General features: G+C 38.1%; 43 protein-coding genes, 1 tRNA gene and 3 pseudogenes (1 of these 47 running past the window's edge). 9 read left to right on the top strand and 38 right to left on the bottom strand.

All coding sequences use genetic code 11. The features are described from left to right. The first annotated feature begins 141 nt into the window (after positions 1-141). From CDG56_RS07740 to CDG56_RS07720, 5 genes and pseudogenes are all read left to right on the top strand, one after another. Entirely contained in the window at positions 142-426 is a 285-nt protein-coding gene (locus CDG56_RS07740) for a putative quinol monooxygenase (protein WP_000156169.1), read from the top strand. A gap of 117 nt (positions 427-543) precedes the next feature. Further along, positions 544-681, top strand: a pseudogene (locus CDG56_RS07735) (DUF4372 domain-containing protein); the annotation flags it as partial. A 129-nt stretch (positions 682-810) separates the two neighbouring features. Then, on the top strand, positions 811-2385 hold the full coding sequence (locus CDG56_RS07730; RefSeq protein WP_087547495.1) for a type I restriction-modification system subunit M: 1575 nt from the start codon (positions 811-813) through the stop codon (positions 2383-2385). Beyond that, on the top strand, positions 2385-3638 hold the full coding sequence (locus CDG56_RS07725; protein ID WP_087547494.1) for a restriction endonuclease subunit S: 1254 nt from the start codon (positions 2385-2387) through the stop codon (positions 3636-3638). Before CDG56_RS07730 ends, CDG56_RS07725 begins: the two co-directional genes overlap by 1 nt. A gap of 116 nt (positions 3639-3754) precedes the next feature. Further along, on the top strand, positions 3755-6637 hold the full coding sequence (locus CDG56_RS07720) for a type I restriction endonuclease subunit R (protein ID WP_087547493.1): 2883 nt from the start codon (positions 3755-3757) through the stop codon (positions 6635-6637). Positions 6638-6983: 346 nt separating this feature from the next. On the opposite strand, the gene CDG56_RS07715 is transcribed toward CDG56_RS07720, so the two are convergent. Continuing rightward, positions 6984-7060: transfer RNA gene (locus CDG56_RS07715), tRNA-Ile, on the bottom strand. A 157-nt stretch (positions 7061-7217) separates the two neighbouring features. Here CDG56_RS07715 and CDG56_RS07710 point away from each other — a divergent pair. From CDG56_RS07710 to CDG56_RS07695, 4 genes are all read left to right on the top strand, one after another. Continuing rightward, positions 7218-8612, top strand: coding sequence for an integrase family protein (locus CDG56_RS07710; RefSeq protein WP_087547492.1), 1395 nt, complete (start codon positions 7218-7220; stop codon positions 8610-8612). 4 nt (positions 8613-8616) lie between these two features. Beyond that, the gene (locus CDG56_RS07705; RefSeq protein WP_087547491.1) at positions 8617-8856 is read left to right on the top strand and encodes a hypothetical protein; all 240 of its coding nucleotides are present in this window, start codon (positions 8617-8619) and stop codon (positions 8854-8856) included. Positions 8857-8989: 133 nt separating this feature from the next. Beyond that, positions 8990-9193: a hypothetical protein gene (locus CDG56_RS07700; protein ID WP_087547490.1), complete on the top strand. Its 204-nt coding sequence runs from the start codon at positions 8990-8992 to the stop codon at positions 9191-9193. 3 nt (positions 9194-9196) lie between these two features. Beyond that, entirely contained in the window at positions 9197-9421 is a 225-nt protein-coding gene (locus CDG56_RS07695; protein WP_004661774.1) for a hypothetical protein, read from the top strand. 138 nt (positions 9422-9559) lie between these two features. On the opposite strand, the gene CDG56_RS07690 is transcribed toward CDG56_RS07695, so the two are convergent. From CDG56_RS07690 to CDG56_RS07515, 37 genes and pseudogenes are all read right to left on the bottom strand, one after another. Then, positions 9560-10084: a glycoside hydrolase family 108 protein gene (locus CDG56_RS07690; RefSeq protein WP_087547489.1), complete on the bottom strand. Its 525-nt coding sequence runs from the start codon at positions 10082-10084 to the stop codon at positions 9560-9562. Continuing rightward, a complete protein-coding gene (locus tag CDG56_RS07685) occupies positions 10081-10476 on the bottom strand; it encodes a hypothetical protein (RefSeq protein ID WP_046737836.1) in 396 nt (131 codons plus the stop codon). Before CDG56_RS07685 ends, CDG56_RS07690 begins: the two co-directional genes overlap by 4 nt. Positions 10477-10622: 146 nt before the next feature. Beyond that, on the bottom strand, positions 10623-10958 hold the full coding sequence (locus CDG56_RS07680; RefSeq protein WP_087547488.1) for a hypothetical protein: 336 nt from the start codon (positions 10956-10958) through the stop codon (positions 10623-10625). Positions 10959-11363: 405 nt separating this feature from the next. Further along, a pseudogene (locus CDG56_RS17520) lies at positions 11364-11624 on the bottom strand (hypothetical protein); the annotation flags it as partial. Then, positions 11621-11797, bottom strand: coding sequence for a hypothetical protein (locus tag CDG56_RS17060; RefSeq protein ID WP_171295126.1), 177 nt, complete (start codon positions 11795-11797; stop codon positions 11621-11623). The gene CDG56_RS17060 and the pseudogene CDG56_RS17520, both read right to left, overlap by 4 nt. A gap of 31 nt (positions 11798-11828) precedes the next feature. Next, a complete protein-coding gene (locus CDG56_RS07670; RefSeq protein WP_087547487.1) occupies positions 11829-12527 on the bottom strand; it encodes a hypothetical protein in 699 nt (232 codons plus the stop codon). A gap of 10 nt (positions 12528-12537) precedes the next feature. Continuing rightward, positions 12538-13380, bottom strand: a complete 843-nt coding sequence (locus CDG56_RS07665) for a hypothetical protein (protein ID WP_087547486.1) — start codon at positions 13378-13380, stop codon at positions 12538-12540. A gap of 67 nt (positions 13381-13447) precedes the next feature. Then, positions 13448-17158 (bottom strand): DEAD/DEAH box helicase family protein, encoded by a 3711-nt coding sequence (locus CDG56_RS07660; RefSeq protein ID WP_087547485.1) that lies wholly within the window; start codon positions 17156-17158, stop codon positions 13448-13450. 75 nt (positions 17159-17233) lie between these two features. Continuing rightward, entirely contained in the window at positions 17234-20662 is a 3429-nt protein-coding gene (locus tag CDG56_RS17055) for a hypothetical protein (protein ID WP_171295125.1), read from the bottom strand. Between the two features lie 63 nt (positions 20663-20725). Further along, positions 20726-21034, bottom strand: coding sequence for a hypothetical protein (locus CDG56_RS07650; RefSeq protein ID WP_004661756.1), 309 nt, complete (start codon positions 21032-21034; stop codon positions 20726-20728). A gap of 13 nt (positions 21035-21047) precedes the next feature. Continuing rightward, positions 21048-22949, bottom strand: a complete 1902-nt coding sequence (locus tag CDG56_RS07645) for a hypothetical protein (protein WP_087547484.1) — start codon at positions 22947-22949, stop codon at positions 21048-21050. Positions 22950-23026: 77 nt separating this feature from the next. Continuing rightward, positions 23027-23740 carry a hypothetical protein gene (locus CDG56_RS07640; RefSeq protein ID WP_087547483.1) on the bottom strand — a complete coding sequence of 238 codons (714 nt, stop codon included), beginning with the start codon at positions 23738-23740 and terminating at the stop codon, positions 23027-23029. Next, the gene (locus CDG56_RS07635) at positions 23740-25284 is read right to left on the bottom strand and encodes a hypothetical protein (protein WP_087547482.1); all 1545 of its coding nucleotides are present in this window, start codon (positions 25282-25284) and stop codon (positions 23740-23742) included. Before CDG56_RS07635 ends, CDG56_RS07640 begins: the two co-directional genes overlap by 1 nt. A 79-nt stretch (positions 25285-25363) precedes the next feature. Further along, positions 25364-25777, bottom strand: coding sequence for a hypothetical protein (locus CDG56_RS07630; RefSeq protein ID WP_087547481.1), 414 nt, complete (start codon positions 25775-25777; stop codon positions 25364-25366). A gap of 199 nt (positions 25778-25976) precedes the next feature. Next, positions 25977-26268 (bottom strand): annotated as a pseudogene (locus CDG56_RS17575) (hypothetical protein); the annotation flags it as partial. A gap of 8 nt (positions 26269-26276) precedes the next feature. Next, complete coding sequence (locus CDG56_RS07620; RefSeq protein ID WP_087547480.1) at positions 26277-27173, bottom strand: hypothetical protein; 897 nt, start codon at positions 27171-27173, stop codon at positions 26277-26279. Then, positions 27173-27619, bottom strand: a complete 447-nt coding sequence (locus tag CDG56_RS07615; protein ID WP_087547479.1) for a hypothetical protein — start codon at positions 27617-27619, stop codon at positions 27173-27175. The genes CDG56_RS07620 and CDG56_RS07615 overlap by 1 nt, the downstream gene beginning before the upstream one ends. Before the next feature lie 5 nt (positions 27620-27624). Further along, the gene (locus CDG56_RS07610) at positions 27625-28272 is read right to left on the bottom strand and encodes a hypothetical protein (RefSeq protein WP_087547478.1); all 648 of its coding nucleotides are present in this window, start codon (positions 28270-28272) and stop codon (positions 27625-27627) included. Positions 28273-28395: 123 nt separating this feature from the next. Beyond that, the gene (locus CDG56_RS07605) at positions 28396-29172 is read right to left on the bottom strand and encodes a hypothetical protein (protein ID WP_087547477.1); all 777 of its coding nucleotides are present in this window, start codon (positions 29170-29172) and stop codon (positions 28396-28398) included. A 13-nt stretch (positions 29173-29185) separates the two neighbouring features. Further along, entirely contained in the window at positions 29186-30469 is a 1284-nt protein-coding gene (locus CDG56_RS07600; protein WP_087547476.1) for a hypothetical protein, read from the bottom strand. Between the two features lie 10 nt (positions 30470-30479). After that, complete coding sequence (locus tag CDG56_RS07595; protein ID WP_046739109.1) at positions 30480-30767, bottom strand: hypothetical protein; 288 nt, start codon at positions 30765-30767, stop codon at positions 30480-30482. Positions 30768-30878: 111 nt separating this feature from the next. Beyond that, positions 30879-31676 (bottom strand): hypothetical protein, encoded by a 798-nt coding sequence (locus tag CDG56_RS17285; protein ID WP_227519050.1) that lies wholly within the window; start codon positions 31674-31676, stop codon positions 30879-30881. Beyond that, entirely contained in the window at positions 31669-32244 is a 576-nt protein-coding gene (locus CDG56_RS07585; protein WP_087547475.1) for a hypothetical protein, read from the bottom strand. Before CDG56_RS07585 ends, CDG56_RS17285 begins: the two co-directional genes overlap by 8 nt. A 72-nt stretch (positions 32245-32316) precedes the next feature. Beyond that, a complete protein-coding gene (locus CDG56_RS07580) occupies positions 32317-34080 on the bottom strand; it encodes a hypothetical protein (protein ID WP_087547474.1) in 1764 nt (587 codons plus the stop codon). A gap of 161 nt (positions 34081-34241) precedes the next feature. Next, positions 34242-34544, bottom strand: a complete 303-nt coding sequence (locus CDG56_RS07575) for a hypothetical protein (protein WP_087547473.1) — start codon at positions 34542-34544, stop codon at positions 34242-34244. A 3-nt stretch (positions 34545-34547) separates the two neighbouring features. Next, positions 34548-35102, bottom strand: a complete 555-nt coding sequence (locus CDG56_RS07570) for a hypothetical protein (protein WP_087547472.1) — start codon at positions 35100-35102, stop codon at positions 34548-34550. Next, positions 35092-36264, bottom strand: coding sequence for a hypothetical protein (locus tag CDG56_RS07565; protein WP_087547471.1), 1173 nt, complete (start codon positions 36262-36264; stop codon positions 35092-35094). The genes CDG56_RS07570 and CDG56_RS07565 overlap by 11 nt, the downstream gene beginning before the upstream one ends. An 8-nt stretch (positions 36265-36272) precedes the next feature. Beyond that, a complete protein-coding gene (locus tag CDG56_RS07560) occupies positions 36273-36548 on the bottom strand; it encodes a hypothetical protein (RefSeq protein ID WP_087547470.1) in 276 nt (91 codons plus the stop codon). A 35-nt stretch (positions 36549-36583) separates the two neighbouring features. Then, on the bottom strand, positions 36584-37612 hold the full coding sequence (locus tag CDG56_RS07555) for a phage baseplate protein (RefSeq protein WP_087547469.1): 1029 nt from the start codon (positions 37610-37612) through the stop codon (positions 36584-36586). A gap of 68 nt (positions 37613-37680) precedes the next feature. Then, positions 37681-39048: a hypothetical protein gene (locus CDG56_RS07550; protein ID WP_087547468.1), complete on the bottom strand. Its 1368-nt coding sequence runs from the start codon at positions 39046-39048 to the stop codon at positions 37681-37683. 72 nt (positions 39049-39120) lie between these two features. Further along, complete coding sequence (locus CDG56_RS07545; protein WP_087547467.1) at positions 39121-41115, bottom strand: Hint domain-containing protein; 1995 nt, start codon at positions 41113-41115, stop codon at positions 39121-39123. Between the two features lie 11 nt (positions 41116-41126). After that, positions 41127-41636 carry a hypothetical protein gene (locus CDG56_RS07540; RefSeq protein ID WP_087547466.1) on the bottom strand — a complete coding sequence of 170 codons (510 nt, stop codon included), beginning with the start codon at positions 41634-41636 and terminating at the stop codon, positions 41127-41129. Further along, positions 41629-42435: a hypothetical protein gene (locus CDG56_RS07535; protein ID WP_087547465.1), complete on the bottom strand. Its 807-nt coding sequence runs from the start codon at positions 42433-42435 to the stop codon at positions 41629-41631. The genes CDG56_RS07540 and CDG56_RS07535 overlap by 8 nt, the downstream gene beginning before the upstream one ends. Positions 42436-42441: 6 nt before the next feature. Further along, entirely contained in the window at positions 42442-43365 is a 924-nt protein-coding gene (locus tag CDG56_RS07530) for a hypothetical protein (protein ID WP_087547464.1), read from the bottom strand. An 82-nt stretch (positions 43366-43447) separates the two neighbouring features. Further along, the gene (locus CDG56_RS07525; RefSeq protein WP_087547463.1) at positions 43448-44092 is read right to left on the bottom strand and encodes a hypothetical protein; all 645 of its coding nucleotides are present in this window, start codon (positions 44090-44092) and stop codon (positions 43448-43450) included. Positions 44093-44094: 2 nt separating this feature from the next. Next, positions 44095-44427 carry an STAS-like domain-containing protein gene (locus tag CDG56_RS07520; RefSeq protein WP_087547462.1) on the bottom strand — a complete coding sequence of 111 codons (333 nt, stop codon included), beginning with the start codon at positions 44425-44427 and terminating at the stop codon, positions 44095-44097. A gap of 10 nt (positions 44428-44437) precedes the next feature. Then, positions 44438-44686, bottom strand: the 3' end of a protein-coding gene (locus tag CDG56_RS07515; protein ID WP_087547461.1) for an ATP-binding protein. It continues 807 nt past the right edge of the window; the window shows 249 of its 1056 coding nt (coding positions 808-1056); its start codon lies beyond the right edge, outside the window — the gene reads right to left on this strand; its stop codon occupies positions 44438-44440.

Raw genomic sequence — 44686 nt, 5'->3', positions numbered from 1 at the left:
CTAGGCAAAAAGGTTCCATTTTTGCCCATTGGGCATCAGTAAGTATGTATCTATCCATAGTACTATTATAAATTAATTAGTAGCCTTTGTTAATTCTCAACAAGCCCTAGAAAACTTCTAAAACAAACTCAAGGTGAAATAATGACTATTTCAGTAATTGCGAACATTAAGGCAAAATCAGATCAAAAAGAAACGTTAGAAGCGCTTTTAAAAAGTGTAATAGAGCCTACGCTTCAAGAAGAAGGATGCTTGAAATATGAGCTTTATATTAGCGAAAATGACTCGAGTAGATATTTCTTCTTAGAAGAATGGCGTAGCAGAGAGGATTTAGATATCCATCTAGCCTCTGATTATATTCAAAGTTTATTTGGTAATATCCAATCGCTCATTGAATCAAGTGATATTGTAGAAATCAAAAAAATATAGCTGTATTCGGAAGTTATGATGAACTATTCTTCAAATTAACATAGTTAGACTTAAATAAAAAAACCTGAGTCCAAAGTAGTTAAAATATAAGTGCGAACAAACACTTCAACTTCAAGGATTCAGGTTTTTTCACATCAGAATACGGTATTTCATCAATTACTCAAGCCCATTTTGAGACAAGATTTTGAACGTCTTGTAAAACAATACCATCAAGGACAAAAATTAAGATCAGCAACACGATGGGATCAATTTATGTACCCATTTCCCCCATAACAACGATACCTGAACGACCTACATTGTCGTTTGATAGCAGAAAGATATGTCAAATCAGTCATTTCAAGCTAAACTACAACAAATTTCACGCTTTTCTAGGTTCAGTTCAATATGACCCAAGTACAACTTCAACAACTACAAAAACATCTTTGGAATATCGCAAATGACTTGCGTGGAAAAATGGGAGCAGATGAGTTCCGTGACTACATCCTAGGCTTCATTTTTTACAAGTATCTGTCTGAAAAAGCGATTGCCTTTGCCAATGAACTATTGAAGGATGAAGGCGTTGCAGAACAATATCAGCAACTCGATGAAAGCAATCCCGATCATGCAGAATTGATCAATGGAATCAAAGAAAACTCAGTCGAAGAAGTTGGCTATGCCCTAGCACCAAAACAATTGTTCCACTCCATTGCTGAACTTGGTCGTCAAGGCACATTCATTCTGGATGATCTGTCAGATACTTTGCGAGGAATTGAACGTAGTACTTTGGGTGCAGAATCAGAAGATGACTTTGCCAATCTGTTTGAAGATCTTGACCTCAACTCAACCAAACTCGGCAATAATGCTAATGACCGTAATGAATTGGTCAGCAAAGTACTCACTCATCTCGACAATATTGACTTCGATCTCAATAATTCAGAATCAGATGTATTGGGTGATGCATACGAATATCTGATTGGTGAGTTCGCTTCTGGTGCTGGTAAAAAAGCTGGTGAATTTTACACCCCACAAACCGTATCCACCTTGCTTGCCAAGATTGTGACACAAGGGAAAGATCGCCTACGTTCAGTGTATGATCCGACATGTGGGTCGGGCTCATTGCTTCTACGTGTAAAACGTGAAGTCAAAGATGTCGATATGATCTACGGCCAAGAGATGAACCGTACCACCTATAACTTGGCACGAATGAACATGATTTTGCATGACGTTCACTTTGCGAAATTCGACATCAAGCAAGAAGATACGCTCACACGTCCTCAGCACATTGATCAGCGTTTTGAAGCTGTTGTGGCCAATCCTCCCTTCTCAGCAAAATGGTCAGCGGACCCAAGCTTCCTACAAGATGAACGTTTCAGCCGTTTTGGTAAACTTGCGCCAAGCTCAAAAGCAGATATGGCTTTTGTTCAGCACATGCTGCACCAATTGGATGAGCAAGGCACAATGGCTGTTGTTCTTCCGCACGGTGTATTGTTCCGTGGCTCAAGTGAAGGCGTGATTCGTCAGTACCTCATTGAGAAAATGAATGTGGTAGATACCATCATTGGTTTACCTGCCAACATCTTCTACGGCACATCTATTCCAACCTGTATCTTGGTACTCAAGAAAAATCGTACCCATACAGGCAATATTCTATTCATTGATGCTAGTAATGACTTTGAAAAGCAGAAGAACCAAAACAAGCTACTGCCTGAGCATCTCGATAAGATCATTGCAGCTTTTGAACAGCGTCAAAATATTGAGAAATATGCCAAGGTCGCTACGCTGCAAGAAGTCAAAGACAATGACTACAACCTGAATATTCCACGCTATGTTGATACTTTTGAAGCTGAAGATGAAATTGATCTGAATGCCATTGCACAGCAACTCAAAGAGCTTGAGCAACAAAGCCAGAAAACTGATGAAGTAATTGCTGAATTTTGCAAAGAACTTGGTATCGACTCTCCTTTTGCGGAGGTAAAGTAATGACTACGCCAAAGTTACGGTTTAAAGAGTTTGATGGGTATTGGAATAAAAATACGATTGGTAATTTTGTATTAAATTACAAAGGTGGTGCATCATTAACACCAGCAGATTTCGTGGATTATTCAGAGTGCGAGGTTATTCCTAAAAAAGCTATTTCTTCTGGTGGAGCACTGCAGTTAGATAAAGATGTACCAACCTTTTGCACTCCTGAGTTTTTTAATTTAAATCAAAATTATGTTGTAGATAGTGAGTATTTAATAACAACTCTGCGAGATCTAGTGCCTAGTGGTCCAAGTATTGGTTATATCGTTAAGTATGAAGGTGATAAGCAATATATCCTAGCCCAAGGTGTTTATGGATTCAGAATAAAAAATGATCTTTGTAGAGATTTTTTAATCCAGTTCTCGAATACTTCTAAATTTAGACTACATATGCAATCAATCATGGTTGGTAGTACCCAAGTGCATATTAGAAATCATGATTACTTTTCTACAGAGCTTTGTATCCCTTCATTACTCGAACAAACCAAAATCGCCGCTTTTCTTTCTGCCGTAGATGAAAAAATCACTCAATTGACACAAAAACACCAACTCCTCAGCCAATACAAACAAGGCATGATGCAAAAGCTGTTTAGTCAGCAGATTCGTTTCAAAGCGGATGATGGTAGTGAGTTTGGGAAATGGGAAAGTAAAAAAATAAGTGACTTATTTGATGAGGTAAGAAACAAAGTAGCAGATAGAGATATTGAAACGTACAGTATAACAGCTGGTAAAGGCTTTGTTAGTCAAGCAAATAAATTTGGTAGAGATATCTCGGGGAAGCAAAATAGTAACTATATTGTACTTAAACCTAATGATTTCTCCTATAACAAAGGGAATTCCAAAACTTACAAATACGGTTGTGTATATTTGAATGAGTTGAATTATGACATTGCTGTACCGAATGTATTTATTAGCTTCAGATCAAAAAAACTAAATTTAGTCCATGAAAAATTTTACTCGAAATTGTTTGAATTTCATTATTTAGATAGGTATTTAAGGTTATTGATCTCTAGTTCAGCTCGTATGGATGGGCTACTAAATGTAAGTAAGGATGGTTTCTTTGAAATTAAACTTCCATATCCTTGTCTTGAAGAACAAACCAAAATCGCTAACTTCTTGTCAGCCATTGACCAAAAAATTGATGTGGTTTCAGAGCAGCTAGAACAAGCTAAGCTTTGGAAAAAAGGACTATTGCAGCAAATGTTTGTATAAGTAAGCAAACTACTCCCATCTGATCTGAAGACTTTGAGGGTAAAGCATCATAGTATGTTGGTACTTCGGTCAGATGATTTCACTCACCCAATCCAAGAATAAAGTCAGAGAAAGAGATGTCCGTACAAAGCGAAGCTCAACTTGAACATGAACTGATCCAGCAACTAAAGCAGCTCGGCTACCAAGAAGTTGAGGTCAAAGACGAACTGCAACTGCTGAGCAATCTCAAAATTCAAGTTGAACGTGCGAATGACATTTCTGCTTTTTCTGCAAATGAATGGGCACAAGTCCTCAATCATCTGAAAGCTGGCAATAGCTTCAATTGTGCCAAAGTGCTGCGTAATCGCTTTCCAGTGACCTTTGATGATGGCTCAACACGCCACATTGATTTTTTGTTTGCTGACCCTTCAAAAAACATCTATCAAGTCACCAATCAGATCGCCATCGATCATAGAGCAAGCAACGGACATACCAGTCGCTTTGACGTCACATTGCTCATCAATGGCCTACCATTGGTACAAATTGAGCTCAAACGTGCAGGCGTAGAACTTCCTGAAGCCTTCAATCAAACGCAGCGCTATGCCAAGGATGCGTACGGCAGCGGATCAGGTCTGTTCAACTACATTCAGATTTTTGTCATTAGTAATCGTGACCATACGCACTACTACTCCACGGGCACAAAAAATTTCGAGTTCACCTTTCCTTGGGCTGACTTCGACAATAAGCACATCCACAAGATAGATGCCTTTGCAGCAAATTTCCTCAACCATGAGCACATCACCAAGATGCTCACTGAGTACATGGTAATTCAGACCTCCAAAGAAATAAAAGTTCTGCGTCCCTATCAAATATATGCCGTACAGCAAATCATTCAGCGTGTACAACATTCAGAGAAGAATGGCTATATCTGGCACACTACGGGCTCAGGTAAGACACTCACCTCGTTCAAAGCAAGTCAGCTCATCATGCGCTTGCCTGAAGTTGAAAAAGTGCTCTTTGTAGTGGATCGCAGTGACCTCGACACCCAAACGGTGCGTGAGTTCAATGCCTTCAAAGAAAATAGTGTAGACACAACAAAGAATACAAGCACATTAGTTGCTCAATTAGGTCAAACCCATGACAAACTCATTGTCACTACCCTACAAAAGCTCAATATTGCAATCAGCTCTGACCGCTATGCAGATCAAATTGACTATCTCAAAGACAAGAAAATCGTAATCATTTTTGACGAATGTCATCGCAGTCAATTCGGTGATACGCATCGTAATATCAAGCGTTTCTTCAACCAAGCACAAATGTTTGGCTTCACTGGTACACCAATCTTTGAGAAAAATAGCCAACTCAAGATAGACTCCAAAGCAGTAACCACCAATGCCCTCTTCGATGAGTGCTTGCATAAGTATGTGATCACAGATGCCATCCGTGATGGTAATGTCCTACCTTTTCAAATCGCCTACTTGGGTAAATACACCAGTAACGGCATAGAAAATAGTGACAGCTATGAAGAAGATGTAGAAGGTATCGACACCAAAGAGTTGTTCGACAATCCTGCTCGCCTAGAAATGATCACGCGCTACATCGTTGACAATCACCACATCAAAACCAAGAACAGAACCTTCACCGCCATGTTCTGTGTCAGTTCCGTTGAAGTACTCACCCAGTACTATGAATTGTTCAAGAAAGTACAGCAAGAGAAGCAACAACAAGCAGAGGAAAAGGGCGAACTCTACAATCCATTGACCATTGCCACTATTTTCTCCTTTGCAGCCAATGAAGAACGTACCGTAGACGATCAAACTGGACTCATCGAGGAGGAATCTGCTGAACTTCCTACCAAGATCAGTCAATCAAATAGAGATAAGCTGGATCAGTACATTGCGGAGTACAATGCTAAGTTTGGACAAAACTTCAACTCAGGTGAAGAGTTCTACCCCTACTACCGTGATATTGCCAATCGTGTACGCAAAAAAGAAATCGACATCTTGTTGGTCGTAAATATGTTCCTGACAGGCTTCGACTCAAAGCCACTCAACACCCTATATGTAGACAAGAACCTCAAATATCATGGCTTGATCCAAGCCTTTTCACGTACCAACCGTATCCTCAATGCAGATAAGCCATTTGGGAATATTGTGTGCTTCCGTAATCTCAAGCAAGCTACAGACCAAGCCCTCACGCTCTTCTCAAATCGTGCAGAGGCAGAAAAGATTGTCCTCATTCCAAGTTTTGAGAGCATCAAAGCAAAATACAATGCAGCAGTAGCACATTTGCTCAGTATTGCCCCTGATCCTGACCAAGTCCCGAATACCCTACATACTGAAGAACAACAGCTAGAATACGTCAAAGCCTTCCGTGAGGTCATGCGTATCAATGCCCAACTGGAAAACTTCGTAGAGTACGATCAAGATGATACATCGCTCAACAAAGCAGAATTTCAGAGTCATACATCGCAATACAAGTATCTGTACAACAATGTACGTATCATGCAGCCTAAAGACAAAGTATCGGTACTCAACGATGTCAACTTCCAACTGGAGCTCATCCACAGAGATACTGTGAATGTGGGCTACATCCTCAACTTGCTGCAATCAGTCGTCAACAACAAAGATCCTGAGAAGAAGAAGCAATATCGTGCACAGGTGCAAGACATCATCTCCACCAATCACAACCTGTACGACAAACAAGAACTCATCCAAAAATTCCTCGATGAAAACATTCCACGCATGGCCAATGGTCAAAGCGTAGAAGAAGTATTCTCAGCATTCTGGGATGTGGAAAAAGAAAAGGCATTGGATGAGCTATGTCAGCAAGAAGCACTCAAACCAGAAGTATTCAAAGCGGTCCTAGGACAGTACGAATACACCAAACGCTTGCCAAACCGTGAAGATGTCAAAGACCTGCCAATCAATCGTCCAAAGATCTCAGAACGTAAAACCCTCATGAACACACTGGTACTCAAGACTCGTACCTTCATCGATAAGTTCTACAAGGGCCTGTGAGGTCCAAACAAATATTAGTAGATTCCCCCAAGATAAAACCGAAATCCCCCTAATCCACTGGGGGAAACAGGTAAACAGCAAAACCTCAAATATTCCCCACTCTTTTGTCATTTCCTCTGCGCTCAGCTCGAGCGATGTACTGACATCTGATGAATCATCCACGATTCTGACCGCATCGCAAATGAGCATGAAGAAATGGTTTGAGTGATATTTTGTGGAACCCTGACAGGTCCCCATCGGACTTTCTGGAAGATGGACCACATTACGGTCTATAAAAGGCAGTTGAAAACACAATCAATAGGCAATAAAAAACCTCATAACTCAAATAGTTACGAGGTTCGATATATGGTGGGCCCAGACAGACTTGAACTGTCGACCAACGGATTATGAGTCCGCTGCTCTAACCAACTGAGCTATAGGCCCTATAAAGTTAAATGCAATTAATACAATGCTTTAACTTGATGCTGATTCTACATAAAAACATTTTTCATTGCAATACGTTTTTTTGTAGGCACTATGTAGGCAGTTAAAAATATTGTATGTTATTGCGAGTTATTGCAAACACACGTGATCATACACTATGACCTCTGAAAGAACAAAGCTCACAAAAACATTTGTTGATTCTTTGCCCTTATCACCTGATAAGCAGGTTATCTATCGGGATTCAGAGCTGATTGGCTTCGCGCTGCGAGTTACCATTTCCAAAGTTTATGTTGTCGAGCGTCGCATTGGTAACGGTAAATCCTCAGTGCGAGTCACTATCGGTAAACATGGAGAAATCACACCTACGCAAGCTCGTGAGCAAGCCACTAAATTACTTGGATTAATGGCACAAGGTATTAACCCGAATCAAGAAAAACAAGAAGCTAAAAAGGAAATGTATGCTGATTATGCAAAAGCAGATCAGCAACCCACCCTATTAGACGCCTACAACGCCTACAAAACAGAACGAGAGCTTAGTCAAAATACGCTAGATGACTATAATCAATGTGTAACAGACTACCTAGTAGAATGGTGTGACATAAAACTGATCGATATATCACGCAAGATGGTTCAAGAAAAACATGCTGAATTGTCAAAACGCTCTAAAGCACGCGCAAATTTAGCAATGCGTTTCTTTAGAGCTGTTTTTAATTTCTCAGTTGAGCATTATCTTGATGTAAATGATAAAAATATAATTGATGTGTCAAATCCAGTTAATACTTTAAAAGCCAAAAAATCGTGGAATAAAATTAAGCGTAGAAAAAACTATATTCGTAGTAATCAAATGAAAGACTGGTTAGATGCTGTAGTTTCTACAGAATGGGTCGGACAACAATATAAGAATCATAATGCTTATACCAATCAAGATTTTTTATTAACTGTTTTACTTACTGGTTTTCGTAGAGAAGAAGCAGAGACAATAGAATGGTCTCATGTCGATCTCAAATATGGCTCAATCACATCAATTGATCCTAAAAATGGTGAACCTTTGACTCTGCCAATGGGCAAAATCCTCCACTATATAATTCAACAACGTTTTGAACGTTCAGGTGGTGGTAAATATGTTTTCCAAGCTAGACAAGGTGTTGGTCATGTAGCAAATCGAAGTAAAGCCAGGTTGAAAATTGCAGAATTGACTGGCATTACATTTACATACCATGATTTAAGACGAACATTTTCAAGCGTTGCAAACAGCTTAAATATTGGTTCATACACGATTAAAAAGCTTGTAAATCATGCTACAGATGAATCAAATGATGTAACCGAAGGTTATGTACAAGTCTCGTTTGAAGATCTTCAAATTGCAATGAATATGATTGAAGATTTATTGTTAGATGATGAAATCATTTCAACCATAAAAAATAGGAAATTTAAGAAAATTACACGTCATCACGACTATTTGGAAAAGTCCGTTTCTGAAAATCCAATCGAAATTGATGATGCCCTTAAAGCACTTTCAAAAGTTGAACAGTTAAAGGCTCGATTTAGGTAAATCTATGAAAACTACAGGACAATTCATAAACGATACACTTCAACACTCATTCCTTATTTTATGGAAAGAAGATAAGCAAAAATGGGAAGTTGGTTGTGCTTTGTTAAAAATAAATCTGCAAGCTGACACTTATGCTGAAGCAATTCAATCATTAGCGAAAGCTATTTTAGATTACAAGTTATCACATGAATTCTCTGAAGTAATAGAGAACGATAAAGAGGATTACTTAAAATCTAGTAAATAATGTTTTACATAATCTTAAAAAAGCGACACGAAATGTCGCTTTTTAGTTTATCCACAATACTTTGAATTTGAATTTATTAAATGATGGCTATAAGATCAAACTTGATTCTGTAACTTAATCAAGAGTAACTATTATGGTCACTAAATCTATCCCTATCGAAAACCAAGACTTCCCACAAGATGACTACTCACAAGATACTTTTGATGAATCTATTCAAGAATCTTTTGATGAAGTGACTCAAGAATTAGAAAATGATTTCAATCAAGATCAAATTTATGATGATATTGCACAGCTTGAAGCACCTGAAGTAGTGAACCAACAGAAAAAGAAAAGGTGAATTATGCGACCCTATTATCTTAAAAATGGCAATAAATATATGCACATAGAGACTGACTTATTTGAAGATTATCAAGACTATTCTGACATCAGTGCTATGTACAATCAGAAATACATTTTTTCAGAAAAGAAAGAAGGTGCTAAAGAGTTTCATACAAAAGATGATGCTGAACGATATTTGACTTTATATCGCCGAAAACTGAAAGGTTTTGTTGCAGTGACTGAATAAACTTATAATTGTGAAAATATTTGCTCAGAAAACACATTATCTCTCAGTTTTAGCGCAGATTTTTGCACATTTTATTTGAAAAATGCAGTTATAAAAACGCTCACTATCAATGATGATAATGAGCGCTTGCAATGAACTCTAATTATCGACTGCTGCATATTGTAACTGCCCTGCAACCCGATTGACCCATCCTTTTCCATACTTGGGCCATGTTGAAAGCTTAGTGTAATAATTCAAACGCTCCGCATTAAACTTCATTAATACGTCATTTAAATCAGAACTATTAATAATATGCAGTGTGATTGGTCCAATAATGCCATCATCCGCTACACCAATAGCACTTTGAAGCTTACGTTTTGCTGTCGCCATTCCAGCATTGATTGCAAAATCCCACACCTGAAAAACAATAGCAGTATCAATTTTATTGGCATTAAGAGCATCCCACCAATCTCTCTTATAAATCTGTTTTGCTTGATCTAATGTTAAATTCTTAATATCAAGCTGGGGATAAGTCATTGCAGAAATGCCGTATTTAGTACCTTTTAACTGACCTTTTCCTATAATGCCTGTTGTCCAGTTACCACGGTCATCTTTGTCGTTTGTGAAATTTCCTTCATGCCCAATTAAACGTTCAAAAGCTTGATCAAAGGTTAATTTACTCATTCTTCATTTACCCCTTTTATCTCTTTTTTGACTTCTTTTGCTACTTCAAAAATCGTCGCGTTTTCACGAGAATTGATATAGTTAAAGGTCCATCGCACAATGGCCCAGAAAGGCAATCCGCAGCAAAAAATGATTCCACCCAAGGCACACATACCGAACCAGTTTGATGACCAGTCATGTAAGCCAAATCGTTGAACGACAAGTGAACCACCTGCAATACTTCCAACGAGTGTTGTTACAAGCGAAATGACCCATTCTTTTCTTGATCGCGGTTCTCGAGTCATGACAACAATCAAATATGCTAAAGAAGCTGCAATAGATAAAATTGTGATCAGACCATAGAACTTCACAATTGCTGCTGCCCCCACTCCACTACTTACTGGCTCAGCCATTTTGTAATTCACCTAAGTTTTATTTAGGTTTATTTTGAAGGATTGAAATTCTATGATTGAGATGATGTTCCAATAAAAAAACCACCTAAATTAACTACAACCAATAAAGTTAGTCAGTTAATTAGGTGGTTAGATTTAACTGTGATTTAAATACCAGGATATTGTTTAAATCCACATGAATGAAAGGTCACAGAATTAGAACCAAATATAGTTGAAATAACATTATTGCCTATATCACGAATTGTTAATGTTGTTGGTTGTGTTCCGTTTTCATCAACGCCCATTAGATGCAAATGGTTAACAAGTTCTATTAATTGGAATGCCGCATAATTTCCCCATCCGATCAAAACAATACGCTGACCATGATCGTTGTTGATAGCGTTAAATAGATTACTCATATTCCATCCATTGCCAGAACAAGACACTGTTCTAAAAACTCCATCATTCAAACTATATTCAATAGATTTATTACCTGTAAACATTGTGTTAGGAAAATCTACATCAGTAGGACTGCATTATTCTACTGCTTGTGCTAAACAAAACGTTAGGCTTCCATCATCATGTTCTAAGAACGTTGGGTTTTGCTCTACATTTGCAGTAAAACTTGCATTTGAATTTGGCTTAGGCACAAATTTAAAGCGATGTGGAACAGTATCAATGTTTTCTATATACAAGAATCCATCATAGTCAGCAGTAATTTGATTTTGAAACGCTAATGAAATTTGACCAACAATGACACCAATCGTACCACTTGCCACAGGGGTAGCCATATCATCGATATAAATATCCCAGTCGCCTGCAATATGACTAAAGCTCATTAACGTGGTCGCCCCTTCACAACTAATGGTATGAGGGAATTCAGGATCTACATCTACAATCATTTGCCCGACACGCAACACTTGGACACTAGGTACACCCGTGTCTAAGCAATCTTGCACCGCTTGATAATCAATATTTGTAGGCTCATAGCCCAATTGACCGCGAATATTGCCTTGATGAATGGTCATTGGCTTATCCACTCGACCACGCTTAAATCGACCAACAATTAAGGCTGAGGTTAGCCCTTCTTTCGTTTGTGTTTCGGTCTTGTCTACTGTGCCTTGGCTTTGTATGCCAACTGCCTCACCTAATATCTTAGTTGTATTCATCTTCTAGCGCTCATATTGTTGAAACATTTAATGACTTCATTGCCAAGTTTGAATATTGCATTATGTCGCTGTGCTTCAATTTCTATTTCTTTTCTTCGCTCATCCCAAGCATCTGAAGCGTAATAATCTGCTTCAAAACTTACAGGCAAACTTAATGCATCGAATAATGACATCTTGCAATGGTTTGATAGATTCTGAGCTGTGCTAAGTAAATGACTTGTCCAGCTCTTTGATGATTCCGATAAAACAGGTAGAGGCACGAAATCGGATAGGCGCGTCATCTGCACCTCTTTGTACTACGAAACCATCGTTGTTCACACTTAGCTCTAAATGAGTAAAAAGCTGGCTATTAAGCTTTAAGTAATCAAGATAAATGAGATTAAATTCACTCTGAGGAAGCGTTTTTAAATAGCTAAGACGTTGAGAAAATTGCTGCTTATAAACTTGATCGATAGCATTACGGTCTGGGAATTGCCCCAAGTGCTCATGATTTTCATACTTAATCTGAAATGCTAATAAACAGGCAATCCATTCTGCTGCATTCATACAGTGTGCTTCTAAATACTCTGCTTCACTGCCACTCACCTGGCGTACAGTTACACCGACTTCTGATACTTCATCAATCCAATCAGAATGTTCTTTAAAACAATTCGAAAAATCAGTATTTGTTGAAAATAAGGTATTCATCTGATTTTGAACATATTTGATCATCAAGAAATATCGTTCTTGAGCTGTCATCATTAAAGGTAATTGTTGATTCTGCAAAGCCTGAGACAAAAATGCCGTTATTCTTTTCTCATTCAATTTAGGATCAATTGCAGCGACTTTTAACGCCTCATTAAAGCTAATTTCATTTAGCTGATATGTTTTCCCACCAATAGGGATCGGATCAAAATTTAACATTTACTATCCTTCATTCGACTTTATATAAATTACGAACATCTTTAGCATCCCAAGCTGCTCGACTAATCAGGCTTAAATTCACTGTAAGGCTTAGTCGATTACCCTCTTTATCAATGGGTGCAACAATCGGCGCTGATACACTTTGGAGAATAAAAGGCATATAAGTTTTGCCGTGTGTGGTGACAGTGATGTAGGGAGGAATTAGCCCTGAAAATAAACCGTCACTTCCCTCTGAAATTAAATCTGTAAGAACAGTCCCTTGTGATAATTTTGTTGGTAATGACCAAGACTGGAGATACATCAACTTATTCTCCACCTCTGTTCGTGCATCTTTTAAAGCAATAAAGAAAACACTTAAGTTAAGATGAACTGAAGCTGTAGAAAGAAAGACTTGAGTTGTGTTGACTTTATTAAGATTGGTTTTGCCTTCAACACTTTTTGCAAAATCAGCTAATGGTTGAAATCCTTTGCTAATCAGATCAGCTGCTGCATCACCCAAATTGTTACGAATCGCTGTACTAGCAGCGCCACCTGAAGCTAAAGCTTGCCCAGTTTGCAAAGCTGCCATCATCATCGGCATTTTTAATTCAGGATTAGAGTTCTCAAAAGGCGTTTGCCATTGACTTTCAAAACTAATATCCCCGTCAGTCAAGAATGCTCTAATAGTTGGCTGTGACAAATCGTACGAGAAAATTGGTTCTTTAGTTTCTGTATCACGTTCCATCGTGCATAAATTGAACTCAGCAAATTTATGTTTAGACACATAACCCCAGAATGGATCAGCGCTATAATCCACAGGTAAAGTTGTCTTATCAGCATTTGCTGCCTGAACACCATTGATGTCATTTGCCATAAAAAAGCCCTATCTTGATAAGGCTATTTTTGATCTAGTTGAATAAGTGAAAATTAACAAGTTCCAATCATGCAGCCTGTAAGGTTGCTTCGACTTCTTTAATTTTCTTAATGATCTCAGCTGACTTGTTATAAGCCATTACGACTTCACCAAATTGGTTTACCTCAGCAAACCAGTAGCTTGTTAAAATCTTTTTAATGTAATCAATATTTAATCCATCGCCATTAAAAACATAGTTGCTACGCTCAGTTCGCATATATAGCCCGTAACGTTCAAGCTGCTCATCAATCCGCAATTTCCGCGGTTTAATCTGTGCATCACGAATAAGTTCAAAAAGTTGTTCAGGACTTTCTGCATGTGAGAAATTCATATTTTTTGGATAAGTTGGTGCATCTTCTGGACTTGTATGTCTTTCAATAATCACAATACGAGTATTAACACCGGTTCCAGCATTTCTAAATGTACTTAAAGGTAATGTGATTTCACCAACTTGATAGGCTTCTTTTTCGTTTGCAATCCAACTAGAAAGCTTTTCATCCATTGCACCACGAGGAATGAGTGCCACGATTCGACCGCCATCATATAAGTGTTGGAAAGCTTTCTGGACATGCTTTATTGCCAAGGAACCTGCATTCCCAAACGGCGGATTCATCACAATTGCATGATACTTGTTATTGGTACCGTGTTCTTCAAAACCACTGACAATTACATTTGCACCTGTATTTGCCATTTTTGCACGACTTGCCAATGATTCAGTTGGTTCAATCATGGTCAGGTTGACATCATTAGGCGCAAATCGCCCTATAGCCCCATCGCCTGCGCTTGGTTCAAGTACATCATCGCCCTTATGTACACCTGCCCATTCGAGCATTTTTAAACCTAGCGGTTCAGGCGTTGCATACCACTCTTTACCCTCACGATTATTACGGCTTTCGGTACGCTTACCTTTTGCATAGTAATAAGTCATCGCTTTGTCGAAAGGAGATAAACGCGCAATACGTGCATTTTCTTCATCGTAAGCTTTCCCACCTACGCCATCCATAAGCGAAGGCTCATGATATTCGGCTTCTTCATATGCTTCGATAAGCGCTTGCTTAATACTCACTAAAGCATCTTCGCCCTTGGCTAAGTTATCTACTGTCTCAGCTCGCCCTGCGATAGTTTCAGCAAATGCAGTCCGTTCCCAGTTTGTGCCTGTAGTAAAATAACGCTGAATCGCATTCGAAGCTTGCCCAACTCGATAAATACGCCCTTCAGTTTGACGAAGCTTGGCTGGCTTAATAGGTTGGCCAATGTTGATATTCACCCGCTGATGTGTCCCAGTTGTATCATGCAGTGAGATACCAGTAGAACCTGCATCTGATTGAACGATCAAAATATCAAAACCACTATTATCCTGGTTAAATAGATCAACGTTTTTTTGACGATCTTTCTTAGAAACACGGCCATTAAATAACAATGCATTTGGGAAAGCACGGCGTAGTGTTACTAGTGGAGAATTATAATTACAATTTAAGCGGACTAAATCCGATCGTTCTTGAGCAAACTCTTGATATTGTGCAGCTGCATCTTCGTTATATTTACCATCAATCGATTTAAATTGATCATCTGTAAACGCAAACGGTCTAAAACCTCCACCATCGTTATAATCGTGGAAAATAATTACTTTTCGCCCTAAAGCTAAATTCTTTTTGAAAAATGGAATGCCTTCTTCTGCTTTAATTGCCTCTAGTAACCGTCGGCGCGAAAGATAGTCAAATCGCTTATTCACGAGGCTACTCAAATCAGAGAATCGACTATTTCCATTGGCATCTTTAGCATCCCAAAGGTAGTCCAAACCTTCATCAATTTTTTGACCAATGTTAGATTTGATCAATACAAATTTACGGTCATAATCAAATTTTAATTCTAGTTCACGTCCAGCCAATGCCCCAGTAGATTTCAGGCTTTCCGCAAATTGTCTTTCAAAAACACCTTGGTCAACTCCCCCATCTGGACGGGTCAATTTGTTATATCTCATTCTATAGCCGAAATTAGACATATAGAATCGCTCACGCGCACCGCCTGAATTGTATCCACCAGAAGAATTATTACTAAATTGCGATTCTGGTGATGTAAAATTAAAGAGATAACCCTCAGCCCAATCCACTGTTTTGATATAGGAAAATGGTGTTGCAGATAGGAAGACGACTTTTGCACGTTTCCCAGATTGTTCTGTCCAATTCTTTTCCCATTCAACCTTATAATCATGGATAAAAGCATTCCAATCCTTGATCATCTCATCGGTACGTTCTTCCTCAGGTAATGCATAAGGATCTCGCTCAGAAAACCGCATTTTTGCCCAAGTGTAGAAACCTGCATGATGCCCAGATAAAGCCCTTAAGTTATCTAATGCAGTGGTTACTTCACCGTCCGCGCTTTGCATTAATGTATGTGCTTCATCAACAATGATAAGGTCCCAATCTTTCTTACCTAAAGATTTATTTTGACCAAAGTTTGCATATGTTGTGACAACAACATTTGAATTACTACCATTGTCTTGAATGCTTGATAATTGATGTATATCAATATTTAAAGGCTTACCTGACTTCACAAAGTCACGAGCAATTTTGTCGCTTAAAGTAATAATTAGAATATTTTGAGCACCAGAATTTAAGAATCGTTTGGCGGTTCCCAAACCAGTGAAGGTTTTCCCAGTACCTGTACCATTGGTAAATAACATGCCGTTGCCATTATCAATGATTAAACGTTTTTCAGCTTTGACAATATCATCACATTGTTCGGGTAACAGATAAGGTAATGCTTCGCTGATATTTTCAGGATCTCCCCATTCTGTAGGCGTTCCCTCTGCCTCAGCTTGTAATTTAGCTTTACCTTCTAACTCAACTCTAACTGACTTAGCAGATTGAATAATTGATTTATTTCGCTTGTCTCTAGTAGGTGATCCTGAGTTAAAAATCGCACGGCTTCCGCTGCTGTCATCCCCTGCAAGACTGGTTGGACTTCCCCCATTTGAAGGTTCATTTCCTCTATTTCCTGCGCCAAGTAAACTTGCATCATTATTTTCTGATACGCCAATACTACCGTTTCGGTATAGCCCTTGCTCAACAGAAGCTGTTCCTGTTGATGAAGGCGTTGCTCCATCTGCATTTGATTCAGACTGAGGAATTGCTGATCTTCCTGATCCGCGACGAAGTTCGCTAAGTTGTGCCAAATCTGAATCGGTATCTGTAACATTAGAGAAAACCTCTTTAATTAATTGCTGATCATCTGTAAGTAATGAATCTGGTAATTCGAGAATATGCTTTGCACGGATTAATGTGTGTTGGTTATAAATAAAGGCATATGGATCGTATTCTTTTGCTGTTTTGACAGGTACACCAGCTAAAGAAATTACAAGTAACGACTTCCCTTTTTTGGTGATGTATTCGACAAGCTCTTGCTCACAAACATAATAAGCAATTGCTTGATTTAGTTTAGCAATTGGTTCATTGGCCGTTTGTTTAACGATATAAGCTTGTAAATTAGAGTCTAGTTTTTGGACTGAGTCATTTAAAACATAGTCTGCAACTTGACCTAGATATTGATTATCTTTATCTGTTTCTGCCAAAGATAAGATTTTTTTTGCTTCGCCTAAATCAATTTCAATTTCACCCGAAATGATTCTTTTAAAGTAAACGGTTATTTCATCTATGCTTTGTAACGTTTGAATTAATTGATCTAGCGAACTAAGAACATTTGATGATTTTAAGGCAAAGTTATTTTCAAATATGGACATACAACCCTCAACATGGGATTTTTTAACGTCCTCATGTTAAAGGCTGTGAAGTGTATGGTTTTTATAACGTTCCAATTATAAATTTTGGTACAATACTTCTAAAACTAGATTAGAAATACCATCAAAACTATTGACTAGGCTTTTCTCTAATTCATCTAAAATAAGTGCAGCTAAGGCAACAGGGTCAACTTTCGAACCAGCTTGCTTAATAGCGTTTTGAATAATTGATTTAGATATATCCTTACCATCAAAAATGATTGCTGGAATAAATCTTTCATGTCTTTGCTTAGCCAACATAATTCGATCTATACCAATGACAAGATGATATTTCCCTTGTGTTTCAAGCACTACAATCGGGTCCTCTTTGTCAATTTTACTTTCAATTATCTTAGGTGCATTTTCAATGATTATTTGTTCTATAGGGATGTGATCATAGCTTCCATCTCTAGCCCACGAATCGAATTCTGACCAAGTATGTTGAATCTTCTTCAACAAATCAGCCATAGATATTTTCTTGATGCCTCCAAAGCCCTGCCAACCTTTTTCATAATTTGATAGATAAATTTCCTTCGCTTCTTCTTCTGATTCAGCACCAATAATGACTTTTTGCTCATCGAACTGCCCGTTAATATCTACCTGTTTGATGATATAGGCGCATTCAGGTTCATCGAACAAATGGTTTTTCACAAAAACATCAATTTCATCACCATCTGCACCAGTAGTATTTTCAATAAAACCATAGTGATGCTTCATCGTGATTTGCCATTCATTCCCGTTAGGGTCAGTTCCTGAACGGATTGAACCTGCAGGATTCTCAATAGCAATTTTTAAATCACCAATCGATAAATGCCCTTTTTGATATTCACCAGATTGCTTTTGTTCTGCTGTTGGAAAGTCTAAATCATTATGTGGTGATGTAGCTGCAGCATGTGCTTTTTGATCTAACGACGTGAAATTTGTTTTAACTTTTGAACCACTATTTTGAAAAAGATAATCAAACCAACTGTTATCTGTGAAAATTGAATCAAACATGCTCAGATTGGCATTATCACCATAATTATCCTCAATCACTTTCACGGCGTAATTAATTGCATCTTTGATGCTGACAGGTTCAGGTTCACCAAAAAGCCCCATGTTTTGCCCATCAATCGCTTCTTTTTCTGCAAACTCTGCCATTGCTTTGAATAGCAAACTCATCTTTTTGGCACTGCGACTATTCTTAGATAAGAATACTGCAAGCTCTGGCACGCCTTCGCCTAGATCACCAAATAAACCCTGTTGTTTTACAAATTCAACAATATCTTGATCATTTTGCTTTGCTGCCAAGATCGTATTCGCTGCATCAATAATTGCATTTGTCACTCGCTTATCAAGTGCTTGCTCAATACCATCAACAATAGAACTTGATACATCCTGCACGTCACCACGGCTGACGGCTTGCGCTTCAATAAATTTTGGAGCTGCTGCACCTAATGCATTTAGCATATTTTGCAAATCTGGCTTCGTTTGGTCTGCCATCATTTCAAGAAGTCGGTCATCGTTATAAGCTTTGCTGAATATTGCAGCTTTCATACGTGTGACTAATGCTTGTGTTGGCTTTCCATCTGTCCCGATATATTGAGCTGCTTCCGTTTCACCTAAAGATCTTAAAAATCCTTGGATAAACTTCTGATTACTTGCAGTGATTAGGTCGCCATCTTCACCAGGTGTAAACAATGACAATAGGTTCTCATCTAATCGTTTTGCATCTGTTTTTGCTCGTTCAGTCGCACTAAAGGACAACTTATCATCTTGATTGGCTTCTACTGTAAATTGAACACGATCAATTTCTGAGGTACGAATTCGCACAAGGATAGGCTGTTTAAATTGGTTGATTTGATCCGCACTAAAACCAAAATATTCTGCTTCATCAATCAACCATTCTTTGTACTCATCAGCATTTCCTCGCTCATATGCAAGCTGGATTGCCATAGTACGGCCATTGCCAGACTCAACCACCAGATCATCACCAATGATAGGCGCACCAGTATCTGCACGACCTGATCGGCCAAGACTTTCGGGATCAAGCGTATTTGATGTTTTTTGTACCCAAGCTTGTGAAGAATCACGACTACGATCTCGTGGTTGTAGTTCTTGAGGATAACTAGGGTTTTCAGCGCCTGTAGCCGTATGTGAAGCAATCACTTGATCAGCTTCTAACACTGCAAATACGGTTGATACTTTGGTTCCTTTGGCTGTTTTGACGTTGTTAGATCGACCACGGAACGCATGATTGATAGTCAAAGGATCATAAGGTATATTTAATAGATGGTCACGACCTCCAGTTTCAATCCTACCCTTTGATTTATCAAAGATCGGACTGGTCATAAGGGTCGTGGCCATTTTGTTTTTAATTTGCTCAGACGGATTTGAGCTGATAGGCTTATTAGTTAAGAGTTTTGAATTTTCTAATTGATAGTTTTCAACCGCATCGATCAACTTGTCTATTGTACCTAGTAGGTCCTGATTATCTAATTCGATTGAATCAAATCCATCTACGTTATCAAATGCGCCTTGCTCATAATCTTTTTGAAATTTTTCTCTAATCCGCAATATGTCTTCATGATCTAATGGTTTATCACTTTCACTCTGACTAGTCTTCGGCTCTTTTAGTTTGTAATGTACAGCCCAACTTAAAACATCTAATTTTTTACGCCCTTTTTTATCGTAAATATTAATATCTACCCTCTGATTTTCTGGAATTAAATGTTCCTTTTGAGTTTTCAGAGTGAGTATCTCTAATTGCTCGTAGGTCAATTTTTTAGCCATATCTACAGCTTTCCAGCCATAAACTTTTATTTTTATAGGCTCAACAACTGGATTGACATGCAACGCATCTTGCAATACATTAATAAGACGGGAGCGTCCTCCATTTTGGGTAAGCAAATTATTTTGCCCAGCCACTTGGTCTGAAGGGATGTTCCCCTTTTTTTTGTCTTCAGTAATCATGATTGCCTGAGTATAAAATCTTGGTTTATCATTTTTATCTTCAGTGTGTCTTCTCAAACGCACGACCATATAGCACTTTTGATTATCAATTTTAATTGGTGCTGCAACGATAATATTTTCAAGTGGCTTACCATCATCATCCATAGATCGGCTTAAGACTCTGGCCTTATCAATGATTAGGGGTAAAGCAGGTAAACCTTGAATATCAATTTGCTTTGGCTTATGACTCATTGCAGATTTAATGCCACTGGGTGCAATAATCACAGTTCCTAATTGCTCATTTAGAAATTCTTGCCCGTGATTGTTCTCAACAAACCAGTCTCTTAACCACTGCATAGCATTTTTAATAATTTTGCCTTCTGCATCTGGCAGGATTAGCCCAGATTTAATCTCAGCTATTGGTTCCCCAGATAGAAAGTCGAAATTATCTTGACGGTATTTTTGTAGGGAATCAGCAAGTATATCTATAGCATTTATCGCTTCTGATCCATTAGTAACATTTTTAACTTTGCTCATTTCACGCACAAAAAAATAGCCCATTTAGGACTATTTTGAGAGCTTCAGAATGGGTTTCGCTTGCTATGTTCCAACCAACTCATTTACTTGAGTAATAAGGACATTAACGGCTTCAATCAATAACGGATCATTCAAATTCTTTTCAGCTTCACTACGAACTTGCTTAAGTAGTTCAATGGATACTTTAACGTCACCATCAATAATAGACTGAAATAATTTATTGACTGATTGATTCGCCTGTCCGCCAAGTAACTCAATCAATTCTCGCAATCGTTTTGTACTTTGAAGTTTTTCCATCCCCTTAAGATTCGGGATCTGTTCAAGTAAAGCACGTAGTTCTTTCGTGAGCTTTAATTTTTCTAAGGCATTCATGTATTGCTATTCCTTAATTGACTGAAGCAGCTTGATTGACTTGATACATTGAATAAGCTGAAACAGCCTGTTCAAATAGATCATTTGTTTCAGGTGTTAAGCGACTGCCAATTGATTCAAGTTGTGTTTCAACTTCACTGGCTTTTGAGAAATCAACCTCACCCTTAATGACTTTATTCAGATAGTCTGCATCATCATTATTGTTATTAGCGTTTGCATGATCCTCTGTTGGTAACATTGCAGGTAAAGCAGCAAATGCTGGATATTTAGCAATCATTTCTTCAATTGTTTTAAAGAATCGTGGTGCTCCATAGCCATTTCTCCAAGCACGAGATGAAGCATTATTTGCTGAAACTTCCCATTCACCATTTGTATTGATATGGGCTGTCCAATCATCAAGCTTTTTATCGTTTTTGAACGCTCTGTAATAACCATTGCCTAAATTCTCAATAGGCGGATAGGTTTTGGCTTTTGATGAATCCTCGCTTAAACCTTTATTCCAGCGTTCAATTGTTTTTTCTACAGTTGCAATCATTCGTTCAATTGAATCTTTTAATCCATTTGCCAATGCAACTTTTCCAAACGGACGTTCTAATAGATTCTTTGCATCTGTCAGAGCTTCAGCAATTCCAGTTGGATAATTCTGGTTATAGAATTCTTCCGTGGTACCACCCGTCAACCAACGATGACGAATATCTAAAGCATCATAAATTTGACGAGCTTCTGCTTTTGTCACAGCTTTTGTATTTGCAGATTGTTCAGTATTTCCCACTGCACTAGTATCAGCATTTGGTGCTTGACCATTATTTTGCTTATTTAAGCCATCAATTTGATCAAGTAGCCCCTGAATTTCTGAAGATAAAGCGGTCTTTTGATTTTGCTTGTCTGCAATACGTTGTTCGGCATCAGCTAAAGTTTGCGCACTTTCAGCTTTCTTAGCTTGAGTCCGTTTAAACCGTGCACTGTTCTGATTAATCAATTTAACAACACGCCCAGCAAGTACAGGTAATGCAATACCTTCACCTTGGTTGGGCTGAATCACGCCTGTTACATCACGCTTATTCATAAGAATCTTCCAAGACAATAACGTGTCTTGTGGCGAAATCCGCTTAGCATCACGATCAGGATTATGGAATAGAATCGTAATGGATTGACCATCTTCGAAATCATATGAAACGGCGACATTTAGCACTTTTTTGTGTCGAAATGGCTTTTCACTACGATCTACATTCAGAACCTTTACACCGCCTTTAGACGCTGTCTGCATAGCTGTATGCAGCATATCCATTAACTTATCGAGATATTGATACTCAACAATGATTGAATCAAAATCAGGGTGTTCTGCTCCAATTGATTCAAGCAAATTGGCTAAACCATCAAAACTCGATAATAGTTCGGTATTGTCATCATGAAGTTGCATGTCTAATAGTAGATTTGCTGTTTTTCCTTCATGTGTTGTTAGTTCAATACCGTCCCATCCTGGTAATACAGCACATGGAATATCTTGCAATGCGACTAAATGATCTCGATGAATAAGTTGCTTATGCTTATGAAATTGCGATGTTGCTAAATGTCGCAATAGACCGTTGGTATTGGTTTCAATTACATCATCTTCAATGGCATCAAACATACGCCCAAACTGCATTTGTGCTAATGCACTTGCATGATCATTATCAACAGCACCCAAAACGGCAACTGAATCAAAGGCTGCAATGCTATTGATTGAACCCTTCAAATTTACAATACGCCACTGATCTTCTTCCGTTGCCGATTCTGTCAAAATCGCATTAAGTTGACGGCATTGCCCTTTGACTACTCCAATTGAACAAGCACCACTATTCACAGAATCAAAACCCTGTACTAAACGGCTGGTGTGTGGTTCATGTAATAAAGTAAATATGTCGATATTTCGCATTGAAAAAATGCCTCAATATTTTTCTGATTGAGGCCATTTTTGCACTTAAATAAATGATTCTTCTTGAGCTGTTCCAATCATTTCAACATTGGGAACATCTTTATAAAATTCAGCGTGACGATACCGACTCCATTTCGATTCGTGGCATCAAGTGGAATACTTCCTGTTTGTAAGGCGACTAAATGCTGGACCTCAAATACTCGTGTAGAAATACTATGTTTATCGTAAATGTAAATTGTCATACGCATCAAATAATCATTTGGTAAAGCTTGCGTCCCCCCATCCTCACCATCAGGAAACATGATCGCTTTTATTGCCAAAGCGCTATTCAGAATTGATGCATTACGTGTTTCAATGAAGGGAATTGATATTTCACCCGAACTATTTCCAGTGATGTGATTGAGTTGAAATGCACCAATTTGTACGCTATCTGTTTGAGCATCTAAAACGGATAAATCCAAACTCTGACAAAGCCAAGGCAATTTTGTGTTATCCATCAATGGAATACTTTCGATTTTAGTACCAGCTAAAAATCCTTTTTCTCCTTTTTCAAATGCATTGAAATTTCCAGCCTCTTGATGCGTTAAATCATATGAGTCAATCAGTTCAATTGACTCTTTTGCTATTTTCCCGTCCTCATCGAATGGTTCAAGCCATACACCATAATGTAATGAAGATAACGTCCCCCAACTGTAAATTTTCTGGTATTGCCCTAAAGCCTCATCGATTGGCATTCCAGTCCATACACCACTTGTATTTCGACCTTTAGAAATATTTAAGTGTAAAGTCATTATTGTTCACCCTGTCCATTGAGACGAGATTTCGCAATATCAGCTGCTATTCGACATGAATCGTCATAGTTAAAACCAGCATCTTTTTCTAAAATATATTGCATCGTTTCCTCACTTAAATCGGATTCTTTGAGTGAGTTAATGACTTGAATTTTAAGCAAGGATGTATTCATCTGCGTTTGTTTATTAGTATTTTCTTCTGTCACAGCTGCTGACTGGGTGCTAGAAAACTCAATTTGCCACGGATAATCTAATTCACCGGCTTCAAATTGCTCGTTATAACAATAACCCCAATCGATATGCATAATATCATTGGCGAATTGCACAACCGATTGGCGAATATACATGGAACGGCGCATAATTTGACTTGAGGTATGAAATGCTGCCCCATCTCCAATTCCACCAGAAAGCATATCAGCCCACCCCACCATTGAAGGATCGAGACCAATACCGCCCATAAGCAAACGGACATTGATCATAAAGGTTTCGATATTTACAGGTGAATTACGTTGACCTTTAATATCTCCCACAGGATTAAGAATCTGCTTTTCATCCCATGTCGGTAAAACGTGATATTTGGTATTCCATATGCCCTCACCGCCTTCCATTGCATTTTTTACGAACTTCTCATGATCTTTTAGCATTCCCTCAAGACCACGGATATAAGCATCACGTTGTGCTGGAGGCATACCAGCCATGTTCAGCGTCAAAAACATTTGATTGACTGCATCAGCAACTTGCTGACTGTTCATCGTTGTTAATGCAAGGATGACATCATCATAGGTTTTCTCAATTGAATAGAGAAAAGACCCCCCAACTTGTGCAGGTAAGATCGGCAATTCTTCTGGATTATCACCTTCCAGCATCTGAGAAATTAAACTAGCTTCTACTGGATCAAATTGCGGTACATTTTGAATCCGTGGCAACTTCATCCGAACCATCTGTGTGTGATTCAACTTAGTCATGACTTTGGACCAGTTCTTTGGATTCAGAGCAAAGTAAGCGACTGTCTTACTGCCTTGTTCAAATGCTTGTATTTGCGGTGCATAGGTATATTCATTACTAAGTAAGTCAGTAACACCTACTCCCTTTTTGCCGTACACACGGGCATAGGCATCACCAAAGGAAATACCTTCCGAACATAGCTTCGTGATGTATTTATTTATGACAGTTTCTATAGGCTTTATACGCTTTTGTAGTTTTTCTAATTGCGCTTTTTCAGTTTTGCCTAATTCGCCACGCAATCGCTCTGTTGGCGTAATAAAGATTTGTTGGCCCGTATGTGTATCACCTCCAAGTGCAGCCATGACATGAATACCAATGCCCTCAGCTACGGGAGCGAACTTTAGCATTTGCTCCCACTTGGTCAGAATTTCTTTACGTGTTCTTTTCTTGTTTTCCTGTGTTGTATGTGTCCCAAGCGAAAAAGGCGCAACGGAATCATACATTTGCGCCATGACTTCTTGGTTAGCATCAACCACTTGCTGAGGGATGCTATTCGCATTTGTTCCCAACAACAAAGAAAGGATGTCTGAAGCAGCCATAATTAAGCCAAAATTTAAGAATTAACGTAATTTTGGCTAAGTTAATTGGCTTGAATGGTTGGTCGTTCCAATAACAAAATTAAGGTACGGTCGGCACTACAGGGGGAATAATTTCAGGCAAATTAATTGCTGGAATATTCACAGAACAATTAGTAATTGAATTCATTTTATTCATGATAGTGGCTTGCAATTGCTGAATTTTAGCTATTAATTGAGTGATTTGCGCTGCACATTTTAAATATGGCTGGTACATTGGTGACAAAACCAATTCAATATATTTTTGAATCCACGTAATAACTTTTGCAAGATTGTTCGGGATTTCTAATAATTCCTGAATCGCCCCAACTATTTCTAATTCATCGGTCAAGGCTTGCAATTGATCACCTAAAGCATTCATCACGGTATCCACCGCCTTTTGAAGATCTTCGCAAGTCTGCACAGCATTGATATGATCTTCTAATGATTGAAGATATTGAACATTTAATTCACTCATACATCACCTTTAAATTTTTATGAAATTTGAATCACAATGCCATCTGCTATGGTTAGCGTTTTCCCAAATACATTTGAAAATACGCCTGTTGCACCAGAACCAACGATGACGTTTCCAGTGACTTGCTCGTTGCCAGTAATCTTCGTTTCACCTTTTAACTCAATAGAAGGCGCTTCAATCGTTGCCTTGCTACGTGCTAAAAGCTCGATATTCTCTTGTCGTATACGGCGTGTATCGACCACCGCACCTTTGCTATGACTGCTATAGAATGCGATGACAGGACGCGATTGCTCATTATTTTCAAAGAAGATATAGACATCCTCTCCCTCTAAAATTTCGCGCTCAGTATCTTTATCGCTATCTCCAACAGGATAAGCAAAAGTTGCTGTTAAGCCCGTACTTGCTCCATCGGTAAGACCGGGTATGTGAATCTTTGCAGTTCTGTTTTGCGCATCGTAACTGAGGATTTTTGCTTTTTTAAAACCATTCATCACTGCACCTATAAACTTGCTAACCAAAGCTTTGAGGTTGAACCAACATTGCCACCAATAGCACCTGTTTCTACTTCATGAGCTGCTGTCAAAATCACATATTTCTTATGTTCTACTTCGACTATATCGCCAGCGTTTACTTCAAGACTTAACGAACGATGAACCACGCCACGCGGAATTAGTACCTTTTCAAGATTCTTTAACTGTCGTGCATCAAGACCCGCTTTTTGAACAACTGATTGTCCTTTTGTCGTCGTATCGTCCCCAATAACCGTCGAACCATCTTGATCAACTGAGACATAAGAGGATTTTTGAAATTTCTCAATTTGATCGCTGTTAAACCATTGGATTTCACTAGGATCTAATTTCAGAACGGCTTCTTGTTTAAAAAGCGCATCGAGTTTTAAAATACAAATCTTTGTTTCTTTGAAACAAATCACCGCTGCTTCTTGTTGTAAATAAAGTGCTATACGCTCTGAAATCAAGGTACCGTTGAGACAAATAAATTCAGGTAAAGGTATATCATCACCCAAGCGAATATTAGAGGCACCACATGCTCGATATGCAGCATTAAAAGAAGTCTGCTCCAAAATCACAGCCTTTTTTGTCTGCTCTAATATCTTTTTGCAGCCTTTGAACACGGCGATACATGAAATAGCCCCGATTCGGGAATTGTCTTTAATCGTTTGCGATTTAACAGGATGTGAGTAAACGATCTCAAATGGATATGGAATATCATTCACGATGATTTCAGCCCCATCCACCAATTGATCATTAAGCTCTTTTGTATATTTGACTGAAAACTCGATACTGACAGGCACAGGAACAAGATCCGTTCTTAATGTTGCAATCATCAACTCAGACGCAGAAATGATTTTATTAGTTGCCAATATCGCAATTCGCATCAATTGCCCCCTAAAGTTTTAAAACTAAAAGGAGGTTGCACAAAAGCATTTTTAGGCATTAACTCTTTGGCTTGATTAAATGCTTGTTCAGCTTCACTCACTGACATGCCAAAGCCGTCACCGCCCATACTTCTTGAAGCTTCGACAAGTTGCGCTTGAATCAAGTCACAGTTTGCACTTAGACATGGTTCAATAATGACCCACTCAAAACCTTCAAGAACAATGTTTTTATCAACCGTGATAATACTTGTTGAGCCACGATGACATCTTAGAGTCGCACAACCAGCATAACGCTTGGTTTCTTCAATCAAAGCATTCGTGACATCTTCAACAAGAAGTGAATAACCTTTCATCTGTAATTTTTGATAAAAAGTCGTTGCTAGTGCTTCGATAGAACCAGCAATCACTTTTGGACATAGAGAGCCATCATCAGGTAACAATTGCATAGCAGTTACCCAAATAAAGAACCAATTTGTCGTGCTACACCAGTCGCTGAACGAGCTAAGTTTGTTGCTGACTGTGCAGCGTTTACGACATTCTGAACACGGTTAATTAGACCTTCGATACCAGCGACTCCACGCTGACCAGGTAATACTGTGCCATTACTCCCAATTTTTGCGAAGCCACCAAAGAAATTGAAATCTATCGGACATGAAACGGTCATTACTTGAGATCGGCTATCTGTATCGAATTCAGCCATTTCAAATCGAATTGCACAACTTTCTAAAGCATAGGCATGGGTGAAACTAGCGACATGCCCATCATAGTAATCGCAATCAATAATTCCCTTATTTGCGACAATATATTCAGCAAAAAGTTGATCATGCCCTGCTTCAGTCACCAGTAATTGTAAGTTCCCTGTGTAATGTGTTTTAGGAGGTCCAGCCACAATTCCCGTATAGCCACCCGGATATTGGACTTCCGCTGGATCTTCATTACTAATAATTGGACGTGGACAGCTTTTAATTAGAAAGCGGTAATCTTCCAAACCACGGGGAACTAACATGCCTTGGCATGACAAAATTGGCGAACCTAGTTGCTGAATTGCTATCGAATCTGCCTTCATCTGATTTAAAAGCATTGGATTGACTTGACGCATCGTTATTCTCAAATCTTATTGGATATAAGTATTTTGATCACTTGAACCAAGACTAATTCCTCATTGTTCCAAATAGAAAAAAGGCTGCATATTCGCAGCCTTTTTTAATCTATATCGTATTGGTTATTTATATAAACCAATCTTTTTACCTTTGAGTAGCGACTTTATACGTTTACGCAATGAATTAGCTGAACGCGCTTTTAAACTCGCTTTCTTTAGTCCAGCTTTTTGGTCACTTGAAAGACGGATACGTTGACCTGGTAAACGCTTATTCACGATCTTTTTAACACCGTTACGAATCGCTGCAATTGCCTTGTATCGTACTTTACGGCCACCTACACTTTTCGTCGTCATCTGCCCACGAGAAAGCTTTTTCTTACCACTAACCGAGTCAAATCCTTCTTCTTCATCTGGTTCACCATAGATAAACTCACGTACTAATTCATCTAATGGATCACCCTCATCAGGCATATTGGCAATTACTGTACTTGCAGCTGCTTCAATTGCAGCATCAGCAGCTTCAATATTATCGCTAAAGATTTCAGCAATCACTGAGTCATCAACACCGAAACTTGAAAGTGCATCATCGATAGAAGCAACTAATGCATTTTCCAACGTACCATTTTCATCATCTGCACCATCTAAGGCATCCAGAATAAGAAAATCAAGACGGTCAGTCGGCAATTCATTGTCATCTAAAGTGTTGTCTATAACCGCATCAACTAGATCAGATACGGTATTCAAAGCCATTTCTCGAACGTGCTCAATAAATGAAAGTTCTTCACGAATTGAACTAGTCAATGTATTCACGCTACTTGTAATTCCAGCTGCAGCAGAATCAAATTCACGTAATACATTTTGTTGTGGTTTTTGGTTAAACGGATTTTTTGCGCCAAACATTGTTATCACCTATTTATTTAACTAATACATCTTCATCAAAGATCACAGCACGGGTCGCACCTTCTGGACGGCGTGCCAAATACAAACGAACCCGTTCAAATGGATAATCTTGATCTGGAATTAAGCTGAATGCGAAAGGTTTACCATTCAAATCTTCAGCAGGTTTTAACCAGCCCGAAGTCGCAGCGTCAGACAAGTATTTGTCTATTTCCTTACTCGCTTTTTCTAAATAATCTTCAGTTGGTTTCAACATATGATTTTTTAGAATATCGACTACATCATTTTTGGTGCGCATAGCAATTTCAGCAGCATTCACCAAGCGCAATGCACTATTTTTACTTTGACGCTGAGTAAGAACATCACTTAAGACATACATGACACGTTCAAACTTAATTGGACGAACGACATTCACTTTTGCTTGAGCAAGCATTTCTAATGTTGGTTCATCGAGTACAACATCTGGACGAAGCTCTAAAGCCTTTTTCTTAAATGGATAGTCTTTCCAAGCGACAGCATAATGAATAGGTGCAAAACCTTGAGCATTCGTTCGAGCATTACGCAGTAGCTTGTCACCAATGTATTGACCAATGAATCGAGCTGGAATTTTACGCCCCCGTAATGAGATAGCATCTCGTGGACGGCATATATTCGGCGACCAAATCAATTGAACTTGATGTGTTTGAGCATCCAAACTTTCAGCAAATTGAGCGACTTGTTCCACTGTCATAGTTGAGTCAACCTCAACATCGAGTGGAATATTTAATTTTTCTGCCACACGCAATAAGGCCACGTAGACATCAATTTCAATAACAGTTGGTAATACCAAATAAGCTGGCTTATCCACTAAATTGGTAATCAGTGTATAAGTTTGATCAGCGTTAAAAGTGTCAGGTTCTTCATCTGGTAACGATAGAGTTTCAGTCTTTCGCCCTAAACTATTCACTGGATTGAATGCACTACTCAATAAAATTGCACTTAAAGCATCATTGATATGCAATTCAAATCGTTCAAATTCTTCAGTAGCATCTGCAACCGCAATAATCGTTGCTGGATTTTCAGGATCTCCATCAACGATACCCTGAATTTTAATCACTTCATCACCAGTGGTTGAATCGATGATTCGCAAACGCATGGTGATGTCTAATAGTGAAGTCGGCGTAGTGACTTTACTAAAAAATGCGACTTCAATATCTGTATCTTTTAGATAACTATAGGTATCAAAAAACAAGCTTAATACCGCAGCGCCATTGCCACCCAGTATCAAAGCTCCATTACTGGTTAATTTTAAATTTGTCATAATGGCTCCATTAACCTGGCATATCTAAAGTTGGCCCGACACGTAAAACTTGGACACTAGGTACACCTGTGTCTAAGCAATCCTGTACAGCTTGATAATCAATATTTGTTGGCTCATAGCCCAATTGACCACGAATATTGCCTTGATGAATGGTCATTGGCTTATCCACTCGACCACGCTTAAATCGACCAACAATTAAGGCTGAAGTTAGTCCTTCTTTAGTTTGTGTTTCGGTCTTGTCTACTGTGCCTTGGCTTTGTATGCCAACAGCCTCACCTAAGATCTTTGTTGTGTTCACTTTGTTTGCCTTTGGCTAAACGTTTTAGTTATTTTGCGCTTTACCAAAATTCATATTTTTGAATGTTCCAATAAAAAAACTCTGCATAAGCAGAGTTTTTTTAATTCATCGTTATACTGGTGCCTGTTGATTATTTTTTTCAATTAAAAACGGCACATCGAAAACTGAATCACTACTTTCGAATTCAACTTCAAGCCATATTCGTTTATATAAAATACCATTGCTATCAACAAATAAGGTTCCTAATACTTGTTGATTGCTGTTATCTCTTACAGTAATTTCAACCTGAGTTTCTGTAACTAACGTCATAGAAATTTGATATTCATCAGGAAGTGACGACGTATCAATAATTTCTTGTGGAGGACCTCTAAATTTAAATAATTGAATAACCTGTTGCTCAGGACGCTCGAATAAAGCAGCAGAATATTCACTCCAAGCTCCATAACGTACACCGCTGTCAATTACGGCGATTAAACTCTTACAAGTGGATGGTTTGATAATGAAAAGATGTTCATCCCCTACGTTTATATCCTTTTCAGCAAAAAAAGCTGGTCTTGATTGAGGTGGTTCAAAATTATCATTCTCAATTATTCCACCTGTGTACGACAAAATACCATTTGAAATCGCGCAGTTGGTCAATATCCATTGAGCATTTTGCTCATTCACAATAACGTCTGTGCTCGTAACTGCTTCTTGTTGTTTAAGTTCATTGAGCTGGACAATATTGTTTTGAATTTGCTGAAATGCAACTTCTCCATGCACCCGAACAATCGTTTCTGTTTGAATCTGTAAACCAGTCAACGGCTCAACGATTTTGAAGCTGGTATTGTTATTGATTGTGACATCTCGAATTGTAGGCTGATCACCTAACGCATCAAGAAGCGGATTTGTTCCATTGAACTCAGTCATTGCTTAAAACCTCTAAGTTTTTGCCAAGGTCTTTAAATTGCTTAATGTTATTAAGCACACCCTGCTTTACCATTAAATTTGCACAGGCAATTTGAACCGTCTGACCTGCATTAATTGATGTCTTTGTAAGCGGTTCATAAACCGATTTGACACCACTGTTTTTTACTTCGACAACCAAACCTTTAGGTTCCGTTAATTCTGGAGTGGCTGCTTTTTCTACAACGATATTTTCGTTGTTAGGCTTTGGATCAGATTCAGTAGACGGCGTAGCATCTTTATTAGGAGCTTGATTTAATTCGAAAGCATTTGCGTCTGAACTTTCACCAGCTTCTTTTTTTTGCTCTACTTGCTGAATTTCAGCCTGTGAAGATGATGTTTCTGCTTTTGCAGCTTCACCATTGGAATTTGTGTCATCCGTTTTAGCTGCATTGTCTTTCACATCAATATCAACGCCTTTTGGAGTATTTTCTCCATTAGATATATCTTGATTGGCAACCTGTTGAACTGGTTCAACTGCTTTTGGTTTTTGACTACGTTGTTTTGGTTTTACTTCATTTACATCAGCCATCGTATTTCACCATTTTGTTATAAATTAGATAGAAATGACAAAGGCGCACTTAAGCGCCTTTGTCATATACGATTAACTTTTTAATCGTGGCATATTGATTGCTTTGAGTAATGCAAACTGATCTGCATAACGGTCGAGTGGATTTAATTCAGCAGCTTGAGAACCGATCAAAGCAAGTAAGCTTTCACGCGGATCAGGCGTTGCTTCACTCACGGTTAATGGCATTTCAATAAAGCCGACAAGTGGATTGCGAACAGGTTCACTGCCACGACCAACCAACTCCATTTCGAATGCTTGATCAGATTCAACCAATACACCAGCAGAGGTCGGCAAATGATAAACGTTGGTACCATCAGCTAAAGTACCAATACGCACGATTTGACCATGCCCAGCCGTGGCACCTGTTTTGACTGGCATTTTGTCAGCCGATAATTGAGCAAAGAACACTTTTGCACTATCACCGACGTACAAATCAAAGCCTACGGTTGCACCACCTGAATCTTGTACAATTCCAATTTTTGCAGCTTCAATATACTTCATTAGCTCGCCAAACAAGTCACCCGAAGTGTTATATGCAGCAGCTAAATTACCAGCAACACCACGGCTTGCGTCAAATGTGAACTCACGATCATTGTATTGCGCACGTTCTTTGCCTTCGCCAAGTAGTCGCACAGTTTGCTCAAGATAAATTTTGCCTTGCATTAATGATAATGCGGTTCCAACAAAGCCGATATTCAACTCATTAGTGATCTGATTCACTAATAATTTTGATGCACGGATTTGAGTGACAATTGGTGAACTCACCATCGTTTCATATTCAGGCGAAATACTGATACCAACGGGATCAAGCTTAAACTTATTATTTACGTCTTTCGCTTCATAATCCGCGACCAAGAACACTTCTGCTTTTACATCATTCGGCAATACTTGGTTGAAGGTTACTGAGATTGTGCTGTCATCCAAGTTGATTGTGCTTGCAGCCACGCTATATTCATTACCTGCGATTTTTGCTGATTTCTCAGCAATTGCAGAAATTTGACCGGCCAATTTCGACTTACTGCGGTTACGTGTGTGCGCAACTTCTTTACCATTGATGCGAATCGAGATATTGCCACTGATAAATGGTAATAATGGTGCATTTACGTCTGGTGTTTTATCTGCATAATTCGCATATTTTGTGCGTGCAGTTGTTGAATAAGTTGTACCTGCACCACCATTATCCAACACAAAACGGAAACGACCTTCAGAGTATGGTTTAGATGCATTTACACCATCCAAATACTCACCTTTTGCCATCGCACCAAATGCGCGATCAGTTGTAAATCGCGCTGCAACAATCGGTACTTCATTCGAACCATTGCTATTCGGAATATAGGCAATAATTGGAGAAGCATATGCAATTAACGTTGCAATCGTTGCAACGGTCATAGCTGGCACAATACTGACAGACTCATGATGTGTATTACTTACATCATCGAATCCTGATTCTAATTGTTCAAGATTTTGTTTATGTGTACCAGTAAAACCGCTTACTTTTTTTGCCATGCATAAACCAGCATCTAAAGCAGTGGCCAACACGGATGCATGTGGTAAATCACCACCATGACAATATTGATATTGTGAAATACCACATTTAATCGCATTATCAACATCTGCTGCACTATCAAAGCCAACAATATTTAAAATTTCATTTAATGCAGTTGGTCGTGTCTCAGCCATATGATTCACACTGTCAAAACCAGCTTCACCATTTTTATAAAAATAGTTTTGGCATTGTGCAGTTGCTGCTAATTGCGCTTGATAAAGTGCATTTTGAGGATCAGATAAAACTGACATTTTTTTCACCTTTGAAATAGGTTTTTGAAAATTGATAACCTAATTTCGCATGTTGAAAAACGTTGATTCTATGGAGTTCCAATAGCAAATAATGAACTGAGAGAATTTTAAATAATAAAAAAGCCCATCAATGTTGATGAGCTCTTATAACAAAATTGATATTAACCAGAAACGCCACTTGAAACATAGATTTCCACATCTGTACCAGCAGTGACGACATAACGCAACTTTTCCCAAGCATGTTGTCGAAATGGTTCTGTGTCGGGAACACCTGCGGTTATTGTCACAATAGGCGACCAGTGTTCCTCATTATCAATATCAGGATTAGGATGATTACTTCCAAAGAAATCAACCACTGCACCAGCACCAATCACCTGGTAATTAAAAATGGCAGAAGTACATTGCCCAACCATTCCTTTGGTACCTGTACTTTTGTCTGTTTCTTTGAATACTAAAAAAGTCATTATTTAATTCCTCGCATCTACTTCACTTTGAATCGGGTCAATTCCCAACTCATCACGGCGGTTTAAAACATACTTTTTACCAAAGTCTGACATCAAGGTTTGCCCAGTGATTCCAACGATTTCAAACCATACAATGAATCCTTCATAGATCATCAAAGCCAGCAAATCACCCTCTTGAAATTGGGTATCTGGTATCTCATTAATCTGGTCGGTCAAAGTTTCTAAATCAGCATTGTAAGCAGCAATTTGAACAATTAAGGTCAAATCGCTTGGGTTATTCATACTGTTATTTTTATGAATCATGCCCCCATTAAACTTGTCTGCTAAAACGTAGGCAAAACCTAAATGATCATATTCATAGTTGGGTTCATCTTGGATTGATAAGGCATTCGCTTCGAATGAAAGCGGATCTACAGGTAGACCAGCATCTGCTGGATTGCTATACACAATTCGCTTACGCCATACTTGGCTTGGGATACTTCCTAGCGTATTCATAACGACACGTCTTGCAGCTAAATGACGGCCATTTGCTACTCGATTGACTGCACTATTTAGCATTTAGACCTCGCATATAAATATCAAAATCAGCTTGAGTAATTTCATTTCTTACCCATAAATCTGCCATTCGTTTGGCTTGAGTCCGTTTATCTTTACTTAGTGTTTGCAGCACCGCTTCTAATTGAGCTTGTACTGCTAATTTATGCATCTTATTTTCTAAAGCTTTTATTTCTTTCAATTGCTTAGCAAAGTGCTTTTTAGCGACTTTTTCAGCTCGTCGCATCATTTCCTGTTCGGCTTTTTGAATATTACTAACAATTGGTTTTGTAGTTCCCGTTTCTAAATCTGCTAATTGCTTATTAAGTTGTTCATTGATCTGCGCATCAGTCTGTTTATAGCGTGCGCCGACTTGCTTCTTACGGTCTGCTTCTACTTGTTTTTTTAGATATTGAATACCAGCTGGTGAAATGATCCATTGTGCTACTTGCAAAACATGCTTACATGCAACACCAGATAAATGCGGATTACGAACTTTAGGAAAACCACCCTCTTGGCGACCGAGTCCATAACCGCCAATCGTTGCCATATAGCGAAACCAGAATGTGTGCCGTTCGCAATCACACTCAAATTTGATCTTTCCATTTGCAATTCGATTTTTTACCGTATTAACAGCTTCTTTTTTAATATCAAAAACAACTGAACCAAAGTTAGCAAACTCAACTTCGACATGATGGTTTTGTACTTTACTTTCTGGACCTGCATTCGTAAGAAAATGAACTAAACCGCTTTTACGACTAAGAGGTACAGACATATAAATTTGCTGATTAGCACGATCAATATCATCTTGCAGACTTAAATTAATAATGTTTTGGACCGTAATACCCTTTTTATATTGATCTTTGAGCAAAAGGATATTGTCTTGAAACGCTAAAATGTCATCACGAGTTATTCGTCTTGGTGGTTCTCCCTTTTGCTGTCCTAGCGTTGTGTATAAAACTTTTTCAACATCATAATCGACACCTTGAGCAATATCTTCAGGACGTAAGAACATAGGACGTGGGATTTTACGTCCACGATCATCATATTCAATTTCACGTTCTGCTAATGCCCTTTGTTGATTGTCAGCACTTCTACGTCCTTGCAACTCTCTACGCAATTTGCCGTTTTTAAGTGCTTCTTGCATTTGATTATATGCATTTTGAAATGCTTCGTTATTCGACATACTGACACCTACATCATCTGGTATTCACGGCGTAAGCGCATTACGTCAGAGATTAAAGGTACTGCAATTCGTTTTTCAGGTAACTTTTCCCAAATTCCAGACACACCACAAGCGACCTGAATCACATCTGTGTGATTACGTGAACCATAAATCCTGAAGCTCAATAATGTTGGATCTTGTGCTTCATCTGATTTGACATCCCATACAATAAGACTATTCAGCTTTCCCTGCTGAATGTTCTTATTGATTAGGTCTCTGATCGCATTTCTATACTCATTAATCATTGTAGATTACCTGTAATACACGTAATTAAATGAGTTCAGGCTATTCGTAGCCACATACCTACAATTTTAGAAGGTTGAACGTTATTGTGAGGCTCACTGCCACCGGCATTTTTAATTGTCATTTTCGAAAATTGCTCAGTTGTTATATCGCTTGTTTGGATATAGGTATGATTATAACTAGGTGATGCTTGACCAGCTGGATTTGTTCCTGCCAATCCATCACCATCAGAAGCGACAATATCCGCCATAGAAGCAGTTAATTTGTTATAAGGCGAATTTGCCTCAATGTGATTATGTCCAGGCATTTCTGGAATTGATAATGTGTGGTTATTTTCCCCAAAAACATTTCCAATTTGTTTTGTCCATATAGGGTCATCTTGTTTAGTTGATTTACCGACTAAGGTTAAACCTTCTGCAAAACGAATCCAATCACCATATTTTTTGTGCGCTTTAACTTCAGCACTATTTGCAAAATCTAGGGTTGTTACGTAAATATCCCCAATTTTAATATCTTCTACAATTCTATTTTCTAATACTTCTATACGGTCTAATGCATTCTTTAATGCTGAAATAAGAGCATATTGAGGATGTGGATTATTATGTTCTAAATGCTGATTCATTAAGGCGACCATGATCGGCGTAGATGGATCAATACTTATCTTTAAATTTGAAATATCAATATTCGTTAGTAACATTCCAAGTGAAATTATTGAAACAATATTGGCAATTAATCGAATTAAAGGCGTATTTAAGGTTGTTGCTGCAATTGCAAATAAAACACCCTGATCTGTGATTAGTCCTATTTCATAACCATCTGCTGTTTGAGAGGGTTCTATATTTGCAATAAATCTTAAAGTTTGAGAATTAGGCTCTACACTTCCTCCATTTAAAGGATAGCGCTCAATTTCAGATACAAGTGCCGTATTGGTTAATGACATAGGATTTGAAGGATCATACTTTCCTGAACCAACAGCGATATGCGTCAATGAAACATTTAAGCCCAAACTTGCAGCATTGAGCGCTGCGTTTCGTCCTGCACTGGTTAAATAAAACTGAATAGCCATAGATCACCTATTTATCACTATGGCTATTTTGGGATTATTGAATAGTTGCTTAAGCGGTTAGTTCCAAATCACTCATTCATGAAATAGGATGCAAAAACACTACTTAAATTTAATGGCTGTAAATTTTCTAGTCTCATTTCGTCTCGACTTGGAATTTTATATTGCCCTGAATCATTTATGCGGTGTGGAATATTCACGGCTTCTTTTAAATATCGTGATTGCTTCTTATTTGTGCTAAACCTAAATTTACCTTTTTCAATCGCTGTCTGAAATTTGTTAAAGGCAAATGCTCGTTTATTAAAATACTTTTCACGATTTCTTTGCTTAAAACAAGGTCCACCCCAAAGCATAAGTTTAAAATAAATTTTATTTTCTTCTAGCAATTTTTTTAATAATTCACCCTTACCAGAACAGTTAAGGAGAATATTCATTGTAGGGTGCTGTTCTAATAAATTCTTTATAATTAAAAACATCGAGTTGAGGGAAAAATCCTTATAAAATGGAATATCAATTACTTCAACGCAATCTCTTTTATCAACTAAAGATAGCGCCATGACTGCTCTTTCACCTGGAAAGTCTTGAATAGATAAAACCAATTGCCCACTATCAACTGGTGATTGATTTAACTTTATCGAACGTAAAGCATTTTCAAAGTTTATTGAATATTTATAAAAGCTAGATTTCCTATAATATTCGCCATCTATCACACATGACTTTAAGCCAATTTTCATAGCAAACTGATCTTGTTTACTCCAAACATAATTAGGATCTTCAGCTGAGCTAAACGTAAATTGCTTCCAATTTTCATGGTTAGTAAATTGATGAAATTGACCAGTATTTAAAATATCTGTATCCATCTTTTGAGAGAATATACATCGGTTTTCAGGTTGTGCCATATTAGACAAACCTACAGACAACCATTCATATTCGATATTTTCTGCATCAAAAGCAATAAATAAATAATTGTGATTCAATATCCCTGCAATACTTATAGGTCCAACACTGGAAGTATCTTTAATAATTTTAATGTAAGTAAAATATTCATACTTTTTGATGCTAAACATCTTTTGATTTTTCGTTATATATTTTGATAAATAGGATAATTTGTTTAAATCTAAGCGTTTTATAAATTTCTCTATAACACTATAAATCACAGCGTGAGAGTTATGGTCACTTGGTGTCATAATGATAGTTGCTGAATCTTTTATAAACAGCAAATTATGAAGTGCAATTACCGCATAAGCTTCTATCATGCTGTCATTACATCCCCAACCATATTTAACTGAAATACGACTCCCCATAACTTCACTGTTTTCGAATAATAGTGCTTGTTGCCAAGTTGGTTGAAATCTAAAGGCATCAATAGAAAATTTTAAAATATCATTTTGATAAATTTGAAAATCTTTTATCCATTGTGGGTCATTATACAAAGACATAATTCAAGCCTATAGCTAAATAGAATTTGAATGTTATGACCTAATAGTGTGTATTCTGCTTCCATGTTCCAATCATGACTGATCAAGTGTTTTAGCTGCCTCTTTAAGCTGATCAAACCTAGATTTACGCTCTGCCCGTTCCTGTGCTTCAGGACTATTATCTGCAATAACGACATTCTCATATGCTTCTGTATAGAACACATTTTCTAAAAATAAGAATGCAAAAACGTCACCTAAATCGGGGGACTTAATCCCTTGGCGTTTCATCTCATCTTTGCTCAAAATTTTGTATCGGCTATGCTCATCAAATGTGTATGGTATCTTGATTATTTGGTCTTGAATTTTGACTAAATACTTCTTAGTTTTAACTTTGAAACGGCCAGATTCAATTGCTCGTTTTAAACAGACGTAAGCCAAGGCACGTTTATTCACATACTCTTTTCGATTGTCATTATTGAAGCAAGCACCGCCCCAATATACAGGCATGTACCAAATACCATGCTTCTTAAGCAGTTGTCCTAAACCTTTACCAGCGCCATTATCATCAACAACCAAAGTTGCATTTGGATATTTCAAAATGCATTCATTAATCTTGGCAAGAAGTTCAACGACATCGTCTTTATTTTTGCATAAAGGAATATCCATAACTTCAACACGGCGCGCTCGATCTCCCCATTGAGCCTCACCCCAAACTTTAGACACGGCTATAACAGAATCATCTCGACCAACACCACCGCCAACGTCGACCGTAATCACATAACCAAAAACGTGTTCTTCGAAAATAGATGCACCGACATACATTTCTTCGGATTGTCGTTTCGTGATTAAGAACTCATCTGCTCTATCAGGGAATTGTCCTAAAACACGGATTTGGTATTGTGGATCATCACGACTACCGTATTTTTGACGTTGTTCTTCTAATGATTGCTTACTTACGAGTGGCGATTCTTCACCATTGAATGTTAGAGCTATCCAAATGCCACCTGCTCTATGGCTTAATTTATGATGAGTCTCATAGAATAAACCTGCGTTACGTGTCGGCTGTGAAGTTAAAACAGCTCTGTTATCCTCATGCGTCAATGCGCCAAGGACAACATCCATAACCTCATCAGGAATACCACTTGCCTCATCACCCCAAAGTAAGTAGTTATCTGCATGGTTCCCTGCCAAATTTGTTGGCTGGTGCTTTGGTGCAGTTTTGGCAAAGACGTACCACTTTTCTTTATAGCCTTTGATATAGACTAATTCAGACTGATAACCGACATAATCTGCAAGCCAACCAAGTGGACCAGCCTTAAGCCGTGACAGGTTAATACTGATTTCTTTCCAGACTTGTTTCTTTAACTGTCCGATTTGCGGAGCAGTAAACATCGTAATGGATTCATCAAAAAACAATAAATGCCACAGAGCAACGATACCAGCCGATGCAGTCTTACCCGTGTTATGGTGAACCATGCCATCAGCGGTTAGGAAAGTTGCATCACCATCGAGGACAAAGCCGTAATAGTCACCCTCACCCAAGGCTGTGACATTATTAATTTTTACAGGCTGGAATTTTCTATGTTTTAGTTCGTATGCAGCAAATTGGCGCTTTGTTTCTTCAGGCCATTCAAGGTATTTCGATACCAGGACTTCAATTGTATCGCCAGCTTTCCAACCGTTTTTTGTTTCGAGTGAGACTAAACAAAGAATATGAGATTTGTTATAGACATGCTTTGAACCATTTTCATATTCAAATTGATAAAGCTCTTGGTATCCCTGAACAACTTTAATGACCTCCCGTGGTGAGAAGCCATCCGTGCCCATAACCGCATCATTTATTGTTATTTTTTCGACACGTTTCCACTTACCATTGGCTAAACGTATTTTTGTGCCTTTACCAAAGCAACCATGGCCCGATGCAACCGATGTACGGCTACCATCAAACTGGATTGATTCAAATAGAAGTTCTTGCTGCCAAGTCGGTGTAACACCTAAAGCCTCTACTGCAAAGGCATAAATGTCATAACGATATCGTGCGCAAAGTTCCCACCATTCGGGGATGTCTTTAAGTGGTTTTAGAGCCATACATCACCGCTTTAAATACTAAACGGCAACATGGTTCTATCGATGTATTCTTCTTTGACTTCCTCTTTTGATGTGACTGCATGAGAAATAGCGATTTTATGGCTTGCCCATATAGAAATAAGCGCAGCGATATGGCCGTTATCTAATGAGCTGCTATCGAACTCTTGCTGTAATCCATTTTTATCAATCTTACGGACCTGCAAGATATTCATCGGGTTGTAACGCTCTAATGACTTTTCAAACTCAACCAAACCAGCTCTAAAGCTTGCTTGATAGACCTTGATCACTTCATCTAAATGCTGCTGTGCATCAAATTTTAATTGCCAATTTTGGACTAAATTCGGTGAATCCGTCACTACAATCGTGTCGGCTTGCTGATCTGGACGTACAGGTAAAGCCGTGAAAATATCTGTTTTTTGGACAAGGATTTGACCAGAATCTGCAAAACAAAGACTGATCAATCGTATTTCATCATTAGAGAATCCAGTTACACGCGCATCAATCTTAATAATTTCAGTCATCGATACGCTCCACTGTAATATCGCCAGTTTCACGATCTGCTAAAACACGGGTATGGCCATCACTTGAGAATTGATCAGCCTGAATGACAACTAGATCCTGAATTGGCTTATCAACTACTGAACCGTCCGGATTGTAGCCGTTGTCCGTCGTATTATCGTTAGGACCACCAAGTCCAATAATTTGTGGTGCATAGCCGACTAATTGAGCATCAATCGTGAAGATAGACAGGTTAATTGCTTCACTAGGCACAGGCGAAGGAAACAATTGATTCTCAACTATGGTAAATGTGCTTTTTTCAATATGATTCATGCCCATATCAAAAGGTACTTGGAAACGGCGTTTACCCTCATCTTGGACATAAGTACAAAACTGGTCGCATACTGAACGAGCATCGTGCGCATTGGTTGCGTAGAAAGCTAATTGTGCTCTAACCGTTTTGGCGATGAGTCGGATTTTCACTTGCTTATCGCCTATCACAATAGGCACAAAATAAGGCATCGGTAAAAGCTGCATCGTATCAGGCGGTTGATCTAACATCGCTGTAGCAGTCAACATGATTGGCATGAATGCCGTTGCACCACCTGTTACATCAGCATTTTGGCTTTTACGATATTCTGCCAGCATTGCTTCTGAGTCATCCATCATACGAGAAGGACAACTTTTTATTGCTGTTCGAATATCTCGCTTTTTCCATTCTTCTGTCTGAATGGTTTCAGGCATATACCATGCACGAAAATCGACTAGGAGTTTGTACCAACCATCCTGAATGCATTTAAGCGAATCTTTAGGTAAAGACATAAGTGCTTACCCTCCAAATCCAAACATGCTCTTAAAAATGCGTGGTTTTGCTTTGTTATTTTTTGGTGTTTCACCACTAATACGCATTCGCGCTAAATCACTTGCTGTAAGACGTTCTTCAGCTTCAGCGCAAACAGAATCAAATGATCGTACCTCACCAACTAAGCCAGAACATAAATCTTGTTTCCGTTGATCTTGAATCGCTTGTCGTTTCTCTTTACGTGCAATTTGACCAGCTAATTCATCAATTTGGTCTAATGCTTGACCATTCATCTGTAAAAGCTGTAGTTGAGCATGAATATTGTCAAAGTCACGTACAATTTGCTGTTCTAGTAAATGAGCAATCATTGCCTCTGACGGCGAAAGTAAATTAACGTCCGTGGTGCTATCAAACGCTGCAATTAATCCATCCTGCTCAACTGGAATGGCTAAACCATCAAATAATTGACCATCACCCACATTGGTTGTGTAGTTCGGCTGTGTCACATAATCAAAGCCATAAAACCCCACAGGAATTAGACCTAATCCAGCTCGCTTATAGTTTTGTGCTGAACTAAACCCACCTACACGAGCCAAATATTGTTTCCGCGCATATTCCCCCGATTCGTTATCTAAGAACTCAGTAACATGGGTAACATTGCCGTCTTTATCGGCATGAGCTTCGATTGTTCTAAATGAGCGTTCTAAATAAACCACCTTGCCATCAATAATCACTGAATCAGGCGGATTCATCCCATAACGCTTACGGATTTCATGACCATTATAGCCGTACAAAGTCCCTGTTTTAACCATTTCTTGTACTTGTGGACTATTGATCTGTCTGATCATTTCATTCATATCAACATTGCTGCGGTCCTTCCCCAAATGACTGCGACCTCGCTCATGAAGATTGTATGTAATCCTTTTCGTTTTTCGACCTGTTTCAGACATGAAAAAGCCCCAATAGATTATGTATTAGGGCTATTTTTGCAGTCAGGTTAAGATCATTTTTCGTCTTGTTCCATTTCCAAGATCAAAACATTTTTCTAGAGTTTTCTTCTAAATGTACCTGTAACTTCAGACCTTTATTGATGATTAAATCTATAGACTGTAGATTCAAATATCTTAAATCATCACAAGTTTTTATTTTCACCTTACCATCTAAAAAGTTTATTTCAAGGCTTAAAATCGTTTCATCTGTAATTAATTCTTGGTACTCTAATTCAATTGTTGAAGCAACTCTTCTAGGTTCTTCAAATAAATAATGATTGAATAAGAAAAACCAAACAAAATTGATAGGACCACCGTAAGGAAATTCATTTAAATATTCAGTTAAGTAATTTAAATGTGCATTAATTTTACTTTTCAGAATTTTTAATTCTGAAACTGTCTTTTCATCAAACTCACTGTCATGCTCAACCTGCTCATATTTAACAATAAACTCTATCAAAAAATCATTTACTTTTGATACTTCGTCACTGATACTTTTTAGTGATCTCTGTTGTGTTTGAGTATGAACACGTTGAATAAAAACATAAAATGGGATAATTGCTAGTAAATAAGTAAGGTCTTTAAAATTAACTAATTTTTTAGAAAAAACAAAATTACTTAAATCTTCTGAGAAAAAATTAAAAATGCTAGCCCAAAGGCTAGCAATAATTAATAAAGTGATAGACATTCTTATGCTTCTTTTATATACAACTCAATTCGATCATTGATTACAGGACGTCGAGGACTTTTAATAATTAAAACTTTTTTCAGAAAGTCTTTACTGAATAAATTAGTTCTAACTAGCCCACCGAAAGCTTCTTCTAAAAAAGAGGATCCTGCCATTGTTACATCACTAAAATCAATAACTAAAGAGTCAGTTAGTCCTGAATTCTGAATTTCTTGAAGTCTCGGAATTAGAACTCGATTTCTAAAAGCTTCACCAGTATATTGACCATCTTTAAGATATCTTCCAGAAGGACGTGGATAAAAATCACTAGCAACGTATATCACATTTTCATTCATATTTCTCTCCTTAGGCTGCCTCGAGCATCGTATTACCCATAAGAGATTGATTAAGAGGTATATCCCAGTAAATTATTGTACCATTAATTGATTTATTAAATACTTGGTTATGATTTTTTTTTCCATTATCTGTCATGGTCCACAATCCTTTTCTGCTATAGACATAGAGTTCAGAACCGGTAACTTGTTTGCAGACTTCCATCATATTAGCAAATCCTTTACCTCTATGTTTTAGTTCTGTTGCTGTTTTTCTAAAACT

Origin of the sequence: Acinetobacter sp. WCHA39 (assembly GCF_002165385.1) — a bacterium.
In the GTDB taxonomy this organism is placed as follows: domain Bacteria; phylum Pseudomonadota; class Gammaproteobacteria; order Pseudomonadales; family Moraxellaceae; genus Acinetobacter.
This window is presented reverse-complemented; position numbering and strand designations above follow the sequence as displayed.

What these genes read in the sequence shown, in the direction of transcription:
- CDG56_RS07545 (WP_087547467.1), bottom strand. Translation starts at nt 41,115, where the DNA reads ATGGCTCTAAAACCACTTAAAGACATCCCCGAATGGTGGGAACTTTGC.
- CDG56_RS07695 (WP_004661774.1), top strand. Translation starts at nt 9,197, where the DNA reads ATGCGACCCTATTATCTTAAAAATGGCAATAAATATATGCACATAGAG.
- CDG56_RS07550 (WP_087547468.1), bottom strand. Translation starts at nt 39,048, where the DNA reads ATGTCTTTGTATAATGACCCACAATGGATAAAAGATTTTCAAATTTAT.
- CDG56_RS07650 (WP_004661756.1), bottom strand. Translation starts at nt 21,034, where the DNA reads ATGAATGCCTTAGAAAAATTAAAGCTCACGAAAGAACTACGTGCTTTA.
- CDG56_RS07690 (WP_087547489.1), bottom strand. Translation starts at nt 10,084, where the DNA reads ATGAGTAAATTAACCTTTGATCAAGCTTTTGAACGTTTAATTGGGCAT.
- CDG56_RS07685 (WP_046737836.1), bottom strand. Translation starts at nt 10,476, where the DNA reads ATGGCTGAGCCAGTAAGTAGTGGAGTGGGGGCAGCAGCAATTGTGAAG.
- CDG56_RS17060 (WP_171295126.1), bottom strand. Translation starts at nt 11,797, where the DNA reads ATGTCATTATTCGATGCATTAAGTTTGCCTGTAAGTTTTGAAGCAGAT.
- CDG56_RS07540 (WP_087547466.1), bottom strand. Translation starts at nt 41,636, where the DNA reads ATGACTGAAATTATTAAGATTGATGCGCGTGTAACTGGATTCTCTAAT.
- CDG56_RS07605 (WP_087547477.1), bottom strand. Translation starts at nt 29,172, where the DNA reads ATGTTTGGCGCAAAAAATCCGTTTAACCAAAAACCACAACAAAATGTA.
- CDG56_RS07640 (WP_087547483.1), bottom strand. Translation starts at nt 23,740, where the DNA reads ATGACTTTACACTTAAATATTTCTAAAGGTCGAAATACAAGTGGTGTA.
- CDG56_RS07575 (WP_087547473.1), bottom strand. Translation starts at nt 34,544, where the DNA reads ATGACTTTTTTAGTATTCAAAGAAACAGACAAAAGTACAGGTACCAAA.
- CDG56_RS07620 (WP_087547480.1), bottom strand. Translation starts at nt 27,173, where the DNA reads ATGCGAATTGCGATATTGGCAACTAATAAAATCATTTCTGCGTCTGAG.
- CDG56_RS07730 (WP_087547495.1), top strand. Translation starts at nt 811, where the DNA reads ATGACCCAAGTACAACTTCAACAACTACAAAAACATCTTTGGAATATC.
- CDG56_RS07725 (WP_087547494.1), top strand. Translation starts at nt 2,385, where the DNA reads ATGACTACGCCAAAGTTACGGTTTAAAGAGTTTGATGGGTATTGGAAT.
- CDG56_RS07580 (WP_087547474.1), bottom strand. Translation starts at nt 34,080, where the DNA reads ATGTCAGTTTTATCTGATCCTCAAAATGCACTTTATCAAGCGCAATTA.
- CDG56_RS07660 (WP_087547485.1), bottom strand. Translation starts at nt 17,158, where the DNA reads ATGTCCATATTTGAAAATAACTTTGCCTTAAAATCATCAAATGTTCTT.
- CDG56_RS07560 (WP_087547470.1), bottom strand. Translation starts at nt 36,548, where the DNA reads ATGATTAATGAGTATAGAAATGCGATCAGAGACCTAATCAATAAGAAC.
- CDG56_RS07635 (WP_087547482.1), bottom strand. Translation starts at nt 25,284, where the DNA reads ATGGCTGCTTCAGACATCCTTTCTTTGTTGTTGGGAACAAATGCGAAT.
- CDG56_RS07520 (WP_087547462.1), bottom strand. Translation starts at nt 44,427, where the DNA reads ATGAATGAAAATGTGATATACGTTGCTAGTGATTTTTATCCACGTCCT.
- CDG56_RS07710 (WP_087547492.1), top strand. Translation starts at nt 7,218, where the DNA reads ATGACCTCTGAAAGAACAAAGCTCACAAAAACATTTGTTGATTCTTTG.
- CDG56_RS07740 (WP_000156169.1), top strand. Translation starts at nt 142, where the DNA reads ATGACTATTTCAGTAATTGCGAACATTAAGGCAAAATCAGATCAAAAA.
- CDG56_RS07610 (WP_087547478.1), bottom strand. Translation starts at nt 28,272, where the DNA reads ATGCGTCAAGTCAATCCAATGCTTTTAAATCAGATGAAGGCAGATTCG.
- CDG56_RS07530 (WP_087547464.1), bottom strand. Translation starts at nt 43,365, where the DNA reads ATGTCTGAAACAGGTCGAAAAACGAAAAGGATTACATACAATCTTCAT.
- CDG56_RS07570 (WP_087547472.1), bottom strand. Translation starts at nt 35,102, where the DNA reads ATGCTAAATAGTGCAGTCAATCGAGTAGCAAATGGCCGTCATTTAGCT.
- CDG56_RS07645 (WP_087547484.1), bottom strand. Translation starts at nt 22,949, where the DNA reads ATGCGAAATATCGACATATTTACTTTATTACATGAACCACACACCAGC.
- CDG56_RS07720 (WP_087547493.1), top strand. Translation starts at nt 3,755, where the DNA reads ATGTCCGTACAAAGCGAAGCTCAACTTGAACATGAACTGATCCAGCAA.
- CDG56_RS07525 (WP_087547463.1), bottom strand. Translation starts at nt 44,092, where the DNA reads ATGTCTATCACTTTATTAATTATTGCTAGCCTTTGGGCTAGCATTTTT.
- CDG56_RS07565 (WP_087547471.1), bottom strand. Translation starts at nt 36,264, where the DNA reads ATGTCGAATAACGAAGCATTTCAAAATGCATATAATCAAATGCAAGAA.
- CDG56_RS07630 (WP_087547481.1), bottom strand. Translation starts at nt 25,777, where the DNA reads ATGAGTGAATTAAATGTTCAATATCTTCAATCATTAGAAGATCATATC.
- CDG56_RS07585 (WP_087547475.1), bottom strand. Translation starts at nt 32,244, where the DNA reads ATGGCTGATGTAAATGAAGTAAAACCAAAACAACGTAGTCAAAAACCA.
- CDG56_RS07615 (WP_087547479.1), bottom strand. Translation starts at nt 27,619, where the DNA reads ATGCAATTGTTACCTGATGATGGCTCTCTATGTCCAAAAGTGATTGCT.
- CDG56_RS17285 (WP_227519050.1), bottom strand. Translation starts at nt 31,676, where the DNA reads ATGACTGAGTTCAATGGAACAAATCCGCTTCTTGATGCGTTAGGTGAT.
- CDG56_RS07680 (WP_087547488.1), bottom strand. Translation starts at nt 10,958, where the DNA reads ATGTTTACAGGTAATAAATCTATTGAATATAGTTTGAATGATGGAGTT.
- CDG56_RS07665 (WP_087547486.1), bottom strand. Translation starts at nt 13,380, where the DNA reads ATGGCAAATGACATCAATGGTGTTCAGGCAGCAAATGCTGATAAGACA.
- CDG56_RS07600 (WP_087547476.1), bottom strand. Translation starts at nt 30,469, where the DNA reads ATGACAAATTTAAAATTAACCAGTAATGGAGCTTTGATACTGGGTGGC.
- CDG56_RS07555 (WP_087547469.1), bottom strand. Translation starts at nt 37,612, where the DNA reads ATGGCTATTCAGTTTTATTTAACCAGTGCAGGACGAAACGCAGCGCTC.
- CDG56_RS07670 (WP_087547487.1), bottom strand. Translation starts at nt 12,527, where the DNA reads ATGTTAAATTTTGATCCGATCCCTATTGGTGGGAAAACATATCAGCTA.
- CDG56_RS07705 (WP_087547491.1), top strand. Translation starts at nt 8,617, where the DNA reads ATGAAAACTACAGGACAATTCATAAACGATACACTTCAACACTCATTC.
- CDG56_RS17055 (WP_171295125.1), bottom strand. Translation starts at nt 20,662, where the DNA reads ATGAGCAAAGTTAAAAATGTTACTAATGGATCAGAAGCGATAAATGCT.
- CDG56_RS07535 (WP_087547465.1), bottom strand. Translation starts at nt 42,435, where the DNA reads ATGTCTTTACCTAAAGATTCGCTTAAATGCATTCAGGATGGTTGGTAC.
- CDG56_RS07700 (WP_087547490.1), top strand. Translation starts at nt 8,990, where the DNA reads ATGGTCACTAAATCTATCCCTATCGAAAACCAAGACTTCCCACAAGAT.